Raw genomic sequence first — 56,846 nt, forward strand, 5'->3', positions numbered from 1 at the left:
GGATTCCACCTCCACGCTCACGCTTCCCCGCCCAGGTGGGAAGAACCCGCGCCGGACCTTACGGTTCACATGGGATCGCTTAGCTGATCAGAGACGCTTTCACACCCTGACCCTGGAATCCGACCCTCACGCCGAAGGGTTCTACTTGCGTATGGGAGCCGAGCGCATCGGCGAACGAGAGGTCGCCGGGGGTGGGACCAGTGCTTCACGCTCTCGCCGAGCTGATCAACGACCTCGGCATCCCCACTCGCGGGCGCAACGCGACCATCCGTCAGCATCTCCAAGAGGCTGGCCCCGTTGCCGCACGCCGATACCCCGCCGTGGTCCGCGGAGCGAAGCGATCGTCGGGCCGGTAGTACTCCACGGCGGTGACCTCCGCCTTGTCCGGAGCCGGGCGCTCCAGCATCACGGGCAACCACGCGATCACCACCCGGACATGGGTCAGCAGTTCAGGCACGGACCAGGGTGCACACCGTGTGGGGCGGTCCCACTCGGCCTCGGACAGGCCGGCGACCGTATGCGAGAGCTCCGAGGCTTCGAGGCGGAATGCTTCCAGCACACGGTTCTGATCCATGCCGATCAAGCTGCCAGCGGCTTATGCGCGGTGGCCCGCCGCGCGTACACCTCTGTCTCGACCTTCATTGCGGGGGTCGGCGAGGCCGCACATGAGTATCGTGGCGGCCGGCCGGACCTCGCCGAAGCGGCGGCGCAGAACCGGCCAGCAGGGCGCGAAGTCCGCGCGGTCGGGCAGCAGATAGCGCACCCGCACCACGTCGGCGAAGGTGCACTCCGCCTCGGTCAGCGCCGCCTCGATATTGCCCAGGCACTGCTCGGCCTATTCGACCACGTCGTCGGAGAGCGTCATGGTGGCGTAGTCGAACCCGGTCGCCCCTGACACATGCACCCAGTCGCCGTCGACCACGGCACGGGCATAGCCGATCTGCTCCTCGAAGGTCGAGCCGCTGAGGATCACGCGTCGCTCTGTCATGCGCCGAACGCTAGGTGACCAGGGCGGATACGTCTCATACAGCCGCAAGCCAAGGCGCGTGGCCATCACCCCCGCGGGCCGCGAGCTGGACACACGTGGGGTACGCCCCCGGCTGGGGCCGGGGACACCTCCGTCCCAACAGGGGTCATTGCGCCGCCCCCGCCGTCTCGGCGCTCTCGGCGGCGGCGACCCGCGGCGCGTCGCCGCCCGTCGCCCGGGGCCGGCCACGGAGGCCGAAGGCGCTGATGAGCGCGGCCAGGGCGGCCGCGAAGAACGGGACGAGCAGGGCGGCGTGGTAGCCGTCGAGCAGGGCCTGGGGGGATCCGCTGTCGTCGGTGGCCGCGATGTTGACGGCGGTGACGGTGGACAGGCCGAGTGCGGCGCCGAACTGGAAGGAGGTGTAGAGGAGGCCTCCGGCCAGGCCCTGTTCCTCCTCCTGGACGCCTTCGGTCGCGACGATGGTGAGCGGGCCGTACGCCAGGGAGAAGGCCAGGCCGAGGGTGATGAAGCTGGGGAACATCGCCGCGTACGTCCAGTCCTCGCCGACCGGCAGGAACAGGGCGTACGACAGCGCGGCCAGCACCAGACCGCCGAAGATGACCCGGGCGTTGCCGAAGCGTTCGACGAGCTTGGGGGTGAGGGTGGGCGAGAGAGCGGCGTCGATGCCGATCACCAGGAGCGCGAGGCTGGTCTCGACCGTGGACCAGCCGCGCAGCTCCCGCAGATACAGCACGGCGATGAACTGGAAACCGAAGAAGCCGCCGGAGAAGAACAGCGCGGAGAGGTTGGCGCGCACCAGGGAGCCGCTGCGGAGGATCCCCAGCCGCACCAGCGGGGCAGCCGCCCGGCGTTCGGTCAGGACGAAGACGGTGAGGAGTACGAAGCCGGCGGCGAGGGTGCCGAGCGTCTGGCCCACGCCGGTGTGGGCGGCGCGTTCGACGGCGAGGACGAGAAGCACGATCGCACCGGTCACGGTGAGCGCCCCGAGCAGATCGACACGCTGTCCGGTGCGGTCGGGCCGCTCGCACTTGGGGATGAGGGCCGGCGCGGCGACCAGGATGAGGAACGACAGGACTACGGGCGCGAAGAACACCCAGCGCCAGTCGGCCGAGGTCAGCAGCCCTCCGACGACCAGGCCGATGGAGAAGCCCCCGGCCGCGGTGCCGGAGTAGACCAGGAGGGCCTTGTCGCGCTGCGGCCCCTCCTCAAAGGTGGTCGTGATGATGGACAGTCCGGCCGGGGTCATGAACGCGGCGGCGACCCCCGTCACAAAGCGGGCGACGATGAGCGTCGGCCCGTCGTCGGCGAAGCCGCCGAGGCCGGAGAAGAGCAGGAAGACGGTGAGCCAGAGCAGGAACATCCGCCGGCGGCCGAAGAGGTCCGCCGCTCTTCCGCCCAGCAGCATGAACCCGCCGTAGCCCACGACGTACGCGCTCATCACCCACTGCAGCTCGCCGGTGGACATCCCCAGGTCGGCGCGGATCGACGGCAGGGCCACGTTGAGCATGGCCACATCGATGCCCTCCAGGAAGATCGCTCCGCACAGCACGAAGAGCACTCCCCAGGCGCGCCCGCTCAAGCGGGCGGCGCCGGGCTCGGGGACGGTCTCCTGCGGTGGTGATGTGGACGAACTGGACGTCGTGGACACAGCACAGCTCCTTGAAGCAAGAAGAAAAGGAGGGAGGAAGGAGAGGGGACGCGTCGCGGGCGGTTACCGGGACGCCTGTCAGTTCCCTCTTGTTACCGCCTCGATCCTGATGCACCCTGAACGACCATGGAAGAAGGCACTTTGAAGTCACCGAGTCACTGCACGGGAACCGACGACGACCACATCCGCCAGTGGGACACCCGCGAAGGCTGCGAGGTCCGTCAGATCCTCGACCGTGTGGCCGACAAGTGGTCACTGCTCGTCATCGCCCTGCTCGACTACCGCACCATGCGCTTCACCGAACTGCGGCGCGAGATCGACGGGATCAGCCAGCGCATGCTCACCGTGACGCTGCGCCAGCTGGAGCGCGACGGGCTGGTGCGGCGTACGGTGCACCCGGTGGTCCCGCCGCGCGTGGACTATCAGCTCACCCCGATGGGCGCGACACTGCACAACACCATTCAGGCGCTCGTCGAGTGGACCGAGGACCACCAGGACGAGATCGCCACGGCCCGCGCCGCGTACGACCGGCGTGAGGCCGAGGCCAAGGTGATGGCCACGGGCGGGGCGTGAGAGAACCGGCGCCGAGCCGTCCCGGCGCGTGCCGGGGCACACGAGCCGAGGGAGACATCGGGCCAGGGCGCTCCGCCGTCGGAGTGAATTTCCATTCTTGGCCCTTGGCCGGTGTCATCACCGCTTGAGCTACTGAAGTCCCGGGACCCGGCCCCGGCCCCGAATTCACGCGTGCGGCACGGGAATTCGGCACGAACCCACTCGCGCCGACGACGTGCACGCGCGGAGGTAGCCATGCTTTTGACGCCGAGCGACGGGTCCACCGGCGGTGGCGACACGGTGACCGTCACCGGCACCGATCTCGGCGGCGCCACCTCGGTGTACTTCGGCCCCGACGAGGCGGCCATCACGGGCAACACGGCCACCTCGGTCACGGTCGTCTCGCCGGCGGGCTCGGGGGTGGTCCCGGTCGTCGTCGCCACGGCGGGCGGGCCGAGCGCTCCACAGCCGCTCTTCTACATCCCTCCGCCCGTCGTCATCGGCGTCAGTCCGTCGTCCGGACCGCTCACGGGCGGCGGCACCCTCGTCATCACCGGCCGCCATCTGCTCACCGCCACGGCGGTGAGCATTGGCGGATCGTCTGTGACCCCGACCGTGGTCTCGGACACCACGCTGCAGGTCACCGCCCTGGCGCAGGCGGCAGGCGTCGCCGCCGTGGCCGTCACGACCCGGGGCGGGGTCGCCGACGACGTCTTCTTCACCTACGTCGCCCCGCCGAGCGTCACCGGCTTCGCTCCGATCACCGGACTGACGACCGGGGGAACGACCGTCGCCATCACCGGCACCGACCTGCTGACCACCACCGGTGTGACCTTCGGCGGCGTCCCGGCCGCGTTCGGCGTGATCTCCGACACGCAGGTCGCCGCCATCACACCCCCGCACGCCCTGGGCGCGGTCGCCGTCGCCGTCGCCGTCACCACCACCGGGGGCAGCGACACCGCTCCGGCCACGTACCTCTACCTGTGAGGTGTACCTCTACCCGTGAGGCGTCCTGGCCGCCCGTCAGCCCTCGTAGTCGTAGAACAGCCGCTCCACCACCGCCCGCGCCCGCCGCGTCGTCCGTCGGTAGTCGTCGAGCATCTGGCCGACCATGCCGGGGCCGTAGCCCAGGTAGCGGGAGACCGCCGCCAGTTCGCGGCTGTCGCCGGGGAAGGTGTCGCCGGGGCGGCCGCGGACCAGCATGATGCCGTTGCGGGCGCGGGTGGCCAGTACCCAGGCCTCGTCCAGGGTCTGCGCGTCCTCCGCGCCGATCAGCCCGGCGGCGTGGGCGGCGGCCAGGGCCTCGCGGGTGCGGGGGGTGCGCAGGCCCGGTTCGGCCCAGCCGTGGCGCATCTGCAGCAGCTGTACCGTCCACTCGACGTCGGCCAGGCCGCCGCGGCCCATCTTGGTGTGCGTGGTGGGGTCGGCGCCGCGGGGCAGGCGTTCGGATTCCATACGGGCCTTGAGCCGCCGGATCTCGCGCACCGCGTCGTCGCCGAGGCCCTCGGCGGGGTAACGCAGCGGGTCGATCAGCTCGATGAAGCGGGCGCCGAGGTCGGAGTCGCCCGCGACCGGCTCGGCGCGCAGCAGCGCCTGGCTCTCCCAGACGAGCGACCAGCGCCGGTAGTAGGCGGCGTACGAGGCGAGGGTACGCGCCAGCGGGCCGGACTTGCCCTCCGGCCGCAGGTCGGCGTCGATGGCCAGCGGCGGGTCGACGGTGGGCAGCTGGAGCAGCCGCCGCATCTCGTTGGCCACGGCGAAGGCGGCGCGCGAGGCTTCCTGGTCGTCCACGCCCTCGCGCGGCTCGTGGACGAACAGCACGTCGGCGTCCGAGCCGTAACCCAGCTCGTGGCCGCCGAACCGGCCCATCCCGATGACCGCGAAGCGGGTGGGCAGCTCCTCGCCCCACTTCTCGCGCACCGCGGCGCGCAGCGCGCCCGCGATCGTCGCGGCGTTCAGATCGGAGACGGCGTCACCGACCAGGTCGACCAGCGCGGGCGGGTCCAGCGGCGGCTCACCCACCCCCGGAACGCCCTTGGCCGCCGCGGCGGCATGGGCGGTCCCGGCCGGCTTGGCCCCGGCGGGGCGGAGGGGGCTCGGGGGGCCCGGCCTGGCGGCCGGGGGCCGCGCGCCGCCGTCGGCCGCCGCGAGCGCCCCGGCGCCCGCCGCCCCCGCGCCGCCGGGCGGCGGGAGGCTCACGGACGGCTGTGCGGCGCCGTTCGCCAGGCGCGCGCTCTCGATGATGTCGGCGGCCGCGGTACGGAACAGCTCGCGCCGCCGAACCCCGCGGGCCGCCGCGACCGCCGCCTCCGCGCCCTCGGCGCGGCCGACCGCCGCGAGGGTCTCCTGCTCCAGGTGGGCCCGGCCGCGCGGCCGGAGCCCCTCCGGGTCGCCGAGCAGGGCGACCGCCTCGGGGGCGCGCAGCAGCAGGTCGGGGGCGAGCCGCCCGGTGGACAGCACCCGCGCCAGATTCTCCGCGGCGGCGCCCTCGTCGCGCAGCAGCCGCAGATACCAGGGCGTCTTGCCCAGGGCGTCCGAGACCTTCCGGAAGCCCAACAGCCCGGCGTCCGGGTCGGCGGAGTCGGCGAACCAGCCCAGCAGCACGGGCAGCAGCGTACGCTGAATCGCCGCTTTACGGGTCACACCGGACGCCAGCGCCTCCAGATGTCGTAGCGCGGCGGCCGGATCGGCGTAGCCGAGGGCCTCCAGGCGCTGGCCCGCGGCCTGGGAGCTGAGCCGGGTCTCACCGGGCTCCAGTTGGGCGACCGCGTCCAGCAGCGGCCGGTAGAAGAGCTTCTCGTGCAGCCGCCGGACCTCGCGCGCGTGGCGCCGCCAGGCCGCGCCCAGCTCGGGCACCGGCTCGGTGCGGAAGCCCAGGGAACGCCCCAGGCGCCGCAGGTCGGCCTCGTCCTCGGGCACCAGGTGGGTGCGGCGCAGCCGGTACAGCTGGATGCGGTGCTCCATGGAGCGCAGAAAGCGGTACGCGGCGTCCAGCGCGGCGGCGTCGGAGCGCCCCACGTAGCCGCCCGCGGCCAGCGCCGCCAGCGCGTCGAGCGTGGTGCCGCTGCGCAGCGTCTCATCGGACCGCCCGTGGACCAACTGCAGCAGCTGGACGGCGAATTCGACGTCGCGCAGGCCCCCGGGCCCGAGCTTGAGCTCACGCTCTATCTCGGCGGCGGGGATGTTCTCGACGACGCGGCGGCGCATCTGCTGCACGTCGGGGACGAAGTTCTCGCGCTCGACGGCCTGCCACACCATGGGCGCGAGGGCGTCCACATACGCCTGGCCGAGCTCGGCGTCGCCCGCGACCGGCCGGGCCTTGAGCAGCGCCTGGAACTCCCAGGTCTTGGCCCACCGCTGGTAGTACGCCAGGTGGCTGGACAGGGTGCGCACCAGCGGCCCGTTGCGGCCCTCGGGGCGGAGGTTGGCGTCGACCGGCCAGATACTGCCCTCGACGGTGGCCTCGGAGCAGATCCGCATCAGCCGGGAGGCGAGCCGGGTCGCGGCCTGCACCGCCTTGCCCTCCTCGACGCCCTCCACAGTTTCTGCAACGAAGATGACGTCCACGTCCGAGACGTAGTTGAGCTCCTGGCCCCCGCACTTGCCCATGCCGATCACGGCGAGCCGGCAGGCGGCGGCGTCCTCGGGCTGCTCCTCGGCGGCGATCTCCAGCGCGGCGCGCAGCGTGGCGGTCGCCAGGTCGGCCAGCTCCGCGGCCGCCTGGGCCACGTCGGTGGTGCCGCACACATCGCGGGCGGCGATGGCCAGCAGCGCGCGGCGGTAGGCGATGCGCAGCGCGTCGGGCCGGGGCCGGCCCGCCCCGGGCGGGCCCCAGATGCCCTCGGCCAGGGCCCGCTCGAATTCGGGGGTGGTCGGGTGCAGATCCGCCGACTCGTACGTCACCAGGGCCTGCCAGTCCCCCGGGTGCCGGGCGAGGTGGTCGCCCAGCGCCTCGGACGCGCCGAGCACCCCGAGCAGCCGGTCGCGCAGCGGCTTGGCGGTGACGAGGGTGTCCAGCAGCGCCTGCCGCGAGCCACTGCCCGAAACGGCCGCGGCGGAGCCGGCCGAGCCGTTACCGCCCGCTGATCCCGTCGCGCCCGCCGCCCCGCCGTCCGGCAGCGCCTCGACGAGCCGTACGAGCCCACGCAGGGCCAGGTCGGGGTCCGCGGTCGCGCCCAGGGCCTCCAGCAGCACCGAGTCGCTCCGTACGCCGGACAGCTCGGGCGAGTCCAGCAGCAGCTGGGCGGCGGAGGGGTCGGTGAAGCCGTGCCGCAGCAGCCGGGTGAAGTTGCTGCTCCTGCGTCCCTGCGGTACGGACATGCCGCCGCCTCCCGTGCCTCTCGAGTGCCGCCGCCCATGGCCCCGCGCCACCGATGACCAGGGCGGGTCCGATCACGAGCCTAGGCCCTGCGGGGCGGGGAGTGACGTGTGAGATCAGCGCTGGACGAATCGGGTCGCCTGTGCTGTCAGGGCCCCAGCACTGCCAGGAGTGGCGGACGGAGACGGCGACGCAGGCGTCGTGCTCAGGGTGCTCGGGGTGCCGGTCGGTCGCGGGCGTCGTGGTGGCGACGCCCCGTCGCCGGTGCTCCCCGCTGCCCCGCTGCCCACCAGATCCACGTGTTGCTCGCCGCCTGCGGCCACGGGCGGCAGTTCAAGATCAGTGAGCCCGCAACTCCCGGCCGACGTCATGCGGGCGCCGACCGGGAGCCTCGATCCACCAGGGCACGCCCCGCGCCTACAGCACCGGCAGGTTCTTGCGCAGCTCGAAGGGGGTGACCTCGGAGCGGTACTCCTCCCACTCCTGCTTCTTGTTGCGCAGGAAGAAGTCGAAGACGTGCTCGCCGAGCGTCTCGGCGACCAGCTCGCTGCGCTCCATCAGGGAGATGGCCTCGCCCAGGTTCTGCGGCAGCGGCTCGATGCCCAGGGAGCGCCGCTCCCCGTCGGACAGCGCCCATACGTCGTCGTCGGCGCCGGCCGGGAGCTCGTAGCCCTCCTCGATGCCCTTGAGGCCCGACGCGAGCAGCACGGCGTAGGCGAGGTAGGGGTTGGCGCCGGTGTCGAGGGAGCGGACCTCGACGCGGGTGGAGCCGGTCTTGCCGGGCTTGTAGAGGGGCACGCGGACCAGCGCGGAGCGGTTGTTGTGGCCCCAGCAGATGTACGAGGGGGCCTCGCCGCCGGCACCCGCGGTGCGCTGTGAGCCGCCCCAGATGCGCTTGTAGGAGTTGACCCACTGGTTGGTCACGGCGGAGATCTCTCCGGCGTGGCGCAGCAGGCCCGCGATGAAGGAGCGGCCGACCTTGGAGAGCTGGAACTCCGCGCCGGACTCGTAGAAGGCGTTCCGGTCGCCCTCGAAGAGGGAGAGGTGGGTGTGCATGCCGGAGCCGGGGTATTCGGAGAACGGCTTGGGCATGAAAGTGGCCTGCACGCCCTGCTCCAGCGCCACCTGCTTCATGACCAGCCGGAAGGTCATGATGTTGTCGGCGGTGGACAGCGCGTCCGCGTAGCGCAGGTCGATCTCCTGCTGGCCGGGCGCGCCCTCGTGGTGGGAGAACTCGACCGAGATGCCCATCGACTCGAGCATGGTGATGGCCTGGCGGCGGAAGTCCATGCCGATGTTCTGCGGGGTGTGGTCGAAGTAGCCGGAGGAGTCGGCGGGCACCGGTCGGCTGCCGTCCACGGGCTTCTGGCTGAGCAGGAAGAACTCGATCTCGGGGTGGGTGTAGAAGGTGAACCCGAGGTCGGAGGTCCTGGCCAGGATGCGCTTGAGCACGAAGCGCGGGTCGGCGAACGACGGGGAGCCGTCCGGCATCAGGATGTCGCAGAACATCCGGGCGGTGCCGGGGGCCTCGGCGCGCCAGGGCAGGATCTGGAAGGTGCCCGGGTCCGGCTTGGCGATCATGTCGGACTCGTAGACGCGGGCGAAGCCCTCGATGGCGGAGCCATCGAAGCCGATGCCCTCGTCGAAGGCGCCTTCGAGCTCGGCGGGCGCGACGGCGACGGACTTGAGGAAGCCGAGCACGTCGGTGAACCACAGCCGCACGAACCGGATGTCGCGCTCTTCGAGGGTGCGGAGCACGAACTCCTGCTGCTTATCCATGGTCCCCTATCCTTGCAGGTCAGACGGCTCTTGGGGTACGCGTGGGGCACCTTTGGACCCCAGTATCACCTGCCGGGGTTTCGGTGAGGTTTCGGGCCTCCTCCCGGTTTCCCCGCCACGATGTGTGCATCGTACTTTCATGCGGCCCCGGACGGCCCCGAGCACTTCGCACACGGGCCCGCCACCGGGGTTTCGATACCCCTTGGGGGTAAGCTGTGGCCGAAGTCGGCATGCGCCGACACCGATCGTAGGGGCTGTGGCCGACCGGAGCGACCGGAGGAACCGATGCGCGGACAGCGGAGGGCGACGACCGCCCGGTGCGGTCGGCTGGTGGCTTCAGGGCTCGGTTTGCCTCCGGCGCTCTGTGCCGCACCCCTGCTGCGCATATAGGAGCGCGTCCGCCCACCCCCCGCACCCCGCGCGGGCGAGGCGTACGCGCCGCCCCTCCACGCAGCTCACACATCGGCCATTGGGGTGCCCACTCATGCACGCATTCACTCGCCGCGCCGTGCTCGGCGCGGGAATCGCCGTCGCGGGCGGCGGCGGACCGCTCACCTCCTGCTCCCCCTCCTCCGCGTCCGACGACCCACACGGCCCGCACCGGGCCGGCAACGCCGGCGCACCGGCCGCCGAGCAGCCCGCCCCGGAGGGCTATGTCTCTCCCCACGGCGTGGAGGTCGCCGCCACCGAGGGGCTGCGGGAGCAAAGGGCCCGGGGGACCGTACGGGAGGTCAGGCTCACCGCCACCACCACCTCGCTCGACCTCGGCGCCCGTACGGTCAGGACCTGGGCGTACGGGGACGAGCTGCCCGCCCGGCCGATCCGGGTCACCGCGGGCGACACCCTCGCGGTCCGGCTCGCCAACCACCTGCCGCACTCCACCACCCTGCACTGGCACGGCATCTCCCTGCGCAACGACATGGACGGCGTCCCGGGCCTGACCCAGCCGCCGATCAAGGCCGGGGCCTCCTTCGACTACCGCTTCACGGTGCCGGACCCGGGCACGTACTGGTTCCATCCGCACTCCGGCGTCCAGCTGGACCGGGGGCTGTACGCGCCGCTGATCGTCGACGACCCCAGGGAGCCACTGGAGTACGACCAGGAGTGGATCGTCGTCCTCGACGACTGGGTCGACGGGGTGGACGGCAGCACCCCGGACGCGGTGCTGGAGGAGCTCGGCGGCGGCATGGCGGGCATGGCGGGCATGGATGATACGGGCGGCGGGGACGACGACGGCTCCCACGCGCCCCGCACCGGCCCGTCCCGGATGCTGAAGGGCGCCAAGAGCCGACTGCTGGACGGCGACCCGGGCGATGTGGCGTATCCGTACTACCTGGTCAACGGCCGCACCCCGGACGCCCCCCGGACCTTCCGCGCCAAGCCCGGCGACCGCGTCCGCATCCGGATCATCAACGCGGGCGGCGACACCGCCTTCCGCGTCGCGCTCGGCGACCACACCATGACGGTCACCCACACCGACGGCTTCCCGGTCGAGCACACCACCACCGACGCGCTGCTGCTGGGCATGGCCGAGCGCTACGACGTGATGGTCACCGCCCAGGACGGGGTCTTCCCGCTCGTCGCGCTCGCCGAGGGCAAGGGGCACTCCGCGATGGCCCTGCTGCGCACCAGCGAGGGCGCCGGGGCACCGGGGCCGTCCGTACGCCCCCGGGAGCTGGACGGCAGGCTGATCACCGCGGACAAGCTGCGGGCCGCGGAGGTCGTGCGGCTGAAGCCCCACGACCCCGACCGGACGATCCGGCTGCGGATCACCGGGTCCATGAAGAGGTACGACTGGGCGATCAACGGCAAGCCGTACGACCCGTCGCAGCGCTATCCGGTGCGCGCGGGCGAGCGGGTCCGCCTGTCCTTCATCAACGGCACCGACATGTGGCACCCGATGCATCTGCACGGCCACACCTTCCAGCTGCCGGACGGCGGCCCGCGCAAGGACACGACCATCCTGCTGCCGCACCACAAGGTGAACGTCGACTTCGACGCGGACAACCCGGGGCTGTGGATGGTCCACTGCCACAACGTCTACCACTCGGAGTCCGGGCTGATGACGATCCTCGGTTACCGGAGGTAGCTGGTCGGTGACCCGGCCTCCGCCGTATACGACGGCGGAGACCGGGCCGACGTGATGAAGGAGACACTCAGGGCCATCGTGTCAGAAAGACGATTACACTGGTTGCCGTGCCTCAACTTCGCCTCGCTCTGAACCAGATCGACTCGACCGTCGGCGACCTCGACGGCAACACCGAGTCGATAGTCCACTGGACCCGGCACTCCGCCGAGCAGGGCGCCCACCTGGTGGCGTTCCCCGAGATGGTGCTGACCGGCTACCCCGTCGAGGACCTGGCGCTGCGCTCGTCCTTCGTCGAGGCGTCCCGCGCCGCGCTGCGCGCGCTCGCCGCCCGGCTGGAGGCCGAGGGCTTCGGCGAGCTGCCCGTCGTCGTCGGCTATCTCGACCGCAGCGAGCGCGCCCAGCCGCGGTTCGGCCAGCCGCCCGGGGCCCCGCAGAACGCCGGCGCCGTGCTGCACCGCGGCGAGGTGGTGCTCACCTTCGCCAAGCACCACCTGCCGAACTACGGCGTCTTCGACGAATTCCGCTACTTCGTCCCCGGCGAGACGCTGCCCATGATCCGTGTGCACGGCGTCGACGTCGCGCTCGCCATCTGCGAGGACCTGTGGCAGGACGGCGGCCGGGTGCCCGCCACCCGCTCCGCCGGGGCCGGGCTGCTGCTGTCGATCAACGCCTCGCCGTACGAGCGCGACAAGGACGACACCCGTCTGGAGCTGGTCCGCAAGCGCGCCCAGGAGGCGGGCTGCACCACCGCGTACCTCGCCATGATCGGCGGCCAGGACGAGCTGGTCTTCGACGGCGACTCGATCGTCGTCGACCGCGACGGCGAAGTGATCGCCCGCGCCCCGCAGTTCGCCGAGGGCTGCGTCCTGCTCGACCTCGACCTGCCCGCCGCCGACCCCGGCTCCGTACCGCGGGGCGTCGTGGACGACGGGCTGCGCATCGAGCACCTCACGCTCTCCGCGGACCCACTCCCGGCGTACGAGCCCGAGCTGGCCGGCGGCGAGGCCGAGCGCCTCGGCGACGACGAGGAGATCTACACCGCGCTCGTCGTCGGCCTGCGCGCGTACGTGGCCAAGAACGGCTTCCGCAGCGTGCTGATCGGCCTGTCCGGCGGCATCGACTCCGCGCTCGTCGCGGCCATCGCGTGCGACGCGGTCGGCGCGCAGAACGTGTACGGCGTCGCGATGCCGTCCCGCTACTCCTCCGAGCACTCGATCGCCGACGCCGCCGAGCTCGCCCGGCGCACGGGGCTGAACTTCCGTACCGTCCCCATCGCGCCGATGTTCGACGCCTACATGGAATCGCTGCACCTCACCGGCCTGGCCGAGGAGAACCTGCAGTCGCGGCTGCGCGGCACGATGCTGATGGCCATCTCCAACGAGGAGGGCCACATCGTGCTGGCCCCGGGCAACAAGTCCGAGCTGGCCTGCGGCTATTCGACCCTGTACGGGGACTCGGTCGGCGCGTACGGCCCCATCAAGGACGTCTACAAGACGTCCATCTTCCGCCTGGCGCAATGGCGCAACCAAGCCGCGGAAGAGCGCGGCCAGACCCCGCCCATCCCGGAGAACTCGATCACCAAGCCCCCGAGCGCCGAGCTGCGCCCGGGCCAGGTCGACACCGACTCCCTCCCCGACTACGACGTGCTCGACCGGATCCTGGAGCTGTACGTCGACCGGGACCAGGGCCGGGCGGAGATCGTCGCGGCGGGCTACGACGACGAGCTGGTCACCCGCATCCTGCGGCTGGTCGACACCGCCGAGTACAAGCGCCGCCAGTACCCGCCGGGCACCAAGATCTCCGCAAAGGGCTTCGGCAAGGACCGACGGCTGCCGATCACCAACCGCTGGCGCGAACACGGGCCCCTTGCCTGAGTTTGTGGTGAGTATGGGACAACGACACGCCGTGCCGTCGGCGTGTCGTTGTCCCATACTCACCACAAAGCGACGGGCAGGGCCTACCTGCCGCCTGCGCGTCCAGGAACTTCCTGATCAGCCCCAGCCACTCCCCCGGCGCCTCCACGAACGGCAGGTGGCCGGACGGGATCTCGGCGAACTCCGCGCCGGCTATCCCGTCCGCGACCTGCCGGTGGTGGTACGGCGTCACCATCGCGTCCAGCGCGGTGGAGATCACCAAGGTGGGCACCCGGACCCGGCCCAGGTCCTCGCGTACGTCCACGCTCCCGACGAGCTCGACCTGCTGGATCGCCCCGGGCGGCACGGACCCGCTGCCCCCGGCCACCGTCTCGGCGAGCTGCTCCGGGCTCATCCGGTCCACGTAGGGCGCCCCGGCTCCGGCGAGCAGCGTCCACCGGGCCCTCGCCTCCCCGTCGTCCGACCTGAGGTGGCGCAGCCAGTCCTCGACCAGCAGCCGCATCCGCGCGTTCGGGTGCGCGAAGGTGGCCGTCAGCACCAGGGCGGTCACCCGCTCCGGGTGCCGGGTCGCGGCCCGCAGGGCGACCGGGCCGCCCAGGGAGTACCCGGCGATCGCGAAGGTCTCAAGACCCTCCTCGACGGCGGTGGCGACGAGCTCGTCGGCGAGCCGGTCGAGCTCCAGCGGCCCCTCGGCGCGCGGGGTGCGGCCCGAGCCGGGGTAGTCGGGGCCGACCACCTTGTGCCGTTCGGCCAGCCCCTCCAGGATCGGGCCGTAGTTCCCGTCGACGCTGCCGGTGGCGCCGTGGGCGAGGAGCAGCCCGGGGCCCGTGCCGCGCACGATGCGTCCGAGCGTTGATGCGGTGGTCATGAAGATGTTCCTTCCATGGATGGTCGATGTGCTGTTCCCGGCGCCACGAGGGGCTGTCCGGGCGATCACAGGGCCTGGCGCGCCGGCTCGGCGCCACCGTTGCGGCCCGGCCGTACGCCGCTGCGCCCCGTGAAGACCGTCTCGGCCGCCAGACCGAGCCCGGCCAGCACGACGAGCGCGCCGACCGGGGCGAGTGCGGCCAGGCCGAGGCCGCCGCTCCCCAGGACCCGGCCGCCGAGCCAGGACCCGGTCGCGATGGCGAGATTGAAGACGGAGGTGTACGCGGAGACGGCCAGCGTGGGGGCGTCCGGCGCGGCGGCCACCGCCTGCGTCTGCAACACCGGCACCAGCGCGAAGGCGACCACACCGAGGCCGAACACCGTCACCGCGGCCGTCGCGGCCCAGTGGCTGGTGACCGCGAAGGCGGCCAGCGCGGCCGCCAGCGCGCCGATCAGGGCGCGCAGCGAGCCCTGGGGGCGGCGGTCGGCCAATCGGCCCCCGATGATGTTGCCGACGAGCGCCCCGCCGCCGAAGACGACCAGCAGGACCGTGACGGACCCCTCGCCGAATCCGGAGACGCCGCCGAGTATCGGCGCGATGTAGGTGTAGACGACGAAGAATCCGGTCTCCGCGACCAGGGTGACCGCGAGGAGTGCGACGGCCCGGCGGGCGCGCAGCGCCGCGAGCCCGTCGCGGAGCCTGAGCGCCGCGTCCGGGCGGATGGCCGGGACGAGCAGCGCGACGGCCGCGAACGCCAGCGCGCTGACCGCGCCGAGGGTCCAGAACGCCGCCCGCCAGCCATGGGCGTTGCCGATCCAGGTGCCGAGCGGAGCGCCGAGGACGGTGGCGAGGTTCAGCCCGGTGGACACGAAGGCGACCGCCCGGCCCCGCCGCTCCTCGGGGACCATCGCCGCGGCGGTCACCACGGTGATCGCGAAGAAGGTGCTGTGGGTCAGCGCGGTGAGCACCCGCGCGGCCATCAGCAACCCGAACCCGCCGGCGCTCGCGGCCACCAGATTGCCCGCCGTGAACACCCCGAGCAGCCCCAGCAACGCCCCCTTCCGCGGCGCGCGCAGCGTCAGCGCGGTCACCACAGGACCGCCGACGGTGGCCGCCAGCGCGTAGCCGGTCACCAGCAGACCGGCGGTGGGCACGGACACCCGCAGATCACCGGACAGCTCCGGCAGCAGACCCACGACCACGTACTCGGCCGTGACCACCACGAACAGACATGCGGCAAGCGCGGCGAGCGCGAGCCGGTTCACGCGGGGAGACGTCGAACTCATGCCCGCGACGCTAAAGTCTCACATCGGTGTCAGAGTCAAGCCGATCACGTTCACACTTCGGGGTCGATCTTCGAAGAGAGGAAGAACAGACCGAGAGCGACCACCAGGAACAATGCCGCCAACTCGCTGTCCCGTAGGTACAGAACGATGGTCACGACGAGGGAGGCGAGCCCGAGCAGGGCGGTGAGACAGCCGACGACCCGCCGAGGGCGGGCAGCGGGCCCGGACAGGTGCACGAGGTCCGGGCCCTTGTCGTTCTGCCAATACGGAAAGGGTCCTGGCCGGTATCGCCACCCCTCTTCTCTCAGTTGCTGGACCGCCGGGTGGTGACGGGCGTGGCGCAGGCGGCGGGGGGCGAGGCGTTGCCAGGGCAACCACGCCTGGCGGGTTGCGATCCATACCGGTGTGGGAAGGCAGGCCACCACTGCCCAGATCACCGAGTGGACCTTGCCGGCCGGTGTGCTCGGCAGGATCCCGAGAAGCTTGTCCAACTGACCGCTGGCGGCGTATGCGATCAGTGCGGCGATGGAAAGTGCCATCATGGCCTGCTCGATCATGTGGCCGTTACGGCACCGCGCGCAGCGCGGCACGCGGACGCTGACGCTTCGCCACTTGGTGCGGACGCCCAAATACCAGGTTGGGGTGGATTCGACACCCCTGTGCAACCCGACTACACGATCGTGCCATGTGGTCGTGGTCTCGCTCGCGCAGAACCAGCATTCTCGCGTCATGGGCATCTCCTCGAACCGTGCCACCCGCCCCCGCAGGGCCGACACGACCGTAACTGCCGAAGCCGACTGTGGAATTGCCTTCGATGGCTTTGCAGGGAGCCCGGTTGCGGTGGTGGTAGCCGCTCACCTCCGTCGTGGGCCGCTGCCGCGCACCTTGCCCCGCCCGTGAGCTGATTGACGCAGACGCGTCACAGTGAATTCTTCGTATGTGCGAGGGGCGTGGGAATGAGGGCACTGGAGCCGCTGAGAAGTCAGCAGCGGCACCGGTGCGCCCGCAGGGCGGTGGTCGGCGTCGCTACGGGGATGTATCGGCGGCAGTGAGCTGGTCGACCGTGCCGGCGCGGAGTTCGCTCGGCTGGATGCCCGCGTGAAGCAACTGGAAGAGAAGCTCTCCCAGCTCCTCGGTGAGCAAGCCTGGCGCGAGTCCGGGCTCGGCGCCCCGGACGACATCGAGCAACTCAAGCTCCGCATCACCACCCTGGAGCAACAAGTGGTCGACTTGAAGCTGCAGTTGGAGGAACGCACCGAGGAATTGCAGGCCGCACGCGCCGCCAACCGCGGCATGATGTACCCGGCTGAACCGCTGACCTTCGCCTCGGCCTTGCCGGCGAGGCCGAGGCGGCCAGGCGAGGAAAACCCTTCGACCGACGACGCGCCGATCCGGCACCCTCCTGCCATGACCACGCCCCCCTTCATCCCCGGCCTGGACCTCTCCCGCCGCTTCTACGTTGAAGCCGTACGCCCCGTGCTGGACGAGGCCGCCTCCGGGATGGTGCACTCCGCCGCCCGTCTCGGCAGCGGCTCGGAAGTCCTCGGATTCGACAGCGCCCGATCCGCGGACCACGAGTGGGGCCCCCGCCTGCAGATCTTCCTGACCCCGCAAGATGCCATCCGCCACGGTGAGCGGCTCAGCACACTGCTCGCCGACCGCCTGCCGAAGACCTTCTGCGGCTACCCGACCCACTTCGCCTCCACCGGCGAGGTGGGCATCGGGGTCATGCAGATGACCGACGGGCCCGCACACCACCGCGTCGACGTCACCGATCCGGCCACATGGTTCACCGCGCAACTCGGCTTCGACCCGCGCACGGACGTCACCCTGGCGGACTGGCTGGCCACTCCTACCCAGCGCCTCGCCGAGGTCACCGCCGGCGCCGTCTTCCACGACGGGCTTGGACAGCTCGCACCGGCCCGCGCCAACCTCAACTGGTATCCCCACGATCTCTGGCTCTACCTGCTCGCCTGCCAGTGGCAGCGCATCTCCCAGGAAGAAGCCTTCGTCGGCCGCTGCGGCGAAGTGGATGACGAACTCGGCTCCGCCGTCGTCGCCGCACGCCTGGTGCGCGATCTGATGCGGCTCTGCCTACTGATGAACCGCCGCTACCCGCCCTACAGCAAGTGGCTAGGCAGCGCGTTCGCACGCACCCCACAGGCGCCCGAACTCACCCCGCAGCTCACTGCCGCCCTCGCCGCCACAGAATGGCACGCCCGCGAACAGCACCTCTGCCACGCCTACGAGACCATCGCTGCCCTGCACAACCAACTTGGCCTCACCGACCCGGTCGACCCGGCCACCCGGCCCTACCACAGCCGCCCCTTCCAGGTCCTGCACGCCGAACGCTTCACCGCTGCCCTGACCGACCGCATCACCGACCCCGGTGTCCGCGCCCTCCCAGTGATCGGGGGCGTCGACCAGTTCATTGACAGCACCGACGTCCTGAGCCGCCCGGAGCTGACACGCGCCGCCGCCCACGCCACACTCACCGACCCGAAACGGTGAACCCAGCCCAACCGCCTTGCACCACAGCGGGATGGTTGACCCATCGGCAGTCGAGCGCGGAGAGGACTCCGCCGAATCCCGCTCGGGCTTGCGCGGCGGCGAACCGTCGTTCGGGTTCGGACATGCCCTCGACGAGACGGAACGCGTTGGGTGCGCGCAAGTAGACGGCACCCACGTCGGCGAGGTCGACGGCACGGCGCGAGGCGGCGAGTCCGCCGGACCACCCTCGCCGGGCGTCGATACGCCCGGCGAGGGTGGCCTCTTGCGGAAACTCTGCGGTGTCCATGCGGAACACCTGCGCCCCTCGGTCCGTGAGCACCTTGACGACGCGGTCGGTCGGCCAGTCGTCGCGGGCAGCGATCACGAGGATGGCGGACATGGGTGCATCAGTCCTTCGGGCCCTCGTCGAGCGGCGGCGGGTTCTTGACGTTGCCGTCGGGCACCGAGGGGGTGTGGGTCGCCATGTACGGCAGCGGACCGTCGTACAGCCCGACCGACATCTGCGATTCCTCGTCATAGATGGCGGGCGGCTTCACGATCGCCTGTGTGGAGTCCGGCACGCGAGCGAAGCGGAGAATCCAGGGGCGCGTGGTTGACCCGGTGGGCCGCTCGTCACTGTGCGGGACCCTTCCGCCTTCGGGCGAGAGCGGGAACGCCTCCCGCGGATGCGCAACAGTGGTCACAGCTGCTGTCCTTCCTTTGCGATGGATGAAAGAGGTGTATGGGCTGGCAGCCTGGTGCGAGTCCTGGGGCTCTGCCCGCCCGACGTGGTCGCCTTCGGGCCGTGGGCCGGGTGGTCACTGGGCCGCCCCACTGCGCAGCTCGCACCAGACGCGCTTGCCCCATGGCAGGAGATCGGTTCCCCAGCGGCAGGTCAGTGCGTCGATCAGGGCCAGCCCCCGGCCGTGCGCATCGTCGTCATCCGGGTGCCGCAGCATCGGGAACGTACGCGATTTGTCCACGACACCGATGCGCACCAGATCATCACTCGGTCGGGTGATGATGACGCGGATGTAATGGCATGTGGTGTGCTGGGAGGCGTTGGCCACCAGCTCGGTGACGATCAGTTCGCCGGCCTCGGCCAGGTGGTCCAACTCCCAGGCGGCCAGGGCCGTACGGATTAAGCTGCGAGCAACCTTGGCGCTCTCCGCCTCACACGGCAAGGTCTGGGTATATCCCGGATGCCCTACGGAGTTGGGCAGTGCGGTCACGGTCGTCTCGGCCTCATCTGTCGGGGAACCCTCCGTGTCCGCACAAGGAACGCGGGCACGTACCCAGTCCAACGGCCGGGCGGCCAGGTCCTGGTAGACCACGTACCCCTCGGCCGTCCAGGTGGCCGGATCGCCGTACCGCGCCTGAAGCGCGGCGACACCGGCGGTCAGTGGCGTGATGCTGCTCCGGCTCCCTTCGGCAGGAAGCAGGTGAGGGGGCTGTTCTTCGCTGCCGTGTTCTCGCCCCTGCCGGTCCGGCGGGGGCACCTGATTGCTCAACGCTTACACCTCCAGCGTGGGTGAGCGCGCACCCGCAGCAGCTCTGTCGCATTGCGGAGTCATTACGTCACGCTCGGCAACCCCCGACAGCATGTGGGCCGCGCCACACGCCTGTCAAGCGGAGGATTGGCAGATTGCCAAATCCCCGCGAGGCGATACAGCAGACTGCGCTACCCTCAACATCACAATCACGCATGTGAGATGGAGGGGCCTCATGGCTGTTGTGAGCAGCAGTAGCCCGCTTACCGCGCGGCGCAAGCTCGGTACCGAACTGCGCGTGCTACGTGACCGCCTCGGCCTCACGACAGACGAGGTCGCATCCGCGCTCAACTGTCACAACTCGAAGGTCAGCCGATTCGAGTTGGCGAAGCGCTCCTGCACACGCAGGGACTTCGAAGCTCTCATGGAGCTGTACGAGGTTGATGATGAGAAGCGTGCCGAGTTGGCTGAGCTGTTCACCAAGGGACGGCAACGCATCCCACCGTGGTGGCAGGCGCACGCCGACGTGATCTCCGCCAACTATGCGGAGTTTCTGGCCTACGAGGCCGAAGCGGGCCGCAGTCGCGAGTATCAGGCCCTGTTGATTCCCGGCCTGTTGCAGACCGAGCACTACGCCCGCGCCATCACGAGTACCGGCTTCGCAGCCCTCGGCCCCGATCAAGTCGACAGCCTGGTGGAGGTTCGGATGCGCCGCCAGCAGCGGCTGCGGGAGGACGATCCGCTGGTCCTCGAAGCCGTGGTCACCGAGGCGGCGCTACGCCTTCAGGTCGGAGGGGCCGAAGTCATGCGCGAACAGCTCCGACACCTTGCCAGGGTTGCCGAGTTGGCCAACATCACGTTCCGGGTCATCCCGTTCACGGCAGGCGAGAACGGAACGGCCACAGGCGCCTTCACGCTCTTCTCGGACAGAGACCAGGATGCCGCCGACGTTGCTTTCATCGAGTCGGCGGAAGCCACCACCTTCCGCGACGACCCCCTCGCGCTACGACGCCTGGATCGCCTGTTCCGCAACTTGTCAGGGGCCGCACTCACGGAGGACGATACCCACAAGCTAATCGAACGCGTCGAGAAGGAAACGGTCTGAAATGAACGACTCGGCCGACCTGTACACGGGCGACCTCGCTAGCGCCACGTGGCGAAAGAGTTCGTACACGGCCAACAACGGCAACTGCGTCGAGGTCGCCGACATGCCCAACGCTCCCGGTATCGCCGTACGGGACTCCAAGAACACCCACCTCCCCGCCGCCCGGGTCTCTCACGCCGCCTGGTCCGCATTCCTCGCGGCCGTCGTCGATGACACCCTGAGCGGCGGGTTCGGCTGACCGACCGCCACATCGCGCAAGACAACGCGCCCTCACCTCCGGCTGTCGGCCGGGAGCGGGGGCGCGTGCGTACGGGCGGTCCATACAGGCGTTCGTACAGGCGGTCCGTACGGGCGGCGTGCGGTCAGCCCACCTCGGTTCAGCCGACCTCGGTGAGGTGCGGCATCGACTCGCTGCTCGCCACCACCCGGGACGCCCCACCCGTACCACGGTCGAGCACGCCCGCCGTGACCGCGATGGCCAGGCCCACGACGGCGAGCGCCGCGCCGACCAGGGTCGGCGAGGTCCAGCCCCAGCCGGCCGCGATCGCGACGCCGCCGAGCCAGGCGCCGCCCGCGTTGGCGAGGTTGAAGGCGGATTGGTTGGACGCGGAGGCGAGGGTCGGGGCGTGGCGGGCCTTGTTCATGACCAGCATCTGCAGCGGGTTCGTGGTCATGAAGCCGACCGCGCCCAGCGCCACCACCGTGGCCATGGCCGCCCACTTCATGTGCACGGTGAAGTCGAACAGGACCAGCACCACCGCGAGCGCCGCCAGCGAGCCGTAGAGGGTGGGCCGCAGGGCCCGGTCGGTGAGCGGTCCGGCGATCAGCGCGCCGAGGGTCATGCCGATGCCGAAGAGGGCGAGCACCACCGTGACGGAGGACTCGGCCAGGCCGGTGACCTCGGTCATCATCGAGGCGAGGTAGCTGTAGACGGCGAAGACGCCGGCGAAGCCGAAGACCGCGGTGAGCAGCCCGAGCACGACCTGGCGGTCGCGCAGTGCGCCCAGTTCGTGGCGGAGGCCGGCCTGCTGGCCCAGGGAGGTCTGGGGGATGAGCCGGGCGAGCGCGGCCATGGCGACGACGCCGATCGCGGCGACCACGAGGAAGGTGGCGCGCCAGCCGAGGCGCTGGCCGAGGAGGGTGGCCACGGGCACGCCGACGATGTTGGCGACGGTGAGGCCGAGGAACATCGTGGCGACCGCGCGGGCCCGCCGTTCCTCCGCCACCAGCCGCGCCGCGACCACCGCGCCGACGCCGAAGAACGCGCCGTGCGGCAGCCCGGCGAGCACCCGCCCGGCCACCAGCAGCCCGAAGTTGGGGGCCAGGGCGGAGGCGAGGTTGCCCACCGTGAAGAGCGCCATGAGAAGGATGAGCATCCGCTTGCGCGGGATGCGGGAGCCGAGGGCGGTCAGCAGCGGAGCGCCCACCACGACACCGATGGCGTAGGCGGAGACGAGGTACCCGGCGGTCGGCACGGAGGTGCCCAGATCGTCTGCGACGTTGGGCAGCAGGCCCATCATCACAAACTCGGTAGTACCAATGCCGAAGGCGCTCACAGCGAGTGCGAGCAGGGCCAGGGGCATGAGAGACCTTTCAAACGAAGAAGAAGAGGGGAGTGACGTGTATGTTCTCAACCGGAACAAAGTCTCTCATGCGTTTTGTTCCCGGGAGAATCGCCCAGGTGAACAACTTGTTAGCGATCTCTTGCGGGAAACCCCGGAGCGAACCGCATCCTTAACGAGGCGACGCGGAGCGCCGCCTCGTGGGCGGAGACCCCCCACCCATATCGAGGTCCAGCCCCCCCTCGATGTAACACAAGGCAATGCTATAGTCACTCTTCGTGAAGACAGTTGTCCCCGTCAAGCTGCGGCCCGCGCCCGAGGCGGCGAGGGCTCTGCATGACGAGCTGCGCGGGGTCAACGACGGCGCCAACTGGGTTTCAGAGGTGGCGTTCACTACCGGCACCATGCGTGAGTACGCGCTGCGCAAGCTGGTCTACGCCGAGCTGCGCGAACGGGGCGTCAAGTCCGCTGCCGCACAGCAGCTCATCAAGAAGGTCATCGACGCCTACACCACGCTGCGCGCCAACATCCGGGCGGGGAACCTGGGCACGAAGGGCTCCAAACGCCGGATCAAGGCAGAGTCCAAGCCGATCGTGTTCCGGCCGGACGCGGCGCAGGCGTACGACCACCGGAACATGGGCTGGGACATCGACGCCCAGACGGTGGCGATCACTACCGTGTCCGGCCGGCTGAAGGGCATATCGTTCGTCTGCTCCCCCAAGCAGTTGAAGACCCTCGCCCAATACCGCAGGGGTGAAGCCGACCTGCTCCACAAGGACGGCGTCTGGTACCTGTACGCCACGTGCGATGTGCCCGAAGCCGAGCAGTACGAGCCAGACGGGTTCATCGGCGTGGATCTCGGCATCGTCAACATCGCCACCACCAGCACGGGCTACCAGGCCGCCGGACGCGAGCTCAACCGCTATCGCAAGCGGCAGCTTGCCCTCCGCAGGAAGCTCCAGAAGAAGGGCACCAAATCCGCCAAGCGGCTGCTGAAGAAGATCCGCCGGAAAGAATCCCGGCGGGCCAAGGACCTCAACCACCGCATCTCCAAGACGATCGTGACCGAGGCTGAACGCACCGGCCGCGGCATATCCCTCGAAGAACTCAAGGGCATCCGCGAACGGGTACGGCTCCGCAAGCCCCAACGGGTCACACTCCACTCCTGGGCCTTCGCCCAGCTGGCAGACTTCCTCGTCTACAAGGCGCACCGGACCGGTGCGCCGCTGGTGTTCGTCGACCCGGCCTACTCCTCCCAGGAGTGCGCTGAGTGCGGACACACCGACCGGCTCAACCGTATTGATCAGGCTCGTTTCATCTGCCGGGGCTGCGGCGTCGTTGCGCACGCGGACCGGAATTCTTCCCACGTCCTCGCCCGAAGGGGCCAGGCCGTGTGGGATGCGGGGCGGAAGTCACACGTCCCGACCACCAGACCACAGGTCTGATGGCCAAGACGCGGCAGGCAACCTCACAGCCAGGGAGGCCCTAGCTGCAAGCTCGGGACTTCAATCCCGAGAAGCTGACATCTTGTGGACGGCCACCGCCCGGCGGCCGTCCGCCCCGCTCAGAGGTTGACCGACGCCGCCACCGGCAGATGGTCGCTCCCGGTCCGCGGCAGGGTCCACGCAGAGACCGGCGCCACCCCGCGCACCATGATCTGGTCGATGCGCGCCATCGGGAACGACGCGGGCCAGCTGAAGCCGAAGCCGTCGCCCGCCGCGCCCTGGGCGGACCGCATCTGCGAGGTGACGGGGGCCAGGGAGCGGTCGTTCATGGTGCCGTTCAGGTCACCCAGCAGAATCACCTTGTCGAGCGGCTCGTTGGCGATGGCCTCGCCCAGCGCGTCGGCGCTGTCGTCGCGCTGCCCGGCGGTGAAGCCCGCGTTGAACTTCACCCGCACGGATGGCAGATGAGCGACGTACACGGCGACGCGGGCGCCCGGCGCGGCGACGGTGGTGCGCAGCGCCCGCGTCCAGCCCAGCTTGATGTCCACCGGCTTGGTGCCGGAGAGCGGGTACTTGCTCCACAGCCCCACCGTGCCCTGGACCGTGTGGTAGCGGTAGCTGCCCGCCAGCGCCCGCTCGTACGTCGGCACCGCGGCGCTCTTCAGCTCCTCCAGGGCCACCACGTCCGCGCCCGAGGCGGCCACGTCCTGCGCGGTCTTGGCCGGATCGGGGTTGTCCGCGTTGACGTTGTGGGTGACGACGGTCAGGTCGCCCTTGCCGCCTGACTTGTCGGCGAACATCAGCCCGCCGAAGAGGTTCAGCCATACGGCGACCGGAAGGACCAGCGAGAGCACGGCGCTGGCCGAGCGGCGGACCAGCGCGAGCACCAGCAGGATCGGGATCAGCAGGCCCAGCCAGGGCAGGAAGGTCTCCAGCAGGCTGCCGACGTTGCCCACGCGATTGGGGATCTCGGCGTGGAAGGTCATGACCAGCGCGAGCAGCACCGCGATCGCCGCGAGGACCAGCCCCCGCCGCCAGATGCCGCGGTCACTCCGGAGCCGGTCGAGCAGGCGCCGGGCCCGAGAGCCGGTCGGCTCAGGAGCGTCTCCCCCATGCTGTGCCGTCTCCTGCGTGTACGCCTGCGCCATTCGTCGTCCGTCCCTCGCTGCCTCAACTGCCGCGCCCTAAGACCATAGGCGATGACCAGGGCTTCCCCGACGCTCCGGGCGAGTGCCCCAGGAGAGGGGACGTTCGCCGGGAGCGTACGGGTTCCGGCTTCGCGGGGAAGGCGTGGCCGTTGTGACACAACAGGCACAAACCAGCCGTAAGACGGCGGGCGTGACCAGCCGTAGGACGGCGGGCGTGACCCGCCGTGCGACGGCGGGTGTCAGGCCCGGGGCCGCACCCCCTCGAGCACCGTATCGACGATGCTCTCGGGCAGTCCCTCCGGCAGCGCCTTCCGTTCGTGAAGAATCGTGCGGGACAGCATCGGGCCGGTGAACAGATCGGCGAGCAGCTCGACATCGAGGTCGTCGCGGATCTCGCCGCTCGCCATCCCGCGGCGCAGCACCTCGTACAGCACCTCGCGCCGGGCCGCTATCACATGGTCGTCATAGACGCGCCACAGCTTCCGGTTGGCGTGCATCTGGGTGACCACGGTGGCCAGGAGGGCGGAGTTGCGTTTGGCCAGGCCGCGCCGCCGCATCAGCTCCAGGATGGTGACCAGGTCGTCGCGGACCGAGACTCCGGTCGGCTGTGGGCTCGGCTCCTCCAGGGAGCGCATCACATCGATCATCAGCGCGTCCTTGCCGGACCAGCGACGGTAGACGGTGGCCTTGCCGACCCCCGCCTCGCGCGCGATCCGCTCGATGGACAGCTCACCGATCGTGGCGCCCTCCTCGATCAGCCGCAGCGTGGCCTCGATGATCGCGGCGTCGGCGGCGGCGCTGCGCGGCCGCCCCGGCAGCCGGGGCCCCGCGCAGTCGGGCGCGGTCATCGCTCCGCTCCGGCTCCCGCTTGCTCCCGCGACCGGCCGGCGCCGGGCTCGCCTCCGGCGGCGGCCTTGCCGGGCAGGAAGGCCAGCACGACCAGCGCGCCGAAGAGGGCGACGGCCGCCGAGCCGAGCGCGGTGACGTGCATGGCGTGGATGAAGGCGTCGTGCGCCGGGCCGACCAGCGCCTGGCCCTTGGACCCCAGCTTCTCGGCGAGGCCGAGGGTGGCCTCGACGGACTCCCCCGCCGCGTGCCGAGCGGAGTCGGACAGCCCGGGTGTGGCCGCCAGCGTGTCCTTGATGCCGTTGCGGTAGGAGGTGGAGAGCACCGAGCCGAGCACCGCGACTCCGAGCGCGCCGCCGACCTGGCGGAAAGTGTTGTTGAGCGCCGAGCCGGAGCCGGCCTTCTGGCGCGGCAGGGTCTGCATGACCGTCAGTGTGACGGGCGGCATGATGTGCGCCATCCCGGCGCCCTGAAAGAAGAAGAGCACTTCCATCACCACCAGGGGGCTGTCCACCCCCAGCAGCGTGAACCCCGCCATGGTCCCGGCCACCAGCAGCATGCCGCCCGCGCACACCACCCGGGCCCCGAACCGCTCGACGACCAGCCGGGTGCGGGGCGCGAAGATCAGCTGGGCGACGGCGAGCGGCAGGATCAGCAGGCCGGACTCCAGCGCGCTGTAGCCGCGCACGCTCTGGATGTAGAAGACCATGAAGAAGGTCACGCCCATCAGGGCGAAGAAGACCAGCGCGATCGCGGCGACGGCGGCCGAGAAGGCGGGCTTGCGGAAGTACGAAACATCAATAGCCGGGTGGTCGCTGCGCTTCTCGTGCACCACGAACAGCACCAGAACGGCCAGTCCGCCGCCGATCGTGCCGAGCACCCGCGCATCGGCGAAGTCGGCGAGCTGGCCGCCCTTGATGATGCCGTACACCAGCAGCACCAGACCCACGACCGACAGCAGCACCCCGCCGGGGTCGAGCCGGCCGGGCGCGGGGTCCTTGGAGTCGGGGACCAGCAGTGCCATCGCGATCAGCGCGATGATGACGACGGGGACGTTGACGAAGAAGACCGAGCCCCACCAGAAGTGCTCCAGCAGCACGCCGCCGGTGATCGGACCGATCGCGATGCCGAGGCCGACGGCCGCGGTCCAGATGCCGATGGCCTTGGGCTGCTCGTCGCGCTCGAAGACGTTCACCAGGATGGCGAGGGTGGCGGGCATCACGAGCGCCGCGCCCAGGCCCATCAGCGCCCGGAAGCCGATCAGCTCGCCCGGCGAGCCGGAGTAGGCGGCGAGCACCGAGCCGATGCCGAACACCGCCATGCCGCTGAGCAGCACCTTCTTGCGGCCCAGCCGGTCGCCGAGGAGACCGGCGGTGAACAGCAGCCCGGCGAAGACGAGCGTGTAGGAGTTGATCGCCCATTCCAGCTGGCTCTGGCCGGCGCCGAGCCCTGTCGGCTTGGGCGAGGCGATGGTCTTCATCGCCACGTTCAGTATGGAGTTGTCGAGGACGACGACCAGGACGCTGAGCATCAGCACGGCCAGAATCGCCCACCGCCTGCGGTGGATCGCCTCGGGGACGCCGCTCACGGCGGGGGCGTCCTGGGTGTCGGAGGGGGATGCCATAGGCCCCAGGCTAGGCAGCGTTCCGATACGGATCCGTCTCGTATTGGAAAATCTTTGCGAGGCTTTACCCCGCTTTACGGTCCCGCGCACGCCGAGCCGGGCAGACGCGCACGCCGGGCGGGGCGGAGCGGGGCCCACTTTCGCCCGGCGGCACCGCGTGCCAGCATGGGGGTGGTCCGGGGACGCCGTGAGGGCGCCTCGAGATGACGAACAGGAGCGTTGCAATGGCGCACGTCAGCCCTGCCGGGAAACAGCCCGACAGCAGCGGGACCGGCCCGTCCGCGGCCGGAAAGGCGCTGTACGGAGGGAAAGGGTCCCGGCGCATCACCGTCCGCGACATCGCCGCCGCCAAGGAGCGCGGCGAGAAGTGGCCCATGCTCACCGCGTACGACGCGATGACCGCCTCCGTCTTCGACGAGGCCGGCATCCCGGTCATGCTCGTCGGCGACTCGATGGGCAACTGCCACCTCGGCTATGAGTCCACCGTGCCGGTCACCATGGACGAGATCACCATCCTGTCCGCCGCCGTCGTCCGGGGCACCAAGCGCGCCCTGATCGTCGGCGACCTGCCCTTCGGCTCGTACCAGGAAGGCCCCGTGCAGGCGCTGCGCAGCGCCACCCGCCTGGTCAAGGAGGCCGGCGTGGGCGCGGTGAAGCTGGAGGGCGGCGAGCGCTCCGCCCACCAGATCGAGCTGCTGGTCCAGTCCGGCATCCCGGTCATGGCGCATGTCGGCCTCACCCCGCAGTCCGTCAACGCCTACGGCGGATATCCGGTGCAGGGGCGCGGCGAGGAGGCCGCGCAGCAGCTGCTGCGCGACGCCAAGGCCGTCCAGGACGCGGGCGCCTTCGCGGTCGTGCTGGAGACGGTCCCGGCCGAGGTGGCCGCCGAGGTCACCCGCTCCCTGCACATCCCGACCGTGGGCATCGGCGCCGGGCCGGACTGCGACGCGCAGGTCCTGGTGTGGACCGACATGGCGGGCCTGACCGGCGGCCGCGTGCCGCGCTTCGTCAAGCAGTACGCACAGCTGCGCCAGACCCTCGGGGACGCGGCGCGCGCCTACGCGGAGGACGTCGTCGGCGGCGCCTACCCGGCCGCGGAGCACTCGTTCCACTAGCCATCGCGGCACGCCGACAGCCCGCCGATCTTCCCCCGTCGGCGGGCTGTCTGCCGCTTGTCTGCGGCTTGTCGGTGGGTTGTCGGTGGGGGGTGTCATCGTGGTCATATGACGCGATACGAACACACGACCAGCGGCGGCAACGCCGTCGAAGTACGGGGGCTGGTCAAACACTTCGGCGACACCAAGGCTGTCGACGGGGTGGACCTGACCGTGCCGGAGGGCACCGTCCTCGGCGTGCTCGGCCCCAACGGAGCGGGCAAGACCACCCTCGTCCGCTGCCTGTCCACGCTGCTGGTGCCGGACGCCGGCACCGCGGTGGTGGCCGGGTACGACGTGGTGCGCCAGCCCCGGCAGCTGCGCCGCAGGATCGGGCTGACCGGGCAGTACGCCTCGGTCGACGAGAAGCTCTCCGGCTGGGAGAACCTCTACATGATCGGGCGGCTGCTCGACCTGCCCCGCAAGGACGCCCGCGCGCGGGCGGACGCCATGCTGGAGCGGTTCTCCCTGACCGACGCGGCCAAGCGGGCCGCGCGCACCTACTCCGGCGGTATGCGCCGCCGGCTGGACCTGGCCGCGTCCATGATCGGCCAGCCCGCCGTGCTCTATCTGGACGAGCCGACCACCGGTCTGGACCCACGCACCCGCAACGAGGTGTGGGACGAGGTCAAGCGGATGGTCTCCGAGGGCTCCACGGTCCTGCTGACCACGCAGTACATGGAGGAGGCCGAGCAGCTCGCGGACGACCTGACGGTCATCGACCAAGGCAAGGTCATCGCCGAGGGCCGGGTCAACGAGCTCAAGGCCAAGGTCGGCGGCCGCACCCTGCAGATCCGCCCGTCCGACCCGGGAGAGCTGCACCGCATGGTCGGCGCCATCGCCCAGGCGGGGCTCGACGGCGTCGGCGGCGCGACCGCGGATGTGGAAGAGGGCCTGGTCAATGTGCCGATCATCAGCGACGAGCAGCTGACCGCCGTGATCGGTCTGCTCGGCGAGCGCGGCTTCGCGATCTCCGGGATCGACACCCATCTGCCCAGCCTGGACGAGGTGTTCCTGGCCATCACCGGTCAGAAGACCTTCACGCCACAGTTGGAGAACGACGCACTTGAGGAGGTCGCCGCGTGAGCGCCGCGACGGTGAGTTCCGCGCCCGTGAAGGCGCTGCCCGGCGAGGGCCGGATCGGGCTGCGCGCCAATCTGCGCCACATCGGCGCGTTGGTGCGGCGCAACGCCCTGCAGATCAAGCAGGACCCGGAGTCGATGTTCGACGCCCTGCTGATGCCGATCGTCTTCTCGCTGCTGTTCGTGTACGTCTTCGGCGGCGCGATCACGCAGGGCGACCGGGACGCCTACGTCAGCTACTTGGTCCCCGGAATGATGGCGATGGGCGGTCTGAACATCGCGATGTCGGTCGGCACCGGCGTCAACGACGACTTCAACAAGGGCGTCATGGACCGCTTCCGGACGATGCCCATCGCCCGCTCCTCGGTGCTGATCGCCAAGCTGATCGTGGAGACCGGCCGGATGCTGGTGTCCACCGTCATCCTGCTGATCATGGGCTTCATCATGGGGTTCGACCTCAAGACCGGTCCGGCCGAGCTGCTCGCCGCGGTCGCGCTGGCCCTGCTCTTCGGCTCCTCGCTGACCTGGATATTCATGCTGCTCGGCCTGTCGTTGAAGACCCCTCAGGCCGTGCAGGGACTGGGGTTCCTCGTGATCATGCCGCTGCAGTTCGGCTCGTCCATCTTCGCCCCGACCTCGACCATGCCGGGGTGGCTGCAGTCCTTCACCAAGTACAACCCGCTGTCTCAACTCGCGGACGGCGCCCGGGCGCTGACCAGCGGTCATGGCGCGGTCGCGCATCCGGTGACCATGGTCCTGATCTGGGCTGTGGCCATCACGGCGGTCACCGCGCCGCTGGCGGTGGCGAAGTTCCGCAACAAGACCTGAACCGCGCACGCACCCGCCGCGCACGCCGCGCCCGCCGCGTCATACGAGGGCGGTGGCCTCCTCCAGGGACAGGCCGCCGCCCTCGGCGTACGCCCGCTCGTACGCCGCGTCGCCCAGCTGGTCCCGCGCCGCGGCCTCCGCCCGCTCACGGTTCGTGATCTCCATGGCGGCGACGCGGTAGGCGCCAGGCCGCAGCGCGTCGTACGCGCCGAGCAGCCGCGCCGCGGTCTCGGCGTGCCCCGCGCCGCCCAGCTCGGTCAGCGCCCGGGCGCCGGTCAGGACATGGATGACCTGCATATGTGGCGCGATCAGCCGGGCCAGCGGGTCGCTGCCCTTGGCCACGGCTCCCCGCAGCCTCACCAGGGCGTCCTCGGGCCGTCCGTCCAGCACATCCAGCCAGCCGAGCAGCCCCTCCACCAGCCCCTGGAAGAGGTCCAGCGCGCGCTGGTCGAACTCCTCCAGCACCTGCTCCAGCTGGGCCCGTGCCTCCTGGGTGGCTCCGGTGTTGCCGCACCGCATGGCGAGGTGCAGCCGGGCGTACGCCAGCGCCTCGGAGTCCCCGTGCTGCCCCAGCCCCACCATCTCGCGCAGTATCCGCTCGCCCTCGGCGGCCTCGGCCGCCACCCCGCTCTCGACCATCACCCCGGCCAGCCGGGCCCGCAGCAGCGACACCTGGGTCAGGGCACCGAGCTGCTCGGCACAGCTGATCGCCGCGCGGTAGTCGGCGGCGGCCGCCTCGAGCTCGCCGCGCTGCTCCAGCAGCTCGCCACGGCCGGACAGGGCCTCGGCCACGCCCCACGCGTCCCCGAGCCGGGTGAAGATCTCCAGGCTTCTGTCGGCGGCCCGCCGCGCCTCGTCGGTCTCCTCGACCCGGTCGCCCAGGACCTTGGCGCACAGCTGCAGGATCAAGGCGGTCTCCCACTCGTAGCCGAGCTCCCGGCAGCTGCGCACCCCCTCGTCGATGATCTCCCGCAGCAGCGCGAAGTCGCCCGTGAGCAGCACGGCGTAGAACCACATGAAACCCGGTACGCGGCAGATCTGCGGCAGCCCCGGGCGGTAGGCGGAGACGATCCCCTGCAGCTCTGCCCGGGCCTCCTCACTGCCCAGCTCCCGCATGTCGCCCTCAATATTGGCCAGCCCGACCAGCCGCACCCCGCGCCGCGCCTCGTCGAGCAGATCCGGCGGCATGGGCGGCGGCCGGTCCGTGGAGGCCGCGAGCAGCGGGGGCACCGGGGCCACGGGCGGCGCGAAGGGGTTGGGGCCGAGCGCCGCGGCGGCCGCCGACCACTGGCGCGCATCGCCGCGGTGGCCGCGCAGCTGCCAGAACCAGCCGAGCGACAGCACCAGGCACAGCGCCTCGTGCTCGTCGCGCACGGCGACGGCGCGGCGCAGCGCGGCCCGCAGATTGTCGTGCTCCGTCTCCAGCCGAGCGAGCCACACCCGCTGCTCCCGGCCGCGCAGCAGGGGGTCGGCGGTGCGGGCCAGCTCCCGGTAGGCGACCAGGTGGCGCCGCTCGACCACCGGGCGCTCCCCGGCCTGTTCGAGCCGCTGGGCGGCGTACTCGGCGACGGTCTCCAGCAGCCGGTAGCGCATCCCGCCCGCCGCGTCGGGGGCGGCGACGACCAGGGACTTGTCGACGAGCGAGCCGAGCAGGGCGGTGACGTCCAGGGGGTCGACCGTGCCGGACCGCCCGCCCACGTCAGCCGACGCGCCCCCGCCAATGCCGCCGCCCCCGTCGGCCGTATCCCCCGGATCCCCGCATACGGCCTCGGCGGCGGCCAGGTCACAGCCGCCCGCGAAGACCGACAGCCGGCGCAACACGGTGCGCTCCCGCTCGTCGAGCAGCTCCCAGGACCAGTCGACGACCGCGCGCAGCGTCTGCTGGCGGGGCAGCACGGTGCGGCTCCCGCTGGTCAGCAGGCGGAAGCGGTCGTCGAGCCGGTCGGCGAGCTGACGCGGGGTGAGCGACCGCAGCCGCGCCGCGGCCAGCTCGATGGCCAGCGGCAGACCGTCGAGCCTGCGGCAGATCTCGGCGCAGGCCGCCGGGTCGTCGTCCACCCGGAAGCCGGGCCGGGCCGCCGCGCCCCGGTCCTGGAGCAGCCGCAGCGCGACGGGGTCCGGCAGCGGATCCACGGGGCGCACCAACTCGCCCGGGACGGCGAGCGGTTCGCGGCTGGTGGCCAGGACGGTGACGCCGGGGCAGCGGGTGAGCAGGGTCTCGGCGAGCAGGGCCGCGGCGTCGACGAGATGTTCGCAGTTGTCCAGCACGATCAGCATGCGCCGCGGCGCGCAGTGCTCCACGAGCCGCGCGAGCGGGTCGAACGTGGTCGGGTCGGTCGCGGCCCGCAGCCCTTCCGCCGCGGTGCCGCGGATGACGGTCTGGCGCGCCCCGAGCGCGGTGAGCACCGTCTCCGGCACGGTCCCCGGGTCGTCCACGGGCGCCAGCTCCGCCAGCCAGACGCCGTCCGGCCAGGCGTCCGCCACCGACTCGGCGGCCTCCTGCGACAGCCGCGTCTTCCCGGCCCCGCCGGGCCCGAGGAGCGTGATGAGCCGGTGCTGCCCGGCCAAATCCCCCCGCAGCAAGCCGAGGTCCGCCTCACGGCCGACGAAGCTGGTGAGCCGAGCCCGCAGATTGCCGCCCCGCGCCCCCGGCCGCGCCCCCGGCCACAGGGGCGGTGCGCCATCGGAGGCAGGCCCCGGCGCGGCCCCCGGCACAGCGGATACGGCAGCTACGGCGGGCGGGGTGGGTACGGGGGGCGCACCGGGCACGGCAAGCGGGGCAGGCGCCGCGGGCGCACCAGGCGCGACGGGCACTGCGGGCACTGCGGGCCCGCCAGGCGCACCGGGCACGGCAAGCAGGGCAGGCGCCGCGGGCGCACCAGGCGCAGCAGGCGCGACGGGCCCAGCGGGCACTGCGGGCGCGCCGGGCGGGGCAGGCGCAGCAGGCGGCATGGCAGGCACTGCGGCCGGCCGGGCCGTCGCCGCCCCGGCGGGGCCCGGCGGCGTAGGGGCCAGCAGCTCGGCGTGGAGCGCGCGCAGGGCGGGGCCGGGGTCCGCGCCGAGCCGGTCGGCGATCTCGGTGCGGATCGCCTCGTACGCGGTCAGCGCCTCCGCCGGGCGGCCCGCGTCGCGCAGCGCGCGGATCCGCAGGGCCTGCAGCGGCTCGTCGAGCGGATGGGCGGTGCAGGCCTCGGCGAGCTGGGGCAGGGCCTGCCCGGCCCGCCCGAGGGCGAGGTCGGCCGCGATGCGGCAGCGACGGGCGTCCAGGCGGCGGGCCTCGGCCCGGGCCGCCGCCGAGCCGCCGCCGGGGAGGTCGGCGAGGGCCGGGCCGCGCCACAGGGCGAGGGCGTCGTCGAGGACGGCGGCGGCCTTGGCCGGGTCGCCGTCGTCCAGGGCCCTGGCCCCCTCGTCCACCAGGCGTTCGAAGCGGTGCAGATCGACGTCGTCGCGGTCGGCGCACAGCCGGTAGCCGCCGGGGACCGAGCGCACGGCGTCCTTGCCGAGGGTCCTGCGGAGGCGGCCGACGAGGGCCTGCAGCGCGCCGTTCCCGTCGGCGGGCGGGTCGGCGTCCCACACCTCCTCGATCAGCGCGCCGGTGGTGTGCGCCCGTCCGGGGTGGAGCGCCAGCACGGTCAGCAGTGCGCGCAGACGGGTGCCACCGAGCGCGACGGGGGTGCCGTCGTCGCGTTGGGCCTGGGTGGTGCCGAGTATGGCGTAGCGCACCGCCCTATTGTCGTGCACGGCGACCGCTGGTCCGCTCAGCTGTTCGCCCATAGCATCTGCCCCCGGAACTCCCAGCACCCCGCTCGACGTTTCCCGGTCACCGCACGCACCCTGCCCCGACCGCACAGCCCCCACGGAGAGACATCACGCATGGCCACCGCAGTCACCCGCCACAATCGGCGGATCAGCCCCGTGTTCCTCGGCTTGGTCGCGATCATGGGCGTGTCCGGATGGGCGGTGTGGACGGACTTCTCGGCGAGCCCCGGCTTCGCGGTCTTCCTCTTCGTGGTCTCCGGCTGGATCGTGTCGCTGTGCCTGCACGAGTACGCCCACGCGCGCACCGCGCTGCACGGCGGTGACATCTCGATCGGCGCCAAGGGCTATCTGACGCTCAACCCGCTGAAGTACACCCATGTGGCGCTGAGCATCGTGCTGCCCGTCCTCTTCGTGATCATGGGCGGGATCGGGCTCCCCGGCGGGGCGGTGTTCATCGAACGGCACCGCATCCGCGGCCGCTGGAAGCACAGTCTGATCTCGGCCGCCGGGCCGCTGACGAATGTCGCGTTCGCCATCGCGCTGACCGCCCCCTTCTGGCTCGGCGCCCTGGACGGCGTGCCCGACGTGTTCCGCTACGCGCTGGCGTTCCTGGCGATGCTGCAGGTCACCGCGGCCATCTTGAACTTCCTCCCGGTCCCCGGACTGGACGGGTACGGCGTGATCGAGCCGTGGCTCTCGTACCGCATACGGCGGCAGGTCGAGCCGTACGCGCCGTTCGGGCTGCTCGCGGTGTTCGGTGTGCTGTGGATACCGGAGGTCAACCACGTCTTCTTCGACGCCATCGACGCGGTGATGCGGGCGCTGGGCGTGTCGGCAGGGGAGACGACGTGGGGCCGGGAGTTCTTCCGCTTCTGGAAGGGCGAGCCCCAGCTGTACTGAATCAGCCGGCGACCTCGGCCTCCTGGGCGGCGGCCCGGGTGGCGGCGGCCCGGTCCATCTTGGCCTTGCGCAGGTAGTACCAGGTCATGTTGGAGGAGATGCCCGCGAGCAGGATCCACACGACGCCGAGCCAGCTGCCCCGCGTGAAGGACACGACCGCGGCGGCGACGGCGAGGGCGCAGACGGCGAGGGTGTAGAGGGCCAGTCGGGGCATGGGCTCGGCTCCTGTCCGGGGGTGTATCAGTCCAGGACATTGTCCCCCATGCCCCTCCCCATGCCCCGCCCCGCTCCCCAGTGGGCTCGCCGACACGGTGTCGGGCGTCGGCCGCCCGGTCAGACGTCGGTGATCCGCAGCCCCGCGTGCGCCTTGTAGCGGCGGTTCGTCGAGATCAGGTTGGCGACCAGCGACTCGACCTGGTGGGCGTTGCGCAGCCGCCCCGCGAACACGCCCCGCATGCCGGGGATCCGGCCCGCCAGCGCCTGCACCAGGTCGGTGTCGGCGCGGCTCTCGCCCAGCACCATCACATCCGTGTCGATCCGTTCGACCTGCGGGTCCTGCAGCAGCACCGCCGACAGGTGGTGGAAGGCGGCGGTCACCCGCGAGTCGGGGAGCAGGGCGGCGGCCTGCTCGGCGGCGCTGCCCTCCTCGGGCTTGAGCGCGTAGGCGCCCTTCTTGTCGAAGCCGAGCGGGTTCACACAGTCGACGACGAGCTTGCCGCTCAGCTCCTCGCGCAGCGCCTCCAGGAGCCCCGCGTGGCCCTCCCACGGCACCGCGACGATCACGACATCGCTGCGCCGCGCGCACTCGGCGTTCTCCGCACCCTCGATGCCGAACTCCGCGCCGCCCAGCTCCTCGGCCGCGGTGCGCGCCCGCTCCGCGGCCCGGGAGCCGATGATCACCTTCTGGCCCACCCGGGCCAGCCGGTACGCCAGGCCGCGCCCCTGGTCGCCGGTGCCCCCGAGCACCCCGACGACCAGGTCGGACACGTCGGGCAGGTCCCAGGGGTCCTTGGCGGGGGCCTTCTTCGCGGGGGTCGCGCCATCAGCAGCAGTAGTCATGACAGCGATACTGTCACGCGCCCTTCACGCCTTCACGCTGCCCTCGGTGAGCCCCGTGCGCCAGTACCGCTGCAGGACCCCCATCAGGACCATCAGCGGCAGTACGGACAGGAAGGCGCCGCCGACCGTGTACTGGTAGAGCTCGGGCTGCCGGTCCGCGTACCCCTGCCAGGAGGTGAGGCCCAGCTGGATCGGGTACAGGTCGGAGTCCGAGAGCATCACCAGCGGCAGCAGGAAGTTGTTCCAGATGTGCACGAACTGGAACAGGAAGACGGTCACCAGCGCCGGGGTCATCAGCCGCAGCCCGAGCGTGGAGAAGATCCGCACCTCGCCCGCGCCGTCGATCCGCGCCGCCTCCAGCAGTGAGTCGGGCACGGCGGCGGCCGCGTAGATCCGGCACAGATAGACCCCGAAGGGGCTGACCACGCTGGGCAGCAGCACCGACGCGTAGGTGTTGGCGAGCCCCATCTCGCTGAAGAGGAGATACAGCGGGAGGGCGAGCGCGGTGCCCGGGATGAGCACCCCGGCGAGGATGACGTTGAAGACGCCCTCCCGCCCGGGGAAGGGGAACTTGGCCAGGGCGTAGCCGGCGGCGGCCGACAGCAGGGTCGCGGCCAGCGCCCCGACGCCCGCGTACACCAGGCTGTTGGTGAACCAGCGGACGTAGATGCCGTCGTCGTAGGTCAGCACCCGGCGCAGATAGTCGATCGGGTGCGGGTCGTGGAACCAGAAGCCGAACGTGCCGAAGAGGTCGCTGCTGGACTTGGTCGACGACACCACGAGCCAGTAGACCGGGACCAGGAAGTAGACGGCCGCGACGGCGAGCAGCGAGACGGTGATGATGCGGTAGCGCAGCGGCGGCTGGTGGCCGTCCCGGCGGCGGCCGGGGCGGCGCGGCTCGCTCGCCCCGGGGCTGGGCGCCGGGGCGCCGTCCGCCGGGATCTGCGGGGTGACCTCGGTGCTCACCTGCTCGTCCCGCCCTTCCCCTTGGGCTCTCGCTGTCCCACGAGCCTGAGGAAGCCGAAGGACAGCACACAGGCGACGAGCGCGAGCAGTACCGCCTCGGCCGCCGCGATGTGCTGGTTGTTGCTGGTGAACGCCTCGTTGTAGGCGGCCAGGTTGGGTGTGTAGCCGGAGTCGATGGAGTTGCTGAGCGGTTTGAGCACCTTGGGTTCGGAGAACAGCTGGAGGGTGCCGATGATGCTGAAGACGGTGGTCAGCACGAGCGCGGGGCGGATCAGCGGCAGCTTGATGTGCCAGGCGATCTGCCAGGCCCTGGCCCCGTCGATGCGCGCCGCCTCGTACAGCTCGCCGGGCACGGCCTTCAGCTGCGCGATCAGCACCAGCATGTTGTAGCCGGTGAACTGCCAGGTGACGATGTTGGCGATGGACCACAGCACGGTTCCGCGGGACAGGAAGTCCACGTCCCATCCGGCCGAGTGCGCCATCTCCACCAGGGGGCTGATGCCCGGCACGTACAGAAAGCCCCACAGGATCGAGGCGATGACGCCGGGCACCCCGTACGGCAGGAAGAAGGCGGTCCGGAAGAAGCCGACCCAACGGGCGGAGGCCGCCTCCAGCAGCAGCGCGAGCCCCGTGGCCAGCACGATCATCACCGGGATCTGCACCGCGCCGAACAGCAGCACCCGCCCGAAGCCGGCGGTGAAGCGGTCGTCCTGCAGCGCGGTGGTGTAGTTGGCCAGGCCCGCCCACACCTCGTTGGTCTCGCCGCCGAGGCCGAGCGCGCCGGTGCGCTCGACCTTCAGCAGGCTCTGGTACACGGCGTATCCGATGGGCGCGAGGAAGCACAGCAGGAAGAGCGCGAGGAAGGGCAGCAGGAATCCGGCCGCCGCCCGTGCGCTGCGGGCCTCGGTGCGGGTGGGGCGTCTCACCCGGCCTTCACCTTCAGTCCCTTTTCCTTGAGGTCGCTGACCGTCTCGCCCTGCACCTTCTTCAGTACGGACCGGAAGGAGCCGCCGTCGCCGAGGGCCGCGGTGAAGGCGTCGCCGAGCCGCTGGTAGAGGGTGTCGGTGGCCGGGCCCCACCGCCAGCTGGTGTCCACGCCCCTGCTCGCGGCGTCGAAGACCTTGCTGTACTCCTGGCCGCCGAAGAAGTCCTTGTGCACGTCCAGGGCGGAGGTGGCGTAGCCCTGTTTGGCCGCGGGGGTGCCATAGCCGTTGTCGATAAGGAGCTTGATCGACTCGGGGTCGGTGTTGAGCCAGATCGCGAAGTCGAGCGCGTCCTGGGGGTACTTGCTCTTGGCGAAGATCGCGGTGGTGGAGCCGCCCCAGTTGGCGAAGGCCCCGTCGCCCTTCTTCCACTGCGGCATGGGCACGACGCGCCACTTCCCGCTGGTCTTGGGGGCGTTGCCGACCAGCAGCGCGTCGCCCCAGCTGGCGCCGAGCCAGGAGGCCATCGCGCCGGTCTGGACGTCCTTGTACCAGGCGTTCTGCCGGTCGGGGATGGTCTTGATCAGCTTCTGCTTGACCAGCGCCTCCCAGAAGTCGGCGACCTTGCGGGTCGGCTCGTCGTCGATGCTCACGAGCCAGGTGTCGCCCTCGGCGCCGAACCAGCGCGCCCCGGCCTGCCAGGCCAGGCCCGAGAAGCGGTTGCCGTTGGTCGCCGAGAAGGTCTCGATCCAGGCGCCCTTCTTACGGATCGCCTTGGCCGCCGCCTCGTACTCGTCCCAGGTGGTGGGCGGCTCGATACCCCACGTGTCGAACAGGTCCTGACGGACGAACAGGCCCATGGGGCCGGACGCCTGCGGTACGGCATAGACGGCCTTGCCGAACACCGACTGCTGCCACTGCCAGCCGACGAACTTGCCCTTGTGCTTGTCGATCCCGTACTTCGTCAGGTCCAGCAGCCCGTTGTCGATGAGGAAGCTGGGCACGACCGGGTACTCGATCTGGCCGAGGTCCGGCGGGTTGCCCGACTTGATCGCGGCGTGCATCTTCGCGTACTGGGCGCCGTCCACGGCCGAGACCTTCTCGACCTTGACCTGCACCTCGGGGTTCTTGCTGTTCCACAGGTCGACGGGCTTGTCGATGCCCGGCACCCAGGACCAGAAGGTCAGCGTGATCTTCTCGCCCTTCTTGCGGCCCTTGGGCTCGTCGTCCCCGTCGTCCGAGCCACAGCCCGCGAGGGCGAAACCGGCCGCCACGGCGGCCGCGCCGCCCAGGACGGCCCGCCGCCCGGGGACCTGGAGGTGCCCGTGAGTTCTGTGGTGGTGCATCTCGCTCATACCAGCTCCTTCACCGGAATGCGCCGGAAGGTGATCGTCGAGTAGGCGCTGAAGTCGCCGGTCTCGTAGAGCAGTCCGACGGTCGCGTCATCGATCCTGACCAGGTCGGAGTAGGCGGCCGGCAGCCCGGCACCGTCGACGGGCTGCGCGGGCCGCCAGGTGACCCCGCCGTCGCGGCTGGCCCGCACGGTCATCAGGGCCCGGTAGCCGGGGTCGGCGGGCCCGGAGAACAGCAGCACGCCTGCCTCTGCTCCCCCGGGGTCGCTCAGGTGCAACACACTGCCCTCGACAACCGGCGCGACCAGCCCGGCCTGCGGCCTGAAGGGCGTATCGAGGGTCGCGCCGCCGTCGGACGAGTGGGCGTCGGCGCGGTTGCCCGGCGCGTTCGCGTCACTGCGGGTGTTGAAGTAGACGCGGCCGTCGGGGAGTTCGGCCGCGGTGGTCTCGTTGGCGTTGATGTACCCGTCGGGATCGTCCTCGACGTACCCGATCCGCCAGGTGGCGCCGTCGTCATCGCTGAGCAGATCGTGCCCGCCGTCGTACTTCCCCTCGGCCCCGGTGTCGCCGGCGACGGTCGGCGGCGTCGAGTGGTTGCCGGGGACGACGATCCGGCCCGCCCAGGGGCCGTGCCGTAACCGCAGGGCGTGGCCGGGCGTGGTGGCGTACCAGCGCCACTCCGGCCGCTTCGCCTCGCCGGTGATCTCGCGGGCCGCGCTCCAGCTCGCCCCGTCGTCGTCGCTGTGTGTCACCCACACCCGCCGCCCGTCGGCGGCGGACACCTCGCCGCGCCGGATCAGGGCCTCGGTGGCGGTGGCGGCGCTGGTCACATGGACCAGGACGACGCGGCCGTCGGTGGTGACCACGGGCGCCGGATTCCCGGCCGTGCCGCCGCCGTTCCGGGCGACGACCTGTAAGGGCCCCCAGGTCCGCCCGCCGTCGGCCGAGCGCTTGAGGACGAGGTCGATGTTCCCGTGGTCGGCGGAGGACCCCACCCGCCCCTCGGCGAAGGCCAGCAGCCTCCCGGCGGCCGTCGCCACCACTGCCGGAATGCGGTAGCTCGCGTACCCCTCGGCCCCCGCCCGGAACGGCACCGAGACCTCGTACGCGCGCGCTGCCACACCGCTTGCCATCCGACCCCTCTTCCCGCTCAGTCCCGGGGCGCGATGCCCCGTTGCAGTCGAGTGCCGCCGCCAAAATGACCGGACGTAGGACGTCCCTTGTGTGCGGCGACCTTAGGGTTCGTCTCACAGAGCGTCAAGGGACGGCGCATGAACACTTCGCGGATGAACGGGATTTCGGCTCCCCTCCTGGCGCCGCCGGTCCGTCGAAGGATGCAGTGGGTGCCTCTTGATCTCGTTCGCCGGGCCGAGGATCCGTCAGACCGGCGCCCTTACGTTGAGGTTGTCCGCTGACACCCCACGACGAAGGACACGGCACGCGATGACCAAGGCCCTCAAGCATCTCCTCGAAGGGAGCGTCACCCTCGTCGTCGGACTGGCGCTGTGGCTGTTCACCGGGGACGTCGAGCTCCCCGTCGTGACCCTCACCAAAATCGGGGTCGTGATGATGTGCTGGGGCGGCGCCCAACTGCTCTTCGGCTCGTACCTGGGCCTGGCCGGGCAACGCTCGAAGAGCTGAGGCGTTCGAAGCCCCTCAATGGAGTGAGGCCGCCCCGATACGCCCCCGCCGCCCCGCACGCCACGGCAGGATCCGGATGCCATGGACGCCGTACGGGTCGCGCTGCTGCGCGACATGCTCGCCGGGACCGAGTGGCTCCGGGCCACCCGCCGGTTCGCCGGCTCCCTGCGGGCCTCGGTCGGGCCCCGCGGGGGCGGGCTGCTGCTGGTGGGCAGCGAGGAGTACGAACCCTGGCACCTGGCCGCGCACCTCGACGACGAGGCCGCCTGGTCCGGCCTGCCCGAGCTCTCCCCCACCCTCGTACGCCACCGGATCCCGCACGGCGCGGCCCCCGCCCACCTGTCCGTCGGCCTCGACCGGCTGGAGTGCGCCCGACGCGGCGAGACCCTGCTCGTGGTCGCCCCGGACGACCCGGGGCCCGGCCTGCTGGAGCGGGTGCACGACGCCCGCCGAAGCGGGGCCACCGTGCTCGCCCTCGACGCCGGCCACGCCGACCTCCACGCCCTGGCCCACGACGCGCTGGCCGCCCCCACCGACGCGGACGTCGGCCTGGACACCCTCCAGCACCTCGTCAGCGCGGCCGCCGGAGATCCCGGCCTTCCCACCCCCCGCACCCGCCACCGCTTCCACGACCGCCTCGCCCGACTGGCCGACCGGCTGACGGCCCCGCCACCGGCGCCCTGGTGAGTACGGACCCTGGCGCAAAGAAATCAGTTGCGAAGAAATCGGTTGTCGGCGGCTCTCGCGGCGCCTGACCATGTCCCCTTGTGACCGACGATCAGCATCCCCCTCCTCCGGGGGCGCGGCGGCGCGCCCTGCTGCCCGATCTCGCGCCCTGGCGCTCCTCCCGCGACTTCCGCCTGATCTGGACCGCGGGCCTGGTGACCTCCTTCGGCAGCTTCCTGACCATGGTGGCGCTGCCGCTGCAGATCAAGGAGTTGACGGGGTCGGCCCTCGCCGTCGGCGCGATCGGCGCGGTCGAGCTGGTGCCGCTCATCGTCTTCGGCCTGTACGGCGGGGCGCTCGCCGACGCCGTCGACCGCCGGAAGCTGATCCTGCTCACCGAGGTGGGCCTCGGCCTGCTGTCGGCGCTGCTGCTCGCCAACAGCCTGCTGCCCGACCCCATGCTGTGGCCGCTGTATGTCGTGGCCGCCCTGACCAGCGCGCTCACCGGGCTGCAGCGCCCGGCCCTCGACTCGATCACGGTCCGTATCGTCCCGCACGACCAGCTCACCGCGGCCGCCGCGCTGAGCTCGCTCCGCTGGCAGCTGTCCGCCGTCGCGGGCCCCTCGCTCGCGGGCATCGTCGTCGCGTACGCCGGGCTGCCCTTCGCCTACGGCCTGGACCTGCTGACCTTCACCGTCTCGGTCCTCCTCGGGCTCGGCCTCGCGCCTGCGGCGCCCGCCCACGACGCGGAGAAGCCGTCGCTGCGGGCGATCGCCGAGGGTGCGCGCTACGCCTGGCGGCGCAAGGAGCTGCTGGGCACGTACGCGGTGGACATGGCGGCCATGCTGTTCGCCTTCCCGAACGCGATCTTCCCCTTTCTCGCCGACGAGTTGGACGCGCCCTGGTCGCTCGGGCTGATGTACGCGGCCGGGTCGGTCGGCTCCATCATGGTGAGCGTGACCAGCGGCTGGGCCTCCCGGGTGCACCGGCACGGCCGGATGGTCGTGCTGAGCGCGGCACTGTGGGGCGCGGCGATGGCCGTGGCGGGATGGCTGCCGAACGTATGGCTGGTGCTGCTGTGCCTGGTGGTGGCCGGTGGGGCGGACATGGTCAGCGGGCTGTTCCGCTCGACGATGTGGAACCAGACGATCCCCGACGAGCTGCGGGGGCGGCTGGCGGGCATCGAGCTGCTGTCGTACGCGACGGGGCCGCAGCTGGGGCAGGTCCGGGCCGGGGGTATGGCCGGGCTGGTGGGGGTGCGGGCCTCGGTGTGGACGGGCGGGCTGGCGTGCGTCGCGTCGATCGGGCTGCTGGCGCTGGCCCTGCCGAAGCTCATGGCGTACGACGCGAGGACGGACGAGCACGCGCGGCGCGTCCGCGAGCGGCGCGAGGCGCCGACCGCGACGGCGGCGTAGCCCGCGGCGCGGCTTCGGCAGCCTCAGGAGCAGGGCCGCGGCGGGGCCCGGTGCGCCGCGGCAGGGCACGGGTACGCGGCTCCGGCGGGTCCGGCGCGGCCCGCGGGTCGTCCGGGCACGGCCCCAACGGGGCCCGCGTTGCGGCTCCGCCGCACCGTCGGCCCGCTGTGGTCAGCCGCTGTCCCGTGTGCCCTCGCCCCGCGTGGGCTCGTCGCGCCATCGGGGGTCGGTCTCCCACTCGGCGTTCCGCTCCGCGGTCAGCTCCACCGCGTGTTCGGCCTCGGTGCGGCTCGGGTACGGCCCCAGCCGGTCGGCCGCCCGGCATTCCGGGCCCTCCTCGACCTTCTGGTGCCTGATGCAGTAGTACCACTCGCCCGGCTTCCCCACGGTCCGCTTCTTGAACAGCGCCATCGCGGCCTCCCTCCCTGTTCCCTCCACTTTCCCGCCATGCTGCCCGATGCGCCGCCGATACACTCGCTGACATGTCTGGCCAGTCGCTTCTTGTCCCGGGAAAGCTTTCCCCCTCCCGCGCCGTCCCCGCCTCCATCCCCCGCCCCGAGTACGTCGGCAAAGAGGGCCCGACGCCGTATACGGGGTCCGAGGTCCAGGACGCCGAAACGATCGAGCGGATGCGCATCGCGGGGCGGATCGCCGCGCGCGCGATGGCGGAGGCCGCGAGCCGGATCGCGCCGGGGGTCACCACGGACGAGCTGGACCGGGTGGCGCATGAGTTCCTGTGCGACCACGGCGCGTACCCCTCGACGCTGGGCTACCGCGGCTTCCCCAAGTCGCTGTGCTCCTCCGTCAACGAGGTCATCTGCCACGGGATCCCGGACTCGACCGTGCTGCGCGACGGCGACATCGTGAACCTCGATGTGACCGCGTACATCGGCGGCGTGCACGGCGACACCAACGCCACGTATCTGTGCGGCGAGGTGGACGAGGAGTCGCGGCTGCTCGTGGAGCGCACCCGGGAGTCCCTCAACCGCGCGATCAAGGCGGTCAAGCCGGGCCGCCGCATCAACATCATCGGCCGCGTGATCGAGTCGTACGCCAAGCGCTTCGGCTACGGCGTGGTCCGCGACTTCACCGGCCACGGCATCAACTCGGCGTTCCACTCCGGCCTGATCGTTCCGCACTACGACAGCCCGCATCACACCACCGAGATCAAGCCCGGGATGACCTTCACGATCGAGCCGATGCTGACGCTGGGCAGCTACGAGTACGACATGTGGGACGACGGCTGGACGGTCGTGACCAAGGACCGGAAGCGGACGGCCCAGTTCGAACACACGCTCGTGGTGACCGAGACCGGCGCGGAGATTCTGACCCTCCCGTAGGGCCGTATTGCCGATTTTTTACTCTTAGCTTACGGATTCTTGGGGCTGAGCTGGAGTCGGGTAGGTAAGCCTCAGTTAAGTTAGGGCGGCCTATCCAGCCCCGTCTCGACATGTCGCCATGCCGGCATGCTGCCCGATCTCGACTGGAGTCCGTTTATGAGAGCCGCCCGCTCTTCCGCCGTCACCGCCATCGCGGCGGTGGCCTCGCTGGCCGCCGTGTCCGGCTGCGCCGAGAAGTCCGACGCCAAGGGCTCCGACGCGATCCTGATCACGGCGTCCAACGACAAGTGCGAGGTCTCCAAGACCAAGTTCCCGGCCGGACACGTCAAGCTGGCGGTGGAGAACAAGGGCTCCAAGGTCACCGAGGTGTACGTCTACGCGCCCGGCGACCGGATCGTCACCGAGCGGGAGAACATCGGCTCCGGCCTCAAGGCCAACATCACCGCCGAGATCAAGGCGGGCACCTACGAGATCGCCTGCAAGCCCGGCATGAAGGGCCGCGGCATCCGGCAGAAGGTGACCGTGACCGGCGGCAAGGTCGCCAAGCGGAATCCGAAGCTGGACAAGGCGGTGGCCGACTACCGCGCCTATGCCCAGGCGCAGGCCGACGAGACACTGCCGAAGGCGCAGGCGTTCGCGGACGCGGTCAAGAAGGGCGACCTGGACGCCGCCAGGAAGGCGTACGCGCCCTCACGCGTCGGCTGGGAGCGCACCGAGCCGGTCGCCGAGTCCTTCGGCGACATCGACCCGAAGGTCGACATCCGCGAGGACGGCCTGGCCAAGGGCCAGAAGTGGACCGGCTGGCACCGGCTCGAGAAGTCCCTGTGGAAGGACAACAAGATCACCGCCGAGGACAAGACCCTCGCGGACCAGCTGATCGCGGACCTCAAGGACTGGCAGAAGCGGGTCGGCACGGCGGAGATCACCCCCACCGGCATGGCCAACGGCGCCAAGGAACTGCTCGACGAGGTACAGACCGGCAAGGTCACCGGCGAGGAGGAGCGCTACAGCCACACAGACCTGGTCGACTTCGAGGGCAATGTCGATGGCGCCGAGAAGTCATACCAGCTGCTCAAGCCGGTCGCCTCGCAGAACAGCCCGGCCCTGACCAAGGACCTGGACAAGCAGTTCGCGGCGGTGAAGAAGCTCCTCGACAAGTACCGCGAGGGCGACGGGTTCGTGTCGTACGACACCGTCGACGAGGCCAAGCGCAAGGAGCTGTCGGACGCGGTCAACGCCCTGGCCGAGCCGCTGTCCAAGCTCGCCGCGGCCGTGGCGAAGTAAGGGCGCGCCGACCATGACCGACCAGTCCACGCCCGACCAGTCCGTGAGCGACCAATCCGTGAGCGACCAGTCCACGCCCGAACCGTCCATGGATGACGAGGGACCCCGGGCCGGCGAGCCCGCTTCCGCGCGCCGTACCGCCCCCTCGCGCCGCGCGCTGCTCGGCTGGGGCGGCGCCGGGCTCGCGCTCGGCGCCGCCGCCGGCGGGGGCGCCGCGGTGGCCCTCGGCGGCTCCGACGCGGCCGCCCAGCCGGTGGCCGACAGCGGGGCCGCGGTGCCCTTCTACGGCGCGCACCAGGCCGGGATCGCCACCGCCGTGCAGGACCGGCTGCACTTCGCGGCCTTCGACGTCACCACCGACGACCGCGACGAGCTGATCGCGCTCCTGAAGGAGTGGACCAAGGCGGCCGCCCGGATGACGCAGGGCCACGCGGTCGGCGGCGGCGCCGTCGGCGGGCTCGCCGAGGCCCCGCCGGACGACACCGGCGAGGCGCTGGGGCTCAAGCCGTCCCGGCTGACCCTGACCGTGGGCTTCGGGCCGACCCTCTTCAAGGACAAGAAGGGCAAGGACCGCTTCGGCCTCGCCGGGCGCCGCCCGGAGGCCCTGATCGACCTGCCCGCCTTCCCCGGCGACAACCTGGACGCGGCGCGCAGCGGCGGCGACCTGTGCGTCCAGGCGTGCGCGGACGACCCGCAGGTGGCGGTGCACGCGATCCGCAACCTGGCCCGTATCGGCATGGGCAAGGTCGCGATCCGCTGGTCGCAGCTGGGCTTCGGCAAGACGTCCTCGACCACGCCGGACGCGCAGACCCCGCGCAACATGATGGGGTTCAAGGACGGCACCCGGAACATCGCGGGCACCGACTCCGCGGCCCTGGACAAGCATGTGTGGGTGGGGGCCAAGACGGGCCCCGAGTGGCTGGCCGGCGGCTCGTACGTGGTCGCCCGCCGCATCCGGATGCACATCGAGACCTGGGACCGCACCTCCCTCAAGGAGCAGGAGGACGTCTTCGGGCGCACCAAGGGCGAGGGCGCGCCCATCGGCAAGCCGCGCGAGCGCGACGAGCCGAACCTGAAGGCGATGCTGCCCACCGCACATGTCCGCCTCGCCCACCCGGACTCCAACAGCGGGGCGCGGATCCTGCGCCGCGGCTACTCCTTCACCGACGGTACGGACGGCCTGGGGCGGCTGGAAGCGGGGCTGTTCTTCCTCGCGTACCAGCGGGACGTGCGGCAGGGGTTCGTGCCCGTGCAGCAGCGACTGGCGCAGAGCGACGCGCTCAACGAGTACATCCAGCACGTGGGTTCGGCGCTGTTCGCCGTCCCGCCGGGCGTCCGCGACGCGGACGACTGGTGGGGACGGGCGCTGTTCAGCTGAGCGAACCGCGGAGAGAAGAGAGAGGCCAACCTCGTGTTCGGCAACTACCTGGTCGGGCTGCGCGAAGGGCTGGAAGCCAGCCTGGTCGTCTGCATCCTCGTCGCGTATCTGGTCAAGACCGACCGCAAGAAGGCGCTGCGCCCGGTCTGGCTGGGCATCGGCGTCGCGGTCACGGTGAGCCTGGCGTTCGGCGCGGCGCTGCAGTTCGGCTCGCAGGAGCTGACCTTCGAGGCGCAGGAGGCGCTGGGCGGCTCGCTGTCGATCCTCGCGGTCGGCCTGGTGACCTGGATGGTGTTCTGGATGCGGCGCACCGCCCGGCACTTGAAGGCCGAACTGCACGGCAAGCTGGACGCGGCGCTCGCGATGGGCACCGGCGCGCTGGTGGTGACCGCCTTCCTGGCGGTGGGCCGCGAGGGCCTGGAGACCGCGCTGTTCGTGTGGGCGGCGGTGCAGGCCGGCAACGACGGCACACCGCGGCCGCTGATCGGGGCGGCGCTGGGGCTGCTCACCGCGGTGCTGCTGGGCTGGCTGTTCTACCGCGGCGCGCTGAAGATCAACCTGGCGAAGTTCTTCACCTGGACCGGCGGCATGCTGGTCGTCGTGGCGGCGGGCGTGCTCGCGTACGGCTTCCACGACCTGCAGGAGGCGGAGTTCGTCCCCGGCCTGCACAGCCTGGCCTTCGACATCAGCGGGACCATCCCGCCGGACTCCTGGTACGGCACCCTGCTCAAGGGCGTCTTCAACTTCCAGCCGGATCCGACCGTTCTCCAGGTCTCGGTGTGGCTGCTGTATCTGGTCCCCACGCTCGCCTTCTTCCTGGTCCCCGGTAGGGTTGCGCCGTCCAGAGCAGTCCCGAAGGAGCCCACGCCCCATGACACGCAGGACGCGCAGGTCACAGCGTCGGCAGAGCGCAGTTCCGAAAGCCGCGGCAGCGGCGGCGGTGGCGGTCACGCTGGCGATGACGCTGACAGGCTGCATGACGGTGCACGGCGAGCGGGAGAACATCCCGTCCGTCGCGAAGGATGAGGCGCCGAAGGCGCTCAAGCGGTTCCTGGACACCTACAACAAGTCCTACCGCGAGCTGGATCCGGCGCTGGCGAACCAGGTCCAGACCGGCCCGCTGCTGGACATCAGCGCGGCCGACCTGAAGGCACAGCACGCCGACAAGCCCGGCGGGAACCCCGAATACCCGCCGCTGAAGCTCAACGACGCGCACTACGTCATACCCAAGCAGGTCGGCTGGCCGAAGTTCTTCGTCGCGGACACCAAGAGCAACCGCGACGACAACCGCTGGCTGCTGGTCTTCACCCGAGGCGGCGCGGACGAGCCGTGGAAGGCCGCGTATCTGTCCCTCCTCAGCCAGGACGAGGTGCCCGACTTCGACGTCGACAAGGACGGCTGGGCGAAGCCCGTGCCGGCCGAGGGGGCCACGCCCAAGCTGGCGGCCGAGCCGGACAAGCTCAGCGCCGAGTACACCGACTATCTGATGAACGGCAAGGGTGAGGTCTTCGCGGACGGCCAGGCGACGTCGGGGCTGCGGACCTCGCGGAAGAAGTTCCTGCGCACCCCGAAGTTCTGGACCGAGTACATCGACACAGCCGCGGCGGGCGCCCGCTACGCCCCGGTGGGGCTGCGCCTGAGCGACGGCGGGGCGCTGGTCTTCTTCACCTCCCACCACCGGCAGAAGCAGACCATGGCCAAGGGCTACCGGCCCAACCCCACCCCGCAGATCAAGGCACTGATGACCGGCGAGGCGAAGAAGTCGGTGACCTTGACGCGGGTGGCGGAGTCGGCGGTACGGGTCCCGGCGAAGGACGCGGCGGACCCGAAGGTGGTGTTCCTCAACCGGCTGGAGGGCGTGACGGCGGCGAAGGGCGAGTAAGGCCCGCTCCGCCGGTGGTGAGCGTGGCCCCGGCCGGCGTCACGGTCGGGTCGGCATCACCGTACGGTCGGCGTACGGCCCCGTCACCGTACGGTCGGCGTCACCGTACGGTCGGCGTCACCGTACGGTCGGCGTGCCGCCCCCTCACCGTCCTATCGGCCAGGCGTGCGACTCGTGCTCGTGCCCCTCGTCCGCCAACCGGGCGCACGCGTCGGTCAGCGACTCCAGCAGTGACAGCGGGTCAGGCAGCGGCCGCTCCGGCCCGAGGAGCCAGGCCACCCGGCCGTCCCCCGGCAGCCGAGCGGGGGGCAGGAGCACATAGCTGCCCCGGCAGTGCCAGCGCAGCCCGGGATGCTCGTCCATCGTCTCGGGGTGGCAGTCCAGCTCGCACGGCCACCACTCGTCCTCGTCCTCCGGCGTGCCGCGGGTGGCCGTGAAGAACAGCATGCGGCCCTGCCCCCGCGCATGGTCGGCGCTGGTGGTGGCGACCGGCCCGACCTCGACACCGGCCTCGCCGAGCCGCTCCAGGGCCGGCCGGCCGGCGGCCACGGGCACATCCAGCACGTCATGGGCGATGCCCGTGGCGGTGATGAAGTTCGCCTCGGAGTCGCTCCGCAGCCACCGCGCGACCTTCTCCGGGTCGGTGGTCGCCTGCGTCTGCCAGGCGAAGGAGACGGGGTGCCGGGCCGGGGTCGGACAGCCGATGCGGTCACAGGAACAGCCGTAGCCGGAGGGGTAGGCCGCAGGCGCGAGCGGGAACCCGGCGGCGGCAGCGGCCATGAGCAGATCCTCGCGGGCATCGGCCGCGCCCGTCCCCGTGCCTGTGTCGCCGCCCGCTCCGCTCCGCGGTCGGCGCAGCCACTGGGAGAACCTGCCCTTGCGTTCCATCTACCGCCTCGCTTCCCCACCGGTACGGCCGGATACCCAGCCAATGCTGCCACCATCCTGCTCCGGAGGTGGCCGGTGTCCGCATCCGGGGTGCCCAGGACCCCCCTCTGGGTGCGGATATCAGGCATAACCGAACTGGCGCCCCTAGCGTTCCCTTTATGGTCACGAGGTCTCTACTGACCGGTATAGCGGTCCTCACCCTGTCCGTGCCGGCCGCTGTGCCGGCCACCGCACCGGCCGCCGTGCCGACCGCCGTGCCGACCCTCCCGGCCGGGCGGCGCGACGGGTCCCCGACCGCCGATTCGCTCCCGCCGATCACCTACGTGGCGCACCGCGGCGGCGCCCTGGAAGTCCCCGAGAACAGCATGTCCGGCCTGACCACCGCCTACGAACGCGCCGCCGCCCAGGTCCTGGACTTCGACACCAGGATGCTGCGGGACGGCACGCTCGTGGTGATGCACGACGCGACGCTGGACCGTACGACGTACTCGACCGGCCCCGTGAAGTCGCTCACCGCCGCCCAGTGGCGGACCATACGGCTACGGCCGGGCTCCCGGCTGCCCGGCCTGTGGCTGCCCGAGACGCCGCCGACCGTCGGCGAGGCGCTGGACCGCTTCGGCGGGCGCAGGGTGCTGATGGTGGAGGCGAAGGACCCCGACAGCCTGCCCCACCTGTCCGCGATGATCCACGCGCGCGGCCTGACCCGCTCCGTCTTCGTCAACACCAACCACCTCCGCGTGGCCCGGCAGGCCCACCGGATGGGGCTGCTGACACAGCTGTGGCGCTCGGCCCTGCAGCTGCGCAAGGACCGGCCGCGCACATGGCGGGGGTTCGTGGATCTGCTGGACGTGGACTACCAGGCGCGGAAGAAGGACCTGCGGCGGGCGGTGGCCTCCGGCATCCGCCGGGTGTGGGCCCACACCGTGAACACGCCCGAGGCGCGGGACCGCATGCTGCGGCTGGGCTGCGGCGGCATCATCACGGACGCGCCGACGCTGCTGACGCGGACCGCGCGCTGATCTTGCGGATCAGCTCTCGCTGATCACCTCTTGAGAATCCCCCGCAGCGCCGTCTCCACCACCGCGTCCGCGTACTCATGGGTGAGCGGACGGGTGCGCAGCAGCCAGCAGTGGGTCAGCGGGCCGCACACCAGCTCGACGACGACGCTCGGGTCGACGTCCCGCGCGACCTGCCCTGCGTCCTGGGCGGCCCGCAGCCGCTCGGCGAGCAGCCGCAGCCCCGGCTCCAGGACCCGGGCGACGAAGTGGGCGCCGAGCTCGGGGTTCACCAGGCCCTCGGCGGTCAGCGCGCGGGCCGGCAGGTCGTACGCGGGCGCGTTCATCTGGTCGACGGCCGCCCGCAGCACGAGCTTGAGGTCCGCCTCGAGGTCCCCCGTATCCGGCAGCGCGGGCTCGCCGCCCTCGGGCGTCTCCCCCTGGGCGGTGAAGGCGTCGAGCAGCACCGCGGCCTTGGAGGGCCACCAGCGGTAGATCGTCTGCTTGCCGACCCCGGCGCGGGCCGCGATGGCCTCGACGGTGAGCCGGGGGTAGCCCATCTCGCCGATGAGCTCCAGGGCGGCGCCGAGGATCGCCCGGCGTGAGCGTTCGCTGCGGCGGGCGGAGTCGGGCGCTGCTTTGTCGGCCATGGCGGACAACCTATCGACCCCGAAACCATCCATTCGGCTCATGCCCCGCGCGGGCGCCGGGGCGCACCATATGTCCAGGACCGCGTACGACGATCCGTACGGGCCTGCAATCCCGTGAGGAGCCATCCTTGTCCTTGCGTACCCCTGAGCGCCGCGCCACCGCGCGCCGCTATCTGATGTGTCCGCCGACCCACTTCCGGGTCACCTACTCCATCAACCCCTGGATGGACCCGGCCAAGCCCGTGGACCTCCCGCTCGCGCTCGCCCAATGGGAGGACCTGCGCGACCGCTACCGCTCCCTCGGCCACACCGTCGAGGAACTCGCGCCCCGGCCCGACCTCCCCGACATGGTGTACGCGGCGAACGGCGCCACCGTCGTCGACGGCCGCGTCCTCGGCGCCCGCTTCGCCCACCCCGAACGCACCGGCGAGGCGGCGGCCCACCTGGAGTGGTTCCGCGCCCACGGCTACGCGGCGGTGGGCGAGCCCGAGCACGTCAACGAGGGCGAGGGCGACTTCGCCGTGACCGCGTCCTGGCTGCTGGCGGGCCGCGGCTTCCGCAGCAGCCCGCTTTCGCACCTCGAGGCGCAGGAGTTCTTCGGCCGCCCGGTGATCGGCCTAGATCTCGTCGATCCGCGCTACTACCACCTCGACACGGCGCTGTGCGTGCTCGACGACACGACGGACACGGAGATCATGTACTACCCCGGCGCCTTCTCCCCGGGCAGCCGGGCCGCGCTCGGCCGCCTCTTCCCCGACGCGATCATCGCCACGGAGCCGGACGCCTCGGCCCTCGGGCTCAACGCGGTCAGCGACGGCCACCATGTCGTACTCCCCCAGGCAGCGGCCGGACTCTTCGGCCCCCTGCGCGAGCGGGGCTACGAGCCGATCGCGATGGACCTGAGCGAGCTGCTCAAGGGCGGCGGCAGTGTGAAGTGCTGCACGCAGGAACTCCGAGATCCGGGCCGCTAGCCCGGGTGGCCCGCGCGCCCGGCCCCCGCCGGAGTGCTGCCGCCGCACCAGCGCCCGGGCCGCCGCCCGCGCTGGGCCGGAGGCCCGCGCGGCCAGGGCTGGGCCGGGCCCGGCAGCGGGCCCGGCAGCGGGCAGCGGCCCAAGGCCCGGGTCGCCGGGGCGGGGCGTCGACCGGGCACCGGCCGCCCTTCCCCGGCGCTGGCCGCCCGTCCCCCACCGGGGCGGCCGGAGCCCCTGCCGGAGCGCTGGCGCCACGCCCAGCGCCCGGGCCCGGGAAGACCACCGCCGAACCGGGCGGTGGCCCGCAGGCCCAGGCAGCCGGGTTTGGGCCGGGCCCGGCAGCAGGTCCGGCGCGGGCGGCGGCCCAAGGCCCGGATCGCCGGGACGGTTCGTCGATCGGGCCCCGCTGGGGCGGCCGAAACCCCCGCCCGGAGCGCTGGCGCCACCCCCAGAACCCGGCGCCGGGCCGGAGGCCCAGGCGGCCGGAGCGGCCGAACCCGGCGGCGGGTTACGGAAGCAGGTGACGGGGCGGGCACCCGGTACACCGCTTCCGCAGCGGCGGGACCAACCCGCTGGCGCGAGCCAGGGCACTGCCGACCGCACAGCGCAGGAGCACACCGCCGCGCCCGCGCGGACGGGGCGCGGCCGGGCCTTCGGGTGCTCCGGGCCGCTAAGGGCCTGCCGCGTGGGCGGTAAACTTTGGCGGATGCACGCCCCCGCCGCCGAAGACGCCCGCACGGGCGAGACGTTGCGCGCCGCGCTCGCTGGTCTGCTCGATGGGCTGCCGGCCCGGCAGGCCGCCCAGGCCACGGGGCGGCTGATCGAGAACTACCGGGGGCGGACGCCGACCGACGCGCCTGTGCTGCGCGACCGGTCCGACGTCGTCGCCTACGCGGCGTATCGGATGCCCGCGACCTTCGAGGCCGTGCGCTCCGCGCTGGCCGCTTTCCGGGCGGGGGCGCCGGGGTGGAGTCCGGCCTCCCATGTCGACATCGGCGGTGGCACCGGCGCGGCCACCTGGGCGACCGCCGCGGCTTGGCCGGACGGCGGCCGGGCCACCACCGTGCTGGACTGGGCCGAGCCCGCGCTGGCGCTCGGCCAAGAGCTGGCCCGTGGCGGGGGCGTCGAGGCGCTGCGGGAGGTGCGCTGGCAGCGGCAGGCGATCGGCGACGGGCTGTTCCTCCCCGATGGGACCGACCTGGTCACCGTCTCCTATGTGCTCGGCGAGCTCACCGCCGCCGACCGCCGCGCCGTCGTCGACGCGGCGGCCCGGGCCGCTCAGGCCGTGGTGCTGATCGAGCCCGGCACCCCGGACGGCTACCTCCGCATCCGCGAGGCGCGGGATCGGCTGCTGGCGGCGGGGCTGCGCGTGGTGGCCCCGTGCCCGCACAGCGCACAGTGCCCGATCGAGCCGGGCGCGGACTGGTGCCACTTCGCGGCCCGGGTCAGCCGGTCATCGCTGCACCGGCAGGTGAAGGGCGGTTCGCTGCCGTACGAGGACGAGAAGTTCGCGTACGTCGCGGCGGCCCGCTTCCCCACCGCGCTCGCGGACGCCCGCGTGGTGCGTCGCCCGCAGCTCCGCAAGGGCCAGGTGCTGCTCGACCTGTGCGCCCCGGAGGGGCTGCGCCGCGAGACCGTCACCAAGCGCCAGGGCCCCCGCTACCGCGCGGCCCGCGACGCCGACTGGGGCGACGCCTGGCCGGCTGCCACGGGCGAGGGGGACACCGCCAGCCCGACCCAATGACCCATTTGCCGGAATAACCTCACCTCCGAGGCACACCTACCGCAATCGACCAGACACGCACGGAAATGGAACCGGGGTGCGGCCGAACCTGCCGGACCATTAACCTCCCCCGAAGACGGCGTGTACACCACAACAGTCGAATGCCTTCCGGGGGGAAATGTGTCATTCAAAGAGGAATGGGCTCAACTGCGGTCCGACGCGATACAGCAGTCAGACACCCACATGCGTCTCAACCAACTGCACAGCCGCCCGACGAGCGGCGGCCGGGGCGACCTCAGCGTGCACGCGAAGGACCTGGCCGCCATCGGAGACGCCGCCTTCACGCTGTACGGGCGCCTCGAAAAGGACGGCGAGCACGCGAAGGTGGCCAGCGGCAAGGCGGCCAAGGACCTGACGGACGACTTCGCCGTCGGATCAGCGCTCACCGATGTCGTCGAGAAGTGGAAGAAGCAGGTCGATTCCCTTCTGGAGGCGTGCGCCCATATCTCGAACCACCTCGACTACACACAAAAGGCGCATGCGGGGGACGAGTACCACATCGCCACCTCACTGAGCATCTCCAAAATCGACGAGAACTTCCGCTAGGGGCGCCGCGCATGAAGTTCGAGGCCCTGTTGTCAGGTAATTTCGCGAGCCTCGGGGAGGCTGTCACCGACTGGGGACAGATGCTCACCAAGCTCACCGACCTGGCCGACGACGCGGACACCCAGCTCAGCAAGCGGGCGGAGAAGGCCGACTGGGCCGGTGAGAACGCCGCGGTCTCCCGGGTTTTCGTGGCGAAGACCGCGAAGGAGTTCCAGGACGCGGTCAAGGAAGCCACCAGCATCCACAGCATCCTCCGGGACGCCCGCGACGATCTCATCAAGTACCGGGAAGAGCTCAAGACGCGGATCGACACCGCTCAGCGCGAGCGCAACCTCACCGTGAAGCCCTCCGGTGACGGTTGGATCGTCAGCATGAACATCCACCCCGACCGGGCCGCAAAGGGCGCTCAGCTGCCGGAACACGCTCAGGGCGACGTCGATGCCCTGAGCGCGGACATCAAGCGGATCCTCAAGAATGCCACCGAGGTGGACAACGCCGCCGCCACAGCGCTCCGCACGCTGGTGGACAGCACCCCGTACGGCTTCGCCGACGCGAAGTACACGTCGCTGGACCAGGCCGAAAACGCGCTCAAGAAGGCCGACGCGGCCCTCAAGCTGGCAGAAAAAGGGGACAAGCTCTCCAACAAGGAGCTGGCGAACCTCAACAAGCTGTTTCGCAACAACGGTGACGACCCGCTGTTCGCGGAGCGCTTCGCGACCAAGCTCGGCCCCAAGGGCACGTTGGACTTCTACACCGACGTGGCCAATTCACAGCAGTTCAGCCGCGACCCCAGGGACCGGGGCGGGCTGCCCAAGGACCTCAAGGAGCGCATGAAGCTCCTCGGCGGGCTCGAGGACAGCCTGGGCATCACCCTCGCCACGGCGACCCGGTCGGGAAGCCCCGCGATGGAGAAGTGGGAGGACGGCATCATCGCGGCCGGCGGGAAGACCGTGGGCCACACCGGTCAGGGCGTCTACGGCTTCCAGGCCATGAGCAATCTGCTGCGGCACGGCAGGTTCGAGTCGGACTTCCTGCTGCAGTACGGGAAGGAACTCACCAGTTTCGAGAAGGAGCACACGCAGGACAAGTACAGCGGCCAGCGCAATCCCCGCACACTTCGTGAAGACGTGCTCCCGTGGGAGAGGGACAGCGATCCCTTCCAGCTGCACTACGGCGCGGCGAACGACGCCGGCACGGATCCGATGACGGGCTTCATGGAAGCCCTCGGCCACAATCCCGACGCCTCCACGGAGTTCTTCAAGGACGACAGCAACTTCGACTACTTCACCGAGGACCGGAAGTGGCCCGAGGACCACGCGGATCTGGACGCCAAGAAAGTCGCCGGGTACACGGCGCTGGGACACGCACTGGAATCCGGCACGATGGGCGTGGCCTACGACGATCCCCACCCACAGCTCCACCGCGACGCGGACACGGCGGCGGTGGCGGAGAAGGTCATCGAGCTGTACGGCCGGGAGGCCGATGGCAACGACGACAAGCAGACACTGGCGGACGGCGCCCAACTCATGCACCACCAAGACGGAATCGGGAAGAGCCTCGGCCGTATCGGCGCCGCGTATATCGATGATCTCAACTGGGGACTGGACGGAAGCGATGACGATCAATCCCTGTTCGCCCAGGACGGGACGGGGCGTTCTCCTGGGGACCGCGCACACTTCAGCTGGGAAGACGCCAGTGGATTCCTGGGCACGGTCGGCCAGGATCCGGACGCCTACGCCGACATAGGTGCGGCGCAGCAGGCGTACACCACCTCGGTACTGGATGCACACCCGCCAACCCTCGAAGCCGACGGTGATATCTCTTCCGGCGACGCGGAAACAGCGATCCGAACGGGTGCGGAAGTCCAGGGAAACATCGACAAGGGGCGTGGTGACCAGATCAAGGCCGAGGGGGCGGCACGGGACGAGGCGTACAACGCCGCGGTCGACCGCCGGGTCGGGAACGAGAAGGCGGTCTACCGAGCGATCACGGGCGGCGCCCTCGGCCTGATACCCAAGCCGGACGAGGGAGTTGCCAAGCTTCTGATCCCTCTTGGTTTCACGGCTACCGAACACACCATCAACCAAAACATGCTCAACAATCTGGACGGCTACGCAAAATCCCAGCACCGCGACCTTTCCGCCGTCTACCAGGGCGACGTCAGCCGACTCTATGACATGGGGGTCGAGGCGTCTTGGAAGCCTGGGCGCAGCGTACTGGAAGAAATCAAGGCGGACGGAAATCTTTCCGGCAAGCAATACCGTGACCTGAA

49 protein-coding genes and 1 pseudogene (1 of these 50 running past the window's edge) are annotated in these 56,846 nt (G+C 71.2%); 25 read left to right on the forward strand and 25 right to left on the reverse strand.

Annotated features, from left to right (window positions below):
• Positions 1–271: 271 nt before the first annotated feature.
• The 3 genes and pseudogenes from PV419_RS37935 to PV419_RS37945 form a co-directional block, all read right to left on the reverse strand.
• On the reverse strand, positions 272–574 hold the full coding sequence (locus tag PV419_RS37935; protein ID WP_319696820.1) for a maleylpyruvate isomerase N-terminal domain-containing protein: 303 nt from the start codon (positions 572–574) through the stop codon (positions 272–274).
• A gap of 5 nt (positions 575–579) precedes the next feature.
• Positions 580–988, reverse strand: a pseudogene (locus PV419_RS37940) (RidA family protein).
• Between the two features lie 145 nt (positions 989–1,133).
• The gene (locus PV419_RS37945; RefSeq protein WP_319696991.1) at positions 1,134–2,567 is read right to left on the reverse strand and encodes an MFS transporter; all 1,434 of its coding nucleotides are present in this window, start codon (positions 2,565–2,567) and stop codon (positions 1,134–1,136) included.
• Between the two features lie 195 nt (positions 2,568–2,762).
• Here PV419_RS37945 and PV419_RS37950 point away from each other — a divergent pair, with 195 nt between their 5' ends.
• Both PV419_RS37950 and PV419_RS37955 read left to right on the forward strand, forming a co-directional pair.
• A complete protein-coding gene (locus PV419_RS37950) occupies positions 2,763–3,209 on the forward strand; it encodes a helix-turn-helix domain-containing protein (RefSeq protein WP_319696822.1) in 447 nt (148 codons plus the stop codon).
• Between the two features lie 234 nt (positions 3,210–3,443).
• A complete protein-coding gene (locus PV419_RS37955; protein ID WP_319696824.1) occupies positions 3,444–4,175 on the forward strand; it encodes an IPT/TIG domain-containing protein in 732 nt (243 codons plus the stop codon).
• 36 nt (positions 4,176–4,211) lie between these two features.
• Here the strand turns inward: PV419_RS37955 and PV419_RS37960 are convergent, their stop codons facing one another.
• Positions 4,212–7,508 (reverse strand): bifunctional [glutamine synthetase] adenylyltransferase/[glutamine synthetase]-adenylyl-L-tyrosine phosphorylase, encoded by a 3,297-nt coding sequence (locus PV419_RS37960; protein ID WP_319696826.1) that lies wholly within the window; start codon positions 7,506–7,508, stop codon positions 4,212–4,214.
• Between the two features lie 415 nt (positions 7,509–7,923).
• Positions 7,924–9,285, reverse strand: a complete 1,362-nt coding sequence (locus PV419_RS37965; RefSeq protein WP_319696827.1) for a glutamine synthetase family protein — start codon at positions 9,283–9,285, stop codon at positions 7,924–7,926.
• 484 nt (positions 9,286–9,769) lie between these two features.
• Here PV419_RS37965 and PV419_RS37970 point away from each other — a divergent pair, with 484 nt between their 5' ends.
• Together PV419_RS37970 and PV419_RS37975 are read left to right on the forward strand one after the other, a co-directional pair.
• Positions 9,770–11,374 carry a multicopper oxidase family protein gene (locus PV419_RS37970; RefSeq protein WP_319696829.1) on the forward strand — a complete coding sequence of 535 codons (1,605 nt, stop codon included), beginning with the start codon at positions 9,770–9,772 and terminating at the stop codon, positions 11,372–11,374.
• A gap of 107 nt (positions 11,375–11,481) precedes the next feature.
• The gene (locus PV419_RS37975; protein WP_319696831.1) at positions 11,482–13,248 is read left to right on the forward strand and encodes an NAD+ synthase; all 1,767 of its coding nucleotides are present in this window, start codon (positions 11,482–11,484) and stop codon (positions 13,246–13,248) included.
• On the opposite strand, the gene PV419_RS37980 is transcribed toward PV419_RS37975, so the two are convergent.
• From PV419_RS37980 to PV419_RS37990, 3 genes are all read right to left on the reverse strand, one after another.
• Positions 13,211–14,116: an alpha/beta hydrolase gene (locus PV419_RS37980; protein WP_319696832.1), complete on the reverse strand. Its 906-nt coding sequence runs from the start codon at positions 14,114–14,116 to the stop codon at positions 13,211–13,213. The two genes, PV419_RS37975 and PV419_RS37980, sit on opposite strands and share 38 nt — an antisense overlap.
• A 65-nt stretch (positions 14,117–14,181) precedes the next feature.
• A complete protein-coding gene (locus PV419_RS37985; protein ID WP_319696834.1) occupies positions 14,182–15,402 on the reverse strand; it encodes an MFS transporter in 1,221 nt (406 codons plus the stop codon).
• 50 nt (positions 15,403–15,452) lie between these two features.
• Entirely contained in the window at positions 15,453–15,959 is a 507-nt protein-coding gene (locus PV419_RS37990) for a hypothetical protein (RefSeq protein WP_319696835.1), read from the reverse strand.
• An 850-nt stretch (positions 15,960–16,809) separates the two neighbouring features.
• Here PV419_RS37990 and PV419_RS37995 point away from each other — a divergent pair.
• Positions 16,810–17,913: a DUF4037 domain-containing protein gene (locus tag PV419_RS37995; protein WP_319696993.1), complete on the forward strand. Its 1,104-nt coding sequence runs from the start codon at positions 16,810–16,812 to the stop codon at positions 17,911–17,913.
• Here the strand turns inward: PV419_RS37995 and PV419_RS38000 are convergent.
• From PV419_RS38000 to PV419_RS38010, 3 genes are all read right to left on the reverse strand, one after another.
• Positions 17,894–18,292, reverse strand: coding sequence for an MvdC/MvdD family ATP grasp protein (locus tag PV419_RS38000; RefSeq protein ID WP_319696836.1), 399 nt, complete (start codon positions 18,290–18,292; stop codon positions 17,894–17,896). The two genes, PV419_RS37995 and PV419_RS38000, sit on opposite strands and share 20 nt — an antisense overlap.
• Positions 18,293–18,299: 7 nt before the next feature.
• Positions 18,300–18,473 (reverse strand): hypothetical protein, encoded by a 174-nt coding sequence (locus PV419_RS38005; RefSeq protein WP_319696837.1) that lies wholly within the window; start codon positions 18,471–18,473, stop codon positions 18,300–18,302.
• Positions 18,474–18,710: 237 nt separating this feature from the next.
• Positions 18,711–19,403, reverse strand: coding sequence for an ATP-binding protein (locus PV419_RS38010; RefSeq protein WP_319696839.1), 693 nt, complete (start codon positions 19,401–19,403; stop codon positions 18,711–18,713).
• Between the two features lie 214 nt (positions 19,404–19,617).
• On the opposite strand from PV419_RS38010, the gene PV419_RS38015 reads away from it, so the two are divergent.
• Both PV419_RS38015 and PV419_RS38020 read left to right on the forward strand, forming a co-directional pair.
• Positions 19,618–20,487 carry a helix-turn-helix transcriptional regulator gene (locus PV419_RS38015; RefSeq protein WP_319696841.1) on the forward strand — a complete coding sequence of 290 codons (870 nt, stop codon included), beginning with the start codon at positions 19,618–19,620 and terminating at the stop codon, positions 20,485–20,487.
• 1 nt (position 20,488) lies between these two features.
• Complete coding sequence (locus PV419_RS38020; RefSeq protein WP_319696843.1) at positions 20,489–20,725, forward strand: DUF397 domain-containing protein; 237 nt, start codon at positions 20,489–20,491, stop codon at positions 20,723–20,725.
• Between the two features lie 139 nt (positions 20,726–20,864).
• Here the strand turns inward: PV419_RS38020 and PV419_RS38025 are convergent, their stop codons facing one another.
• Complete coding sequence (locus tag PV419_RS38025; RefSeq protein ID WP_319696845.1) at positions 20,865–22,070, reverse strand: MFS transporter; 1,206 nt, start codon at positions 22,068–22,070, stop codon at positions 20,865–20,867.
• A 257-nt stretch (positions 22,071–22,327) separates the two neighbouring features.
• Between PV419_RS38025 and PV419_RS38030 the strand changes: the two genes are divergently transcribed.
• Positions 22,328–23,494: a transposase gene (locus PV419_RS38030; RefSeq protein WP_319696847.1), complete on the forward strand. Its 1,167-nt coding sequence runs from the start codon at positions 22,328–22,330 to the stop codon at positions 23,492–23,494.
• A gap of 119 nt (positions 23,495–23,613) precedes the next feature.
• On the opposite strand, the gene PV419_RS38035 is transcribed toward PV419_RS38030, so the two are convergent.
• The 3 genes from PV419_RS38035 to PV419_RS38045 all read right to left on the reverse strand — a co-directional run bounded on the left by PV419_RS38035 (position 23,614) and on the right by PV419_RS38045 (position 27,112).
• The gene (locus tag PV419_RS38035) at positions 23,614–24,642 is read right to left on the reverse strand and encodes an endonuclease/exonuclease/phosphatase family protein (RefSeq protein ID WP_319696849.1); all 1,029 of its coding nucleotides are present in this window, start codon (positions 24,640–24,642) and stop codon (positions 23,614–23,616) included.
• A gap of 239 nt (positions 24,643–24,881) precedes the next feature.
• Positions 24,882–25,490 (reverse strand): TetR/AcrR family transcriptional regulator, encoded by a 609-nt coding sequence (locus tag PV419_RS38040; RefSeq protein WP_319696851.1) that lies wholly within the window; start codon positions 25,488–25,490, stop codon positions 24,882–24,884.
• Positions 25,487–27,112: an MFS transporter gene (locus PV419_RS38045; protein ID WP_319696853.1), complete on the reverse strand. Its 1,626-nt coding sequence runs from the start codon at positions 27,110–27,112 to the stop codon at positions 25,487–25,489. The genes PV419_RS38040 and PV419_RS38045 overlap by 4 nt, the downstream gene beginning before the upstream one ends.
• Positions 27,113–27,336: 224 nt before the next feature.
• Between PV419_RS38045 and panB the strand changes: the two genes are divergently transcribed.
• The 3 genes from panB to PV419_RS38060 all read left to right on the forward strand — a co-directional run bounded on the left by panB (position 27,337) and on the right by PV419_RS38060 (position 30,176).
• Positions 27,337–28,227 (forward strand): 3-methyl-2-oxobutanoate hydroxymethyltransferase, encoded by an 891-nt coding sequence (gene panB / locus PV419_RS38050; protein ID WP_319696855.1) that lies wholly within the window; start codon positions 27,337–27,339, stop codon positions 28,225–28,227.
• 108 nt (positions 28,228–28,335) lie between these two features.
• Positions 28,336–29,352, forward strand: coding sequence for an ATP-binding cassette domain-containing protein (locus PV419_RS38055; RefSeq protein WP_319696857.1), 1,017 nt, complete (start codon positions 28,336–28,338; stop codon positions 29,350–29,352).
• Positions 29,349–30,176, forward strand: coding sequence for an ABC transporter permease (locus PV419_RS38060; protein ID WP_319696859.1), 828 nt, complete (start codon positions 29,349–29,351; stop codon positions 30,174–30,176). Before PV419_RS38055 ends, PV419_RS38060 begins: the two co-directional genes overlap by 4 nt.
• Positions 30,177–30,215: 39 nt before the next feature.
• On the opposite strand, the gene PV419_RS38065 is transcribed toward PV419_RS38060, so the two are convergent.
• Positions 30,216–33,950 carry an AfsR/SARP family transcriptional regulator gene (locus tag PV419_RS38065; protein WP_319696861.1) on the reverse strand — a complete coding sequence of 1,245 codons (3,735 nt, stop codon included), beginning with the start codon at positions 33,948–33,950 and terminating at the stop codon, positions 30,216–30,218.
• 99 nt (positions 33,951–34,049) lie between these two features.
• On the opposite strand from PV419_RS38065, the gene PV419_RS38070 reads away from it, so the two are divergent.
• Positions 34,050–34,835 carry a site-2 protease family protein gene (locus PV419_RS38070; RefSeq protein WP_319696863.1) on the forward strand — a complete coding sequence of 262 codons (786 nt, stop codon included), beginning with the start codon at positions 34,050–34,052 and terminating at the stop codon, positions 34,833–34,835.
• Position 34,836: 1 nt separating this feature from the next.
• Here the strand turns inward: PV419_RS38070 and PV419_RS38075 are convergent, their stop codons facing one another.
• The 6 genes from PV419_RS38075 to PV419_RS38100 all read right to left on the reverse strand — a co-directional run bounded on the left by PV419_RS38075 (position 34,837) and on the right by PV419_RS38100 (position 40,268).
• Positions 34,837–35,049, reverse strand: coding sequence for a hypothetical protein (locus PV419_RS38075; RefSeq protein WP_319696865.1), 213 nt, complete (start codon positions 35,047–35,049; stop codon positions 34,837–34,839).
• A gap of 119 nt (positions 35,050–35,168) precedes the next feature.
• Positions 35,169–35,894 (reverse strand): NADPH-dependent F420 reductase, encoded by a 726-nt coding sequence (gene npdG, locus PV419_RS38080; RefSeq protein ID WP_319696867.1) that lies wholly within the window; start codon positions 35,892–35,894, stop codon positions 35,169–35,171.
• Between the two features lie 24 nt (positions 35,895–35,918).
• Complete coding sequence (locus PV419_RS38085; RefSeq protein ID WP_415925468.1) at positions 35,919–36,860, reverse strand: carbohydrate ABC transporter permease; 942 nt, start codon at positions 36,858–36,860, stop codon at positions 35,919–35,921.
• The gene (locus PV419_RS38090; protein ID WP_319696868.1) at positions 36,857–37,786 is read right to left on the reverse strand and encodes a sugar ABC transporter permease; all 930 of its coding nucleotides are present in this window, start codon (positions 37,784–37,786) and stop codon (positions 36,857–36,859) included. Before PV419_RS38090 ends, PV419_RS38085 begins: the two co-directional genes overlap by 4 nt.
• Complete coding sequence (locus PV419_RS38095) at positions 37,783–39,138, reverse strand: ABC transporter substrate-binding protein (RefSeq protein WP_319696870.1); 1,356 nt, start codon at positions 39,136–39,138, stop codon at positions 37,783–37,785. Before PV419_RS38095 ends, PV419_RS38090 begins: the two co-directional genes overlap by 4 nt.
• Positions 39,135–40,268: a sialidase family protein gene (locus PV419_RS38100; protein ID WP_319696872.1), complete on the reverse strand. Its 1,134-nt coding sequence runs from the start codon at positions 40,266–40,268 to the stop codon at positions 39,135–39,137. Before PV419_RS38100 ends, PV419_RS38095 begins: the two co-directional genes overlap by 4 nt.
• Before the next feature lie 310 nt (positions 40,269–40,578).
• Here PV419_RS38100 and PV419_RS38105 point away from each other — a divergent pair, with 310 nt between their 5' ends.
• From PV419_RS38105 to PV419_RS38115, 3 genes are all read left to right on the forward strand, one after another.
• Entirely contained in the window at positions 40,579–40,776 is a 198-nt protein-coding gene (locus PV419_RS38105; protein ID WP_319696873.1) for a DUF5708 family protein, read from the forward strand.
• A gap of 81 nt (positions 40,777–40,857) precedes the next feature.
• Complete coding sequence (locus PV419_RS38110; RefSeq protein ID WP_319696875.1) at positions 40,858–41,463, forward strand: hypothetical protein; 606 nt, start codon at positions 40,858–40,860, stop codon at positions 41,461–41,463.
• A gap of 80 nt (positions 41,464–41,543) precedes the next feature.
• Positions 41,544–42,857 carry an MFS transporter gene (locus PV419_RS38115; protein WP_319696876.1) on the forward strand — a complete coding sequence of 438 codons (1,314 nt, stop codon included), beginning with the start codon at positions 41,544–41,546 and terminating at the stop codon, positions 42,855–42,857.
• Between the two features lie 171 nt (positions 42,858–43,028).
• Here PV419_RS38115 and PV419_RS38120 read toward each other — a convergent pair whose 3' ends face one another.
• Positions 43,029–43,268: a hypothetical protein gene (locus tag PV419_RS38120; RefSeq protein ID WP_319696878.1), complete on the reverse strand. Its 240-nt coding sequence runs from the start codon at positions 43,266–43,268 to the stop codon at positions 43,029–43,031.
• Between the two features lie 71 nt (positions 43,269–43,339).
• Between PV419_RS38120 and map the strand changes: the two genes are divergently transcribed.
• The 5 genes from map (at position 43,340) to PV419_RS38145 (ending at position 48,741) form a co-directional block, all read left to right on the forward strand.
• On the forward strand, positions 43,340–44,197 hold the full coding sequence (gene map / locus PV419_RS38125; protein ID WP_319696879.1) for a type I methionyl aminopeptidase: 858 nt from the start codon (positions 43,340–43,342) through the stop codon (positions 44,195–44,197).
• Between the two features lie 156 nt (positions 44,198–44,353).
• Positions 44,354–45,481: an iron uptake system protein EfeO gene (efeO, locus tag PV419_RS38130; protein WP_319696881.1), complete on the forward strand. Its 1,128-nt coding sequence runs from the start codon at positions 44,354–44,356 to the stop codon at positions 45,479–45,481.
• A gap of 88 nt (positions 45,482–45,569) precedes the next feature.
• Complete coding sequence (gene efeB / locus PV419_RS38135) at positions 45,570–46,859, forward strand: iron uptake transporter deferrochelatase/peroxidase subunit (protein ID WP_319696996.1); 1,290 nt, start codon at positions 45,570–45,572, stop codon at positions 46,857–46,859.
• Between the two features lie 33 nt (positions 46,860–46,892).
• Entirely contained in the window at positions 46,893–47,885 is a 993-nt protein-coding gene (gene efeU, locus PV419_RS38140) for an iron uptake transporter permease EfeU (protein ID WP_319696884.1), read from the forward strand.
• Positions 47,836–48,741, forward strand: coding sequence for a hypothetical protein (locus tag PV419_RS38145; protein WP_319696886.1), 906 nt, complete (start codon positions 47,836–47,838; stop codon positions 48,739–48,741). The genes efeU and PV419_RS38145 overlap by 50 nt, the downstream gene beginning before the upstream one ends.
• 144 nt (positions 48,742–48,885) lie before the next feature.
• Here the strand turns inward: PV419_RS38145 and PV419_RS38150 are convergent, their stop codons facing one another.
• Positions 48,886–49,629: a bifunctional DNA primase/polymerase gene (locus PV419_RS38150; protein ID WP_319696887.1), complete on the reverse strand. Its 744-nt coding sequence runs from the start codon at positions 49,627–49,629 to the stop codon at positions 48,886–48,888.
• A 158-nt stretch (positions 49,630–49,787) separates the two neighbouring features.
• Here PV419_RS38150 and PV419_RS38155 point away from each other — a divergent pair, with 158 nt between their 5' ends.
• Positions 49,788–50,648 (forward strand): glycerophosphodiester phosphodiesterase, encoded by an 861-nt coding sequence (locus tag PV419_RS38155; RefSeq protein WP_319696889.1) that lies wholly within the window; start codon positions 49,788–49,790, stop codon positions 50,646–50,648.
• Between the two features lie 23 nt (positions 50,649–50,671).
• Here PV419_RS38155 and PV419_RS38160 read toward each other — a convergent pair whose 3' ends face one another.
• Entirely contained in the window at positions 50,672–51,274 is a 603-nt protein-coding gene (locus PV419_RS38160; protein ID WP_319696891.1) for a TetR/AcrR family transcriptional regulator, read from the reverse strand.
• Between the two features lie 176 nt (positions 51,275–51,450).
• On the opposite strand from PV419_RS38160, the gene ddaH reads away from it, so the two are divergent.
• The 4 genes from ddaH to PV419_RS38180 all read left to right on the forward strand — a co-directional run.
• Positions 51,451–52,245: a dimethylargininase gene (gene ddaH / locus PV419_RS38165; protein ID WP_319696997.1), complete on the forward strand. Its 795-nt coding sequence runs from the start codon at positions 51,451–51,453 to the stop codon at positions 52,243–52,245.
• A gap of 706 nt (positions 52,246–52,951) precedes the next feature.
• The gene (locus PV419_RS38170; protein ID WP_319696893.1) at positions 52,952–53,989 is read left to right on the forward strand and encodes a small ribosomal subunit Rsm22 family protein; all 1,038 of its coding nucleotides are present in this window, start codon (positions 52,952–52,954) and stop codon (positions 53,987–53,989) included.
• 222 nt (positions 53,990–54,211) lie between these two features.
• Positions 54,212–54,574 (forward strand): hypothetical protein, encoded by a 363-nt coding sequence (locus PV419_RS38175; protein ID WP_319696894.1) that lies wholly within the window; start codon positions 54,212–54,214, stop codon positions 54,572–54,574.
• 188 nt (positions 54,575–54,762) lie between these two features.
• Positions 54,763–56,846: the 5' portion of a DUF6571 family protein gene (locus PV419_RS38180; RefSeq protein WP_319696896.1), read on the forward strand. Its footprint extends 88 nt past the window's final position; only the first 2,084 of its 2,172 coding nucleotides appear in the window; it begins with the start codon at positions 54,763–54,765; its stop codon lies beyond the right edge, outside the window.

Source organism: Streptomyces sp. ME19-01-6 (assembly GCF_033793745.1).
Lineage (GTDB): Bacteria > Actinomycetota > Actinomycetes > Streptomycetales > Streptomycetaceae > Streptomyces.

Excerpts from the sequence above, each read along its gene's own strand:
- PV419_RS37935 (WP_319696820.1), bottom strand. The coding sequence starts at position 574 with ATGGATCAGAACCGTGTGCTGGAAGCATTCCGCCTCGAAGCCTCGGAG.
- PV419_RS37950 (WP_319696822.1), top strand. The coding sequence starts at position 2,763 with ATGGAAGAAGGCACTTTGAAGTCACCGAGTCACTGCACGGGAACCGAC.
- PV419_RS37955 (WP_319696824.1), top strand. The coding sequence starts at position 3,444 with ATGCTTTTGACGCCGAGCGACGGGTCCACCGGCGGTGGCGACACGGTG.
- PV419_RS37960 (WP_319696826.1), bottom strand. The coding sequence starts at position 7,508 with ATGTCCGTACCGCAGGGACGCAGGAGCAGCAACTTCACCCGGCTGCTG.
- PV419_RS37965 (WP_319696827.1), bottom strand. The coding sequence starts at position 9,285 with ATGGATAAGCAGCAGGAGTTCGTGCTCCGCACCCTCGAAGAGCGCGAC.
- PV419_RS37970 (WP_319696829.1), top strand. The coding sequence starts at position 9,770 with ATGCACGCATTCACTCGCCGCGCCGTGCTCGGCGCGGGAATCGCCGTC.
- PV419_RS37980 (WP_319696832.1), bottom strand. The coding sequence starts at position 14,116 with ATGACCACCGCATCAACGCTCGGACGCATCGTGCGCGGCACGGGCCCC.
- PV419_RS37985 (WP_319696834.1), bottom strand. The coding sequence starts at position 15,402 with ATGAGTTCGACGTCTCCCCGCGTGAACCGGCTCGCGCTCGCCGCGCTT.
- PV419_RS37990 (WP_319696835.1), bottom strand. The coding sequence starts at position 15,959 with ATGATCGAGCAGGCCATGATGGCACTTTCCATCGCCGCACTGATCGCA.
- PV419_RS37995 (WP_319696993.1), top strand. The coding sequence starts at position 16,810 with ATGACCACGCCCCCCTTCATCCCCGGCCTGGACCTCTCCCGCCGCTTC.
- PV419_RS38000 (WP_319696836.1), bottom strand. The coding sequence starts at position 18,292 with ATGTCCGCCATCCTCGTGATCGCTGCCCGCGACGACTGGCCGACCGAC.
- PV419_RS38015 (WP_319696841.1), top strand. The coding sequence starts at position 19,618 with ATGGCTGTTGTGAGCAGCAGTAGCCCGCTTACCGCGCGGCGCAAGCTC.
- PV419_RS38020 (WP_319696843.1), top strand. The coding sequence starts at position 20,489 with ATGAACGACTCGGCCGACCTGTACACGGGCGACCTCGCTAGCGCCACG.
- PV419_RS38025 (WP_319696845.1), bottom strand. The coding sequence starts at position 22,070 with ATGCCCCTGGCCCTGCTCGCACTCGCTGTGAGCGCCTTCGGCATTGGT.
- PV419_RS38035 (WP_319696849.1), bottom strand. The coding sequence starts at position 24,642 with ATGGCGCAGGCGTACACGCAGGAGACGGCACAGCATGGGGGAGACGCT.
- PV419_RS38040 (WP_319696851.1), bottom strand. The coding sequence starts at position 25,490 with ATGACCGCGCCCGACTGCGCGGGGCCCCGGCTGCCGGGGCGGCCGCGC.
- PV419_RS38045 (WP_319696853.1), bottom strand. The coding sequence starts at position 27,112 with ATGGCATCCCCCTCCGACACCCAGGACGCCCCCGCCGTGAGCGGCGTC.
- panB (WP_319696855.1), top strand. The coding sequence starts at position 27,337 with ATGGCGCACGTCAGCCCTGCCGGGAAACAGCCCGACAGCAGCGGGACC.
- PV419_RS38055 (WP_319696857.1), top strand. The coding sequence starts at position 28,336 with ATGACGCGATACGAACACACGACCAGCGGCGGCAACGCCGTCGAAGTA.
- PV419_RS38065 (WP_319696861.1), bottom strand. The coding sequence starts at position 33,950 with ATGGGCGAACAGCTGAGCGGACCAGCGGTCGCCGTGCACGACAATAGG.
- PV419_RS38070 (WP_319696863.1), top strand. The coding sequence starts at position 34,050 with ATGGCCACCGCAGTCACCCGCCACAATCGGCGGATCAGCCCCGTGTTC.
- PV419_RS38075 (WP_319696865.1), bottom strand. The coding sequence starts at position 35,049 with ATGCCCCGACTGGCCCTCTACACCCTCGCCGTCTGCGCCCTCGCCGTC.
- npdG (WP_319696867.1), bottom strand. The coding sequence starts at position 35,894 with ATGACTACTGCTGCTGATGGCGCGACCCCCGCGAAGAAGGCCCCCGCC.
- PV419_RS38095 (WP_319696870.1), bottom strand. The coding sequence starts at position 39,138 with ATGAGCGAGATGCACCACCACAGAACTCACGGGCACCTCCAGGTCCCC.
- PV419_RS38100 (WP_319696872.1), bottom strand. The coding sequence starts at position 40,268 with ATGGCAAGCGGTGTGGCAGCGCGCGCGTACGAGGTCTCGGTGCCGTTC.
- PV419_RS38105 (WP_319696873.1), top strand. The coding sequence starts at position 40,579 with ATGACCAAGGCCCTCAAGCATCTCCTCGAAGGGAGCGTCACCCTCGTC.
- PV419_RS38110 (WP_319696875.1), top strand. The coding sequence starts at position 40,858 with ATGGACGCCGTACGGGTCGCGCTGCTGCGCGACATGCTCGCCGGGACC.
- PV419_RS38120 (WP_319696878.1), bottom strand. The coding sequence starts at position 43,268 with ATGGCGCTGTTCAAGAAGCGGACCGTGGGGAAGCCGGGCGAGTGGTAC.
- map (WP_319696879.1), top strand. The coding sequence starts at position 43,340 with ATGTCTGGCCAGTCGCTTCTTGTCCCGGGAAAGCTTTCCCCCTCCCGC.
- efeO (WP_319696881.1), top strand. The coding sequence starts at position 44,354 with ATGAGAGCCGCCCGCTCTTCCGCCGTCACCGCCATCGCGGCGGTGGCC.
- efeB (WP_319696996.1), top strand. The coding sequence starts at position 45,570 with ATGGATGACGAGGGACCCCGGGCCGGCGAGCCCGCTTCCGCGCGCCGT.
- PV419_RS38145 (WP_319696886.1), top strand. The coding sequence starts at position 47,836 with ATGACGGTGCACGGCGAGCGGGAGAACATCCCGTCCGTCGCGAAGGAT.
- PV419_RS38150 (WP_319696887.1), bottom strand. The coding sequence starts at position 49,629 with ATGGAACGCAAGGGCAGGTTCTCCCAGTGGCTGCGCCGACCGCGGAGC.
- PV419_RS38155 (WP_319696889.1), top strand. The coding sequence starts at position 49,788 with ATGGTCACGAGGTCTCTACTGACCGGTATAGCGGTCCTCACCCTGTCC.
- PV419_RS38160 (WP_319696891.1), bottom strand. The coding sequence starts at position 51,274 with ATGGCCGACAAAGCAGCGCCCGACTCCGCCCGCCGCAGCGAACGCTCA.
- ddaH (WP_319696997.1), top strand. The coding sequence starts at position 51,451 with ATGTGTCCGCCGACCCACTTCCGGGTCACCTACTCCATCAACCCCTGG.
- PV419_RS38170 (WP_319696893.1), top strand. The coding sequence starts at position 52,952 with ATGCACGCCCCCGCCGCCGAAGACGCCCGCACGGGCGAGACGTTGCGC.
- PV419_RS38175 (WP_319696894.1), top strand. The coding sequence starts at position 54,212 with ATGCGTCTCAACCAACTGCACAGCCGCCCGACGAGCGGCGGCCGGGGC.